Below are 55,799 nucleotides of genomic sequence, written 5' to 3'. Positions count from 1 at the left end.
GTCCAGGGCGATCATGCCGAAGCTGCCGTAGACCTTCATCCAGCGCCCATGCTTGAACACCCCGGCCTTGGGCAGGCCGGTGGTGCCGGAGGTGTAGATGTAGAAGCAGGCGTCGTCGAGGTAGACCTGCTGGGTAGTCGCCGGATTGGCCGTAGCGTGCCCCTGACTGGCAAGGGTCAGGTTGACGTAGCCCTCGGGGGCGGTGCCGGCATCGCGCGTGGTGTCGGTGTCGGCCAGGAAAAAGGTGCGCTGCCTGTCGATGGCCACCTCGTCGCGCACCGCCTCGAACGATGGCACCAGCTCCTGGCCGACGATGATCGCCGACGGGTTGACCAGGCCCAGGCTGTGGATCAGCACGTTGTTGGTCTGCGAGGTGTTGAGCATGGCGCAGATGCCGCCGATCTTGCTCACGGCCAGTACGCTGACCAGCAATTCGGGGCGGTTCTCGATGAAGATGCCTACCACATCGCCTTTTTTCAGGCCACGGGCCAGCAGGTAGTGGGCGAAACGGTTGGCCCACTGGTTGACCTGTTCGTAACTGAAGCGCGTGTCCTTGTAGAGCAGCGCCGGCCCTTGAGGGTTGCGCGCAACCGCCTGTTCGAAGGCCCAGCCCAGGCCACAGGGCTGATCGGCCTTGAGTTTGGAAACCTTGAGGCCCCTGACGAGCCGAGGAATGGCCCGAGTGATCGAGGGAATTTTGCGCAGCATCATGCCCCAGGTAATCATGTCGCTATTACTACTCATGGCACCTCCTGGTGGATTGACCGTGGCCGCCAGGCGGTTCGACAAACGCCATGACCAGCCAATCGTTTTTATTGTTGTGCACGCCATGTGAAAAAGTCCTCGCGCAGCGGGGTGCGCGAGGACGCCTGGTGCCGATCAATCAGAACTCGTCGGCGACCGACTCGAGGATCTTGCCCATCAGGTAGACCGTGGTGCGGGCCACTTGCTTGACCGCCTCTTTTTCTTCGTCGGTCACGACCCAGCGGTCGATGGCGGCGTTGACCTGCTCGGAGTGCTTCTCGTCGATGATCGCGTGGGCGACGAAGAAGGTCAGTTGCTGGTCGGTCAGCTTGAGATGGTTCTTGCACACGTCCATCAAAGGTTCGAGGTGCTCATAGCAGTCCTCGGCCCAGAAGCTGTAGCCCAGGCGCGGAATGATGCCGCGGCATACGGAAACGAAGTCCAGGTAGCCGTAGAACGCCTCGGTGGCCGGCAGCATCGGTTTCTCGAACTCCGACGGGTCCACGCCAATGGCGATCAGGTCGTTGTACGCCATGTTTTCGTGGCCCAGCTCTTCCAGCGCATGCTTCATCGCGAAACGCAGCAGGCCGACCTTCTTGTGGTCCTGGTTCCAGCACGCCACCGCCTGGTTGATCGCGTTGTTCTTGGTGTAGTGGTACACCTGGACAATCGACTTGATGTACAGCTCACGCTGCAGTTCGGGACGCTTCATCATCTGGAAGAAACGGCCGGCCTTGATCTTTTCCCATTCGGCGTCACAGATGGCTTTGAGCTCTTTGCGAAACGCGGTCACTTCAGTCATTTCACTCTCTTCCTTGGCGTGTTGATAAATCGTTCATGACACGTGTTATACGGTCAGGCGAATACGGCGTTACAGGCGCAGTACGGACTTGATGATGTAGATGAACTTGGAAAAGAAGCCCAGGCCTTCGATAGTGTCCCAGTGTTCCATCAGCACACCATTTTCAACACGGTAGATATCGATCACCTTGTAGTTCACCGTGAAGAACCTGTGCTTGGCCCAGTGCTTGGCATACAGGAAGACATAATCGCCTTCGGCGCAGACCCGCTCGATACTGGTACCCGACTCGGGGAACGTCTTGAAGAACTGCGTGAAGTAGGTCTTGAAGCCTTCGCGGCGCGGGGGAATGAACACGTTGTTGTGCTGCACGTAGTCCTCGGCAATCAAGGTATCGGCAACCGCCAGTTCACGCTGACCAAACATGCGCTCGTAAAACTCGATGACCACTTCTTTGTTCCTGGCTTCCATCTTGGATCAACCTCAATGTTGTCGTTATTGTGTGATGCTTATCCCGCCAGTGACTGCCTCGCGTGACGGGCGGCCAAGGTATGGCGAATCAGGTCATCGACGTCCTTCAGGTCTGCCGGGCAGCTGGGCAGGCCGAAGAAGGGCGTCACCGACGGCATCAGATCGCCTTTGTACAGGGCGTAGTAGTGATCGCCACGGGCCTTGATCTGGAAGAAGATGCCGTCCTGATCGAACACGAAGCTGTCGAACTTCGGCGCCAGCCGTGGCTTCACATAGGTGATGAACGTCTTGTAGCCGCCTTGCAGGGCCACCAGCGAGGCACCGGTCATGGCCAGCCCGTTGACCACGTTCTTGACCGGGGCATGCTTGTCGACGATCAGGCGCGAAAGTTCGACGCATTCGTGCTCGTAGTTGGGCCCGGAGAACTGCACCAGTTGTTCATGGCTGATGAACTCACCCGACTCGTGAGGGAACGGCGTAATACGCTGAGTGCCGATGATTTCACCATCATGATAAAAGGCAAACACATAGGAACGCGGGTCGTACTCATCCAGGCACACGGTGTTGTCGACCGAGTTGCCAAACAGCGTCTTGTAATAGATCTTGCGCTGCCCATACAACCGGCTACGGGCACGAGAAAGTTCGATGAATTGCGCAGGCGTTACCACCTGCCTGACCTTTACCTTGTCAGACTGGCACAACTCCTGGAGGACTGAATCATAGAAACTGTAGATGGCCGAACCGGCGGAATCATCCTTTACCAACTGCATACTTGCCGAAGGCAAGTCAGCCTTGTTACTGGCGAGTGACGGCATGAGAAATCCCTTCTTATTGTGATCTGTAGTATTCAACTCAGCCCAGCGCACGACTTAAGTTTCCACAGGACAATACATAGCTTCGCCTCCTTGCGTAGATAGCCATAGGTTGTTGCTTTACGGGCTGCGCACAGCCAGACACTCACCCGCTAGTGGCGGGCGTGCCGTTGAACCAGAGCGAGGTGCAGTCAGTTCGGTGGTAGCGAGGCCAAGGCTCGGCGGATCTGCTCGGCGCGCTCGTCCAGCACCTGTTGCGTGGCGATCGGGAGGTCCGCATGACCCAAGTTGAAACCGTCACCGACAAAGCGGGCCAGCACATGCAGGTGCGCGTGACCTACGGTCTGCCCGGCCACTGCGCCATCGCACAGCAGCAGGTTGATACCTTCACAGGGCTGTTCTTCGAGGCTCAGGCCGCTTTCACGCAGGGCGGCCGCCATCCGTTGACCCACACGCATCATGTGGCCACAGGTTTGAGGAGGGATATCACCCAGGCCGCTTGCGTGGGCCTTGGGAATGACCAGGACATGGCCAGGAGTGATCGGCTGAATCGAGAGAAAGGCCAGGTACTGCTCGTCTTCGTAGACAACGGCAGCCGGTGCTTCATTATTGGCGATTGCACAGAAAATGCAGTTCACGGATAGCTCCCTCTATTGTTGTAGGTGCAACCCCGGTGGAGGCATGAAGATCCGGGATGCTACAGGCTGCATTCCATTGCAGAGTTGACCGCGCAGCTTGTAGGAGAAATTACCCCTGGCCTTCCTAAGCTGTACACGGGAGTTTTGAAATTTTTTGTATCTGAACCCCGTCAATTTCCTAATGGGTTGATTTGAATGGGTTTTCCCAAGGTAACTTTTTGTATCCGGGCTGCATGGGTGCGTCACCGGCCAGGGCCCTGAGGGCCGAGGACGGTGACGCGATCACCCACCCGCTGTGCGTGGGGTCGCCCGGCCTGAGCTACACGAACGCATCGGCATGAAAATGCGCGGGCTCCAGCCCCCGCTGCTCGACGAAATCGCGTCGCGCCGAGTCGACCACGATCGGCGCGCCGCAGGCATAGACCTCGAAGTCCTTGAGGCTATGAAAGTCCTGCAGCACCTGGCGGTGCACGAAGCCGGTGGCACCCTGCCAGTCGCAGGCCGGGCCCGGCTCGGACAGCACCGGGGTGTAGCGCAGCCACGGCAACTGCGCCTCCCAGGCCAGCAGCTGTTCATGCCGGTAGAGGTCCTCACGGCGCCGCCCGCCCCAGTACAGGTACACCGGGCGGCGGTTGTCGCCGCGCTCGCGCAGTTGCTCGAGCAGCGCCTGCACCGGGGCAAAGCCGGTGCCGCTGGCCAGCAATACCATCGGCCGTTGGCTGTCGCGCAGGTAGAACGAACCGAACGGCCCCTCCATGCGCAGGATCGCCCTGGGCTGCAACGCATTGAACACATGCCCGCTGAACACCCCGCCCGGCATGTGCCGGATGTGCAGCTCAAGCTGGTTGTCGCGCGCCGCTGCGGTGGCCATCGAGTAGCTGCGCCGGCTGCCGTCCTTGAGCAGCACCTGCACGTACTGCCCCGGCAGGTAGGCGAATGCGGTGCCCGGCGCGAGCATCAGGCGCAGCACCGCCACGTCGTGGCTGACCTTGTCGAGGCTGGCCACGCGCACGCCCATCTGCTGGATGCCGATGCCGCGCAGCTCGGTGACTTCCGGCGCGTCGATGACCAGGTCGGAACGTGCCCTGGCGCAGCAGAACAGCGCCAGGCCCTGGGCCCGCTCGGCTTCGCTGAGCACTGCCAGCGGACTGTCGGCGTGGTCCACCTCGCCGCTGAGCACCTGGCCCTTGCAACTGCCACAGGTGCCGGTGCGGCAGCTGTGCTTGAGCATCAGGCCATCGGCCAGGGCTGCGTCGAGCACGCTCTGCCCGGCGTTGACCGGGCAGCTCAGGCCGACCGGCTGGATCTGCAGGGTGAAGCTCATGTGCGTACCCTCCGTCACTGCGCGCGTCCGGCGGCGGCCAGCAGGTCCAGCGCCACGTCGACGATCATGTCCTCCTGGCCGCCGACCATGCGCCGCTTGCCCAGCTCGACCAGGATGTCGACGGTTTTCAGGCCATAGCGCGCCGCGGCGATTTCGGCGTGGCGCAGGAAGCTGGAGTAGACCCCGGCATAGCCCAGCGCCAGCGATTCGCGGTCGACCCGCACAGGACGGTCCTGCAACGGGCGCACGATGTCGTCGGCTGCATCCATCAGTGTGTAGAGGTCGGTGCCGTGGTTCCAGCCCAGGCGCTCGGCGGCGGCGATGAACACTTCCAGGGGCGCGTTGCCGGCGCCCGCGCCCATGCCGGCCAGGCTCGCATCGATGCGATCGCACCCCTCCTCCACCGCGGTGATCGAGTTGGCGACCCCGAGGCTGAGGTTGTGGTGGGCATGCATGCCGGTTTCGGTCTCCGGCTTGAGCACGGCCTTGAACGCGCGAAAGCGATCACGCACGTCCTGCATGTTCATCGCACCGCCGGAGTCGGCCATGTACACGCAGGTGGCGCCGTAGCTTTCCATCAGCTTGGCCTGGGCGGCCAGCTGCTCGGCCGGGATCATGTGGCTCATCATCAGAAAGCCCACGGTGTCCATGCCCAGCCCGCGCGCATATTCGATGTGCTGGCGGGCCACGTCGGCCTCGGTGCAGTGGGTGGCCACGCGCACTACGCGGGCGCCGGCGTCATACGCGGCCTTGAGGTCGTGCACCGTGCCGATGCCGGGCAGCAGCAGGGTGGTGATCCTGGCGTGGCTGATCACGTCGGCCACGGCCTCGATCCACTCCAGGTCGGTGTGGGCGGCAAACCCGTAGTTGAAGCTGGAGCCCTGCAGGCCATCGCCGTGGGCCACTTCGATGGAATCGACCCTGGCCTTGTCCAGCGCACGGGCGATGTCCTGCACGTTCTGCAGCGAGTACTGGTGGCGCACCGCGTGGCTGCCGTCGCGCAGGGTCACGTCGCTGATGTAGAGCTTCTTGGCGGGATTGAACGTCATGCGGGCATCCTCAGTTGTGCGCCATGGCCTGGGCCATGCGCTCGGCGGTCGCCATCGCGGCGGACGTCATGATGTCGAGATTGCCGGCGTAGGCCGGCAGGTAGTGGGCGGCGCCTTCGACTTCGAGAAACACCGAGGTCTTGAGCCCGCTGAAGCGGCCCAGGCCCGGGATCAGCAGCGGCGCCTGGGGCTCGATCACCTCGAACTGCACCTGCTGCTTGAGCCGGTAGCCGGGCACGTAGGCCTGCACCGCCTGGGCCATCTCGTGGATGGAGGCCTGCACGCGGGCCTGCTCGCAGGCTTCGGAGAGCACGAACACGGTGTCGCGCATGATCAGCGGCGGCTCGGCCGGGTTCATCACGATGATCGCCTTGCCCCTGGCTGCACCGCCGATGGCTTCGATGGCCTTGGAGGTGGTTTCGGTGAACTCGTCGATGTTGGCGCGGGTGCCGGGGCCGGCGGACTTGCTGGCAATCGAGGCGACGATTTCGGCGTAGTGCACCTTGGCCACCCGCGACACCGCGGCCACCATCGGGATGGTCGCCTGGCCGCCGCAGGTGACCATGTTGACGTTCAACTGCGCCAGGTTCTGCTCCAGGTTCACCACCGGCACGCAGTACGGGCCGATGGCTGCCGGGGTCAGGTCGATCAGGCGGATGCCGGGCTTGCGTGCGCGCAGGTAGGCGTCGTTGCGTACATGGGCGCCGGCCGAGGTGGCATCGAACACGAAGTCGATATCGGCGAACTCGGGCATGCGCGCCAGGCCCTCGACTCCTTCGTGGGTGGTGGCCACGCCCAGGCGGCGGGCGCGTTCCAGGCCGTCGGAGGCCGGGTCGATGCCGACCATCACGGCCATTTTCAGGTGCTTGCCGTGGCGCAGCAGCTTGATCATCAGGTCGGTGCCGATATTGCCGGAGCCGATGATGGCGACATTGAATTTTGCAGGGTTCATACGGCTTCTCCGTAGACTTCGGCGAGGAGGATGACGCTCGGGTCGAGGCTGTCGGCGTACAGGCGCTGCACGGCCTCGGCGCGCAGGCTCAAGGCGGTGCGCTGGTTGATGTAGCCCTTGTCGGTGATCTCGCCGTCGTTGAGGCTGGGCGGCGAATCGAGGATCACCAGGCGCACGGCATGCTGGGACGAGGCCGGGTATTCCCGGGCCAGTGCCTGCAGGCCCGCGCACAGCGCCAGGCGCACCTCGGGCTGCAGCGCCAGCTGTGCACCGCTCATGTGCTGGCCCTCGGCGCCGAGCAGGTCGCGCAGGGCCTGGGACGGGTAGACCAGCGCGCCGATCATGTCGCGGTCATGCCCGCCGATCACGCAGTCGCTGGCATACGGCGCCAGCGCGCTGACCAGGCGTGGGCGCAGCGTGCCCACCGACACCCAGGTGCCGCTGCTGAGCTTGAAGTCCTCGGTCACGCGGCCGTCGAACTGCACGCCCAGCTCGGGGCGCGCCGGGTCGACCAGGCGCCCGGCGTCGCCGATGCGGTAGAAGCCCTCTTCATCGAACGCCGCCAGGGTGCTGGCCGGGTCGCCCAGGTAGCGCGGGAACACCGAGGGGCCGCGCACGCGCATCTCCAGCTTGTCGCCGGCCGGCACGAACTTGAGCTCGGTGCCCGGTACCGGCAGGCCGATGATGCCGGCCTTGTCGGCGGCAAAATGCACGCTGGTGACCACCGGCGAGGTTTCGGTGGAGCCCCATTCGGTGGCGAAGAACAGCGGCGTGTCGCGCACCTTCCCGGCACACGCCACCAGCCGGCTCCAGCTGCTTTGCGGCAGGGCGGCAGCGGCATAGAACAGCATGCGCAGGCGCCCGAACAGGGCCTGGGCCAGCGCCGGGTCGCGCTCCAGGTGCGGCAGCAGCATCTCGTAGCCGCGCGGCACGTTGAAGAACAGCGTGGGCCTGACCGAGCGGATGTTCTCCAGCGTGCGGTCGATCTGCCCCGGCACCGGCAGGCCGTCGTCGATGTACAGGGTGCCGCCGTTGCGCAGCACCAGGTTGAAGTTGTGGTTGGCGCCGAACACGTGGCTCCAGGGCAGCCAGTCGAGCACGATCAGTTCGCCCTGCTCCAGAAAGCGCCAGCACTGGGCAATCGCCTGCTGGTTGGCGCAGAGCATGCCGTGGGTGTTGACCACGGCCTTGGGCGCACCGGTGGAGCCGGAGGTCATCAGGTAGCGCGCCGGGGTGTCGCCATCCAGGCGCGCGAAGGCGGCCATCACCGCCGGGGTCTCGGCCTTGTACAGGTGCGGCAGGGCCAGCGCACCGGGGATTTCCTGGGCGTTGCGCGCCGCCACCACCGGGCAGTCCGGGTCGACCAGGGCGATGGCGCGGCCATAGGCATCGCCGTCGTTGACGAAGATCAGCCCCGGCTTGAGCACCTCGACAATCGCCTTGAGCTTGGCGCAGCCGCTGCCGGTATTGCGCGAGTAGGCCACCGAGATGGTCGACACCGGGATGCCCACGTGCATCGCCGCCAGGGTCAGCAGCGCCTGGTCCAGGTCGTTTTCCGAGAGCATCAGCAGCGGCCGGCCGGCTGCGATGTCCAGTTCCAGCAGGCCCTGGGCCAGGGCGCCGACGCGCTGGCGCACCTGCTCGTAGGTCAGGCTGAACCAGCCCGCGCCGCGCCGTTCGGCCAGGTAGGCACGCTGCGGCGCCTGCACGGCCCAGTGTTCCAGCCACTGGCCGATGCAGCGCGCATAGGGTTGCAGCGGCTCGGGCGAGCTGAGCACGAAGCTGCCGTCGGCACGCGGTTCGTACAGCACCTGGGCGGGGGCCAGCTGGGTGGGGTCGTTGAAGAAGTCGTACATTGCACGCCCTCGTGAGCGCGGCAGGCCGTCGGCCCGCTGCTCACTGGTTTTATTGTTGTAGGTACCGGCGGTCGGTCAGGCCGCCGGGTTCAAGCCGGCACGGCTCAGGTGAAGCGACAGCTCACTTCGCCCAGGCGGGTCAGGCGCAGGCGCAGGCTGTCGCCCGCCGCCACCGGCACCATCGGCCCCAGCGCGCCGGACAGCAGCACGTCACCGGCCTGCAGCGGGCGCCCGGCCAGGGCCATGGTGCGCGCCAGCCACAGGCAGGCATCCAGCGGGTTGCCCATGCACGCGGCACCCACGCCGATGGCGGCCTGGGCACCGTTCTTCTCCAGCAGCATGCCTTCCAGAGCCAGGTCCAGGCCGTGCAGGCTGACCGGGGTCTTGCCCAGCACGTAGAGGCCCGAGGAGGCGTTGTCGGCCACGGTGTCGACCAGGGTGATCTTCCAGTCCTCGATGGCCGAGTCGACGATCTCCAGCGCCGGCAGCACATGGTCGACCGCGCGCAGCAGCTCGCCCAGGGTGGTGTCGGGGTCGGGCAGGTCGCGCCCCAGCACGCACGCGATCTCGCCCTCGGCCTTGGGCTGGATCAGCCGCGTGCTGTCGATGGCCTGGCCATCGTGGCATTCCATGTCGGCGAACAGCATGCCGAAGTCGGGCTGGTCGACGCCCAGTTGCTGCTGCACCGCCAGCGAGGTGAGGCCGACCTTGCGCCCGCTCAGGCGCCGGCCGGCGGCCAGCGCGGCCTGGGTGGCGAGTTCCTGCACGGCGTAGGCGTCGTGCAGCGACTGGATGTCGAAACGCTCGGAAATGCGCCCGCACGGGGTGCGGGTCGAGCGGGCCTGGGCCAGCGCTGCGGCGGCGGCCTGAAGGTTGGGGTGGGTCATGGGGTTGCTCCTGAACGGGTCCGGTTGGCTTACAACGCGCGCGCCCGACTCTGGCGATAGCCCTGGTGCAGTTCGTCGACCAGCTCGGCCACGCTGCAGGTGCGGGTGATCTGGCCCACGCCCTGCCCCGCCGACCACACGTGCTTCCACGCCTTGTTGGCGGTGGCGATGTCGCCGGAGAAGTCGATGCTGGGGCGGGTTTCGCTGCGAGGGTCGATGCCGGCCTTGTCCAGCGACGGCTGCATCCAGTTGGCCAGCACACCGCTGACCGCCTTGGTGGTGGTCACCTGGTCCAGCGAGCACTCCACCAGCATGTCGCGGTAGGCGTCCTCGACCAGGCTTTCGTGGGTGGCGATCAGGCGCGTGCCCACCAGCGAGAAGTCGCAGCCCAGCACCTGCGCGGCATGGATGTCGCGCCCGTTGGAGATCGCCCCGGCCAGGCCCAGCGGGCCGTCCCAGAACTCGCGCACTTCGGCGACGAAGGCGAACGGGTTGTAGTTGCCTGTATGCCCGCCGGCGCCGTTGCACACCAGCACCAGGCCATCGACGCCGGCGGCCACGGCCTTGCGTGCCAGGGCCGGGCTGATCACGTCGGCGATCACCACCCCGCCATAGGCGTGCACGGTGTCGAGCACGCGCTTGGGGCTGCCCAGGGCGGTGGAAACGATCGGCGGCTGGTAACGGCGCACCAGTTCAAGCTCGGCCTCGAAGCGGTCGTAGGTGCTGTGCACGATCATGTTGAGCATCCACGGCGCCCACTGTTCGCCACGCTGCTGCGCGGCGTCACGCTCGCCGACGATCTGTTCCAGCCATTGCTGCAGTTGCTCGACGGTGCGCGCATTGGGCGCCGGCAGGCTGCCGACGATGCCGGCCTGGCAGCTGGCGGCGAGCAGGCGCGGGCCCGACACCAGGAACATCGGCGCGGCCAGCACCGGCAGGTCGAGCCCGGCGAACAGGTTCAGGAGTTGCTGTTGCGGTGCACTCAGGCTTGTTGTTGTCATCACGCATCTCTCTTGTTCTGGTTATCAAGGCTCAGGCCTTGCGCGACCGCGTGGGGCCGGCGCTGCGAATCTCCCAGCCGCCATCGCTGTGGATGATGTTGGCGGTGGTCAACCCGGCATTCTCGCGCGAGGCCAGCAGCACGTAGTGCCCGGTGTGGTCCTCGGGCTCGGCAATCCGTTGCAGGGGCACAGCCTGCGCGGCACCGGCCTCGAACCCGGGGATCTGGTTGAGCGGTACGCTGCGGCTGTTCAGGCCATCCAGGCTTTTCATCGGCGTGTTGGTCGCCCCCGGCGCCACGCCGTTGACCCGGATGTCCGGCGCCAGCTCGTAGGCCAGCTGGCGGATCATGCCCACCAGCGCATGCTTGGCGGTGACGTACAGAATGCCACCACCGCCGGCATAAAAGGCACTGTTGGACAAGGTAAAGATCATGCTGCCACGGGTTTGGCGCAGCGCCTCGATCGACGCCTGCGCGCCGAGCAGGTAGCCCTGCACGTTGGTGGCGAAGAGTTTCTGGAACGCACCCTCGAAATCCGGCGGGGCGATGCGGTCCAGGCGGGTGAAATAGTCGAACACCGCGGCGTTGCCGACGAAGGTGTCGAGCCTGCCGAACGCCTCCAGGGTGGCGGCCACGGCGCGCTGGTTATCCTGATAGCGCGCCACGTCGCCCTGCACGGTGATCACCGCATCGCCCAGCTCGGCAGCCAGCGCCGCCAGTTGCGCCGCGTCGCGGCCCATTACCGCGACCCTGGCGCCTTCGGCCACGTAGCGGCGCACGATGGCGCTGCCGATGCCGCCGGTACCGCCGGTGACCAGTGCCACCTGCCCTTTCAACCAAGCCATGTGCAGGCCCTCATAGGAACGTGTTGATGTTCTTGCACAGCAACATCGCGTTGGGGATCAGAATCTTGCGCTTGAGCAGCTTGAGGCCCTCGGCCTCCAGGCGCAGCACGTCCTCGCGCCGCCCGGCCAGCTGGGCGTGTTCGTCCAGGCCGCGGCTGCGCACGTTGACGAAGCACGAGTACGCCAGGTACTCGCCCGGCTCGGCGCCGGCGTACACCTCGATGTTGCTGACCAGGTGCACGTTGCGCGTGGGCGGGTTCTCGGCCCAGGCCGAGGGCTGCTTGAAGCGCGCCACGCGGCGCCTGAGCTCGCGCATGCCGTCATCGAAGAAGGCCATGTGCTCTAGGCGGTAGGGCCCGGACTTGTCTTCGCGGCGACGGTTCTCGATGCCGGGCATCCAGTAGTGGATGGCTTCGCTCAGGCTCAGCAGCCATTGGTCCCAGCACTCGTTGTCGAGCAGGCGCGCCTCGCGCAGCAGAAACTGTTCGACCCGGCGGGCCTCGTCGATGGACACCGGGGTGTCCTGCAGTTGGTGTGTCATCTCGCCCCCTCAGCGCAGCGTGCCGTTGCGGTCTGGTACGTCGGCCCAGGTCGGTGCCTGCAGCAGGTCTTTCCAGCGCTGGTAGAACGCCCGCGCGTTGCATTCGTTGAGCTGGCCCTTGAACACGTTGCCCGGCAGCTCGCTGTCGTCCAGGCGGGTGTGCATGCCCAGGCCCACGTACAGGTCCTGGTAGCGCGTGACCACGCCCCGGCTGGTCTTGGTGCAGTATTCCCAGTTCTCGCCGTCGTCCATCTCGAACACGCCGGTGGGCGAGAAGGTCATCATCGCGCCACGGCGCCATTTGTCCTTGATGTCCTGCGGGGCGTTCTTGTTGACGATGACCCAGGTGAACAGCTCGATCTTGTGCGGGCCACGCGGCTGCCAGATGCGCACGGTGTTCTGCCCCGGCAGGAACGAGAAGTTGGGGAACACGGTGAACGAGGAGATCGCGCCGATCAGCTTCGAGCGGAACTCGCCCAGGCGCTCGGCGACCTTGGGGCGCAGCACATGCAGGTACTTGTTGATGTCCTTTTCGCCCAGGGTGGCGGCGTTGCCGACCACGTCGGTGGCGAACTCGTAGCCGTGGCCGTTCCAGTTCACCGAGTAGGATTCGGGCAGTTCGCCGACATTGGCCACCGGGCCGCCGAGCATGGCCTTGGCCGCCGAGTCGTGGGTCCAGCCGCCGTGCAGGATGTCGCCGACGAAGTTTTCGGCGGCGATCTTCCAGTTGCACTCGATGGTGGAGCGGATGCAGCCGCCCAGGAACTCGCTGCCGCCCTCGTCCATGTCGAGCATCACGTCCATGTACCAGGTCATCGGCCCGAGGTACTCCTCCAGGGTCGGCGCATCGCTGGCAAAGGTGGCGAACACCAGGCCCTTGTAGCTGGCCACGCGGGCTTCGCGCAGGCCATGCCTGGACTTGTCGAACTGGCTTTCTTCGTAGCACTTGGATTCGTGCATGCCCATCAGGCGCCCGCCATCGGCGCCGAACGACCAGCCGTGGTAGTTGCAGATGAAGCCGCGGGCGTTGCCGGCCTCGGCAAAGCACACCTTGTTGCCGCGGTGCGGGCAGGCATTGAGGAACACCTTGATCGAGGCGTCCTTCTGGCGTACCACCAGCACTTCGTCTTCACCCATCGAGGTGGTCAGGTAGTCGCCGGACCTGGGCAGCTGGGATTCGTGGGCGACGAACAGCCAGCAGCGCGCGAAGATCTTCTCCAGCTCCTGCTCGTAGATCGCCTCGTCCCAGAACACTTTGCCCGACAGGCGCCCCTCCTGCATGTCGCAGAGGCGGTCGAGGTTGCCCAGGGCGGGCGTGCTTTCGAGGGTTCTGAGCGGTATGTGCTTGTTGTTATCCATGGTTCAGACTCACAGGTATGCGGTTGGACGGCGCCCGGTCAGACCGGGCTGTCGGCGTCGGCCAGCGCCTCGTCGGCTTCCAGGGCCGTGTCGGCATACACCTCGCGGTCGGTGACGATGACCTTGTAGGTGCGCAGGTGCCGTTCGCAGGGGAAGGTCACGGCCTTGCCGCTGGGGATATGGAACTGGCCCCAGTGCACCGGGCAGGTGATCAGGTCGTCTTCCATGTCGCCTTCGGCCAGCGAGGCGGTGGCGTGGGTGCACATGTCGGTGGTGGCGTAGAAGGTGCCGCCCAGGTTGTAGACGCACAGGGCATCGCCATCGCCGTTGGCGACCTTCTTCAGTTCGCCCGGCGCCAGCTCGTCACGCTGGCAAAGCAGTACGCGGCTCATGCCGGCTCCTCGTTGTTGAGTTGCACAAAGCCCAGGCCGGTGACCCAGGCGGGCACGGCTTCATAGGCGATCACTTCACCGCGCGGACGCTCCAGGGCGGCCATGGCGCAGGCGAAGTTGCGGATTTCCATCGCGCCGTTGCCGGCCCGACGCAGGATGTCTTCGTCGCGGTAGGCGCACAGTGCCTGCAGGTCGCCGTTGACCGCGTGGGCAAGGATTTCGCGGTCGAAGTCCTCGGCCACCTGGCCCATCTCGACGGTGCCTACCCAGTGGCTGATGCCGCCGCTGCCGATGATCACCACGCGCTCGTCGGCGTCGAATGCCTCGACTGCCGCGCGCAGTTGCCGGCCCAGGTCGGCCGAGCGCTCCAGCGAGATGTACGGGTCGACGCCGCACGCCAGGTACACCGGGATGCTCGGCAGCTCACGGCCCAGCAGGGCCTCGGCCGGCTTGACCACCAGCTGGTGCGGGATCGAGAACGAATGGTCGACGGTGAAGCTGCGCGCCACGGTCCAGTCCACGCCCTGCCCTTCACCGTGATGGACGATGTGCTCGGCCAGCGCCTGGTGGTTGCGCACCACGCCCCGGTCCAGGCCTGGCAGGCGGTCGATGGGGCCGTCCACGTCGCCGGTGCCGATCACGTAGCGCGGCAGGCAATGGGGGCCGAACAGGATGTAGTGATCGCAGCCGACGATGATCACCGCCGTGGGCTGCAAGGCAGCCAGGCGCTCGGCGCATTGGGCATAGGCGCCCCATACGGCATCGCGTTGTGCGGCCGGTGGCGCATCGGGCGCCACGAACATCACCGGGTCATGCGGCATCCAGAAGCCGCCCACTATCTTGCCCATCGGTTCACCCCTTGAGCGCGGCACAAAACCCCGCGCCTTGTTCATCGGTACAGCCCAGGCGCTGCTTGTAGACGCGCATGCTGCGTTGCGGCGAAAGCTCCTGCCAGAAGCCCATGGTCAGCATCGGGTTGACCCCGGCCGCCTGCAGGCCGGCCACGTCGAAGTCGAGGATCATCTGCGCCTCGTCGGGGGCCAGGGCAAAGCGCTGCACGAAGCCTGCGGCGTCTTCACGAAAGCGCTGCTTGGCCGCGCGCTCCACGCACAGCTGCCACAGCACCCGCTCCATCACGTTTCTGCTCATGCCGGACTACTCGCCGAGAAAGTCGCGAACCAGCGCGGCAAAGCGCCGTGGCTGCTCGCTCTGGACCCAGTGACCGCAGCGCCCGAACAGGTGCAGGTCGGCGTCGGCAATGCTGTTGGCGATCAGCAGCCCGCACTCCGGCGGCACCACACGGTCTTCGCGACCGTGTACCACCAGCGTCGGCGCCACGATCTTGGCCAGCGCGGCGGCGGGGAAGCCCTTGACCATCGTCTGGCCTTCGGCGGCGGGCTGCGGGATCAGCTTGCGCAAGGCGGCCTGGGCACCGGGCCGGGCACTGGCCTCGTAGCGGGCCTGCACCATGGCGTCGGTGATCAGCGCCTTGTCGTAGGGGAACAGCTCCATCAGCTGGCGCATGTTGGCCAGCGACGGCTCGTATTCCCAGGCGCCGCGCAGGCCGGGGGTCTGCACGAACTCGCCGGCCGGGGTGCCGAGCAGCACCAGCTTGTTGACGCGCTCGGGGGCGAACACCGCCAGGCCGATGGCCAGGGCGCCGCCGAACGAGTTGCCGATGAAGGAGGCCTTCTGGATATCCAGGGCATCCATGATGCCGATCAGGTGGCTGACCCACAGCTTGATGTCGTACCGGGCGTCATCCTTGAACTCGGTGAAACCGAAGCCGGCGATGTCCGGCACGATCACCCGCCAGCGGTCGGCGAACACCGGCACGCTGGCGGCCCAGTTGGCCCAACCCGAAACACCCGGGCCCGAGCCGTGCAGCAGGAACAGCGGCTCGCCCTGGCCGGCCTCGTGGTAGTGGGTGTGGTGCCCTGCTGCGAGCAGAGTCTTTGCAGTTGCGCTCATGTCGGCCTCCGGTTTTTATTCTTAACATACAGTTGTGTATCTGCATGCTATTTACCGTTTTGACCTGAGTCAATGAAAAAACATGACTATTTTCAAATAATGAGCAGCCGTACCTACACCTATGTACTGTCATGTATGGCAGGATGCGGACACCCGGCACTGGCCTTGTGGCCAATGCCGGCAATAGCTTCGCCGTTGCGGCGGGCGTTAGAATGACGGTTTGCTGCCAAGGCCAAGCGTCGAACCCTGCGCTGCCCTGGCGCTTATCCAGCTTGTTGGACAAGGCCCTACACAATGTCATCACGCACCAACCTCACGCGGGAAGATTGGATTCATGCGGCACAGGAAGTGCTTGTCACCAGCGGCGTCGACGCCGTGCGCGTCGACACCCTGGCCAAGGAACTGAAGATCACCCGTGGCAGTTTCTACTACCACTTCAAAAGCCGCGGCGAACTGCTCGAAGGCATCCTGGGCAACTGGCGCGCACGCGCCACCGAGGATGTGATCCTCAACCTGCGCACGGCCCACAGCTCGCCGCTGCAGCAGTTGCAGCGCCTGCTGGAGCTGCCTTCCCACGGCCAGACCGCCAAGGACGCCGCCTCGATCGAACTGGGCATCCGCGGCTGGGCGCGGCGCGACAAGCAGGCGCGCCAGGCCATCGACGAGGTGGACAGCCATCGCCTGAACTACATCGAGGGGCTGCTGATTCAGGCCGGCGTGCCCAGCGACGAAGCCCAGGACCGCGCCTACCTGATCTACGCCTACCAGATCAGCCTGTCGCTGCTGCACAGCGAAGACACCCCGCAACAACGCCTGGCGCGCAGCCAGCGCATGGCCGGCATCCTCCTCCCCGCGTGCAGCCACGCCCCGGCCTGAGCGCCTGTGCCGACCCGCTCGGCACATTGCAAATACACAAATGTATCTTTGTATATCCAATACCCGCCATCCAGCGGGTATTGGAACGCTCGTCTTGAAAAATATTTATTCAATAAATTCAAATAGATAATCGAATAAATCGGCGAATGCAGGCGCGCCGCTGCGGCGCCTGTTGACAAGCCGCCCACCTTCCCGCGTAGTCTATACATACACATGCACATGTGTATTTAAACGCCTTGCATGTTGCCCTGCCCCGGGCAGGGGCGCACCACAATAAGAATAGAAAACGAGTACTTCACTATGCACGCGCCTGCACGCTCTCGCCGGGTCCCGCCCTGCGCGCCCGACCCGTCACGCCCCCGGTACGGCACCGCCGCACCGACGCCGACCGCCCTCTGCGGCCGGCACCCCACCTCCCCCTTGCCCACTGCTCGCTGAGGCCTGCCCATGGATTTCTCGATACTGGCGTTTCTTGCCCAGGACGGCCTGACCACGGGCGCGATCTACGCACTGGTGGCGCTGGCCCTGGTGCTGGTGTTCTCGGTGACGCGCACCATCCTGGTGTGCCAGGGCGACTTCGTCACCTACAGCGCCCTGACCCTGGCCACCCTGCAGCTGGGCCTGATGCCCGGCACCGTGTGGCTGCTGCTGGGCTGCTCGCTGGCCGCCTGCGCACTGGACTGCACCGACGCCGCACGGCGCCGTCAATGGCGCCGGCTGCCGGGCCTGCTGGCGCGCTACCTGAGCCTGCCGCTGCTGTTGTGGGCGGTGCTGGGCAACCTCGACCTGGCGAGCCTGCCGGCGCTGCTGCAGATTCTGCTGACCCTGGCCCTGGTCACGCCGCTGGGGCCGTTGCTGTACCGCCTGGTGTACCAGCGGGTGGCCGAGACCTCGGTGCTGTTGCTGTTGATCGTGTCGGTGGCGGTGCATATCGCGCTGGTGGGCGTGAGCCTGCTGATGTTCGGCGCCGAGGGCGTGCGCACCGAAGCCCTGGCCGAGTCGGTGTTCATGCTCGGCGAGCTGCCGGTGGGCCTGCAGAGCCTGCTGGTGATCGGCAGCGCGCTGCTGCTGATCGGCCTGCTGTATGCCTTCTTCGGCCACAGCCTGTACGGCAAGGCGCTGCGTGCCACTGCGCTCAACCGTACCGGCGCGCAGCTGGTGGGCATCCCCACCCAGTTGGCCGGCAAGGCCGCGTTCGGCCTGGCCGCGCTGATCGGCGCGATCTCCGGGGTACTGATCGGCCCGCTGACCACGCTGTATTACGACTCGGGCTTTCTGATCAGCCTCAAGGGCTTTGTGGCGGCGATCTTCGGCGGCCTGGCCAGTTACCCGATAGCCGCGGCCAGTGCGTTTTTCGTCGGCGTGCTGGAGAGCTTCGCCAACTTCGGCGCCTCGGCCTACAAGGAGGTCATCGTGTTCACCGTGGTGATCCCGGTGCTGCTGTGGCTGTCGCTGAAAAACCCGCATCTGGAGGAGCAACACTGATGGCCCTGCGACTGATCCCCCTGTTGGCCCTGCTGCTGGTGGCGGGCCTGGCGCCGCTGGTGCTGCCCGCGTTTCACGTGACCCTGCTCAACTACATCGGCCTGTACAGCCTGGTGGCCCTGGGCCTGGTGCTGCTGACCGGCATCGGCGGCATGACCTCGTTCGGCCAGGCCGCATTCGTGGGCATTGGCGCCTACGCCAGCGCGGTGCTCACCACCCAGTACGGCCTGTCGCCGTGGCTGGGCCTGCTGGCGGGGCTGGCGATCACCCTGGTGGTGGCCACCAGCCTGGGCCTGCTGACCCTGCGCCTGGCCGGGCACTACCTGCCCATCGGCACCCTGGCCTGGGGCCTGGCGCTGTTCTACCTGTTCGGCAACCTGCCGGGCCTGGGCGGCTTCGGCGGCCTGCAGAACCTGCCGAACCTCGAGCTGCTGGGCTGGCAGATCAGCGGCTCGGCCGATTTCGCCGTGCTGATCGGGTTGTTGCTGGCGGCCAGCCTGTGGCTGCTCGACAACCTGCTGCACAGCCGCCAGGGCCGTGCCATCCGCACCCTCAAGGAATCGGCCGGGATGGCCGAGGCGATGGGCATCGATACCGCACGCAGCCGCCTGCAGGTGTTCATCATCGCCGCCCTGCTCGCGGCCCTGTCGGGCTGGCTGTACGCGCACCTGCAGCGGGTGGTCAACCCCACGCCGTTCTCGGTGGTGATGGGCATCGAGTACCTGTTCATGATCGTGCTGGGCGGCGTCGCCAGCCTGTGGGGCGCGCTGCTGGGCGCAGCGTTGCTGACCCTGATCAAGCAGGTGCTGCAGGACGTGCTGCCGCAGCTGTTCGGGCATGCCGACAACGTCGAGATGATCTTCTTCGGCGTGCTGGTGATCCTGGTGCTGCAGTACGCCCGCGGCGGCCTGCTGCCGGTGTTGCGCAGCGTGCTGCCGGCCAGCCGCCCGCGCACCCTGGCGCTGGATGACGCGCCGGCCCTGCCCCGGCGCAGTATGCCGGCGGCCGGCAAGCCGCTGATGGTGGCCCAGGGGCTGCTCAAGCAGTTCGGCGGGCTGGTGGCCAACAAGAACATGGGCCTGTCGGTGAATGCCGCCGAGGTGACCGCGCTGATCGGCCCCAACGGCGCCGGCAAGTCGACCCTGTTCAACCTGCTGTCGGGGGTGCTGACGCCCAATGCCGGGCAGATCACCTTCAACGGCCAGCGCATCGAAGGCCTGTCGCCGCGCGCCATTGCCCACCTGGGCGTGAGCCGCACCTTCCAGCACGTGCGCCTGCTGGGCGAGATGAGCGTGCTGGAGAACGTCGCCCTCGGCGCCCATGCCCGGGGCAAGGCCGGGCTGCTGCGCTCGATGCTGCACCTGGAACGCAAGGAAGAAGCCGCCCTGCTCGCCGAGGCCACGCGTCAGATCCAGCGGGTGGGCCTGGGCGAATACCTGCACACCCCGGCCGGCAGCCTGCCGCTGGGCCAGCAGCGCATCGTCGAGATCGCCCGCGCGCTGTGCAGCGACCCGTTGCTGTTGCTGCTCGACGAACCCGCCGCCGGCCTGCGCCATGGTGAGAAACAGGCGCTGGCGCAACTGCTCGAGCAGTTGCGTGGCGAGGGCCTGGGCGTGCTGCTGGTGGAGCACGACATGGAGTTCGTGATGGGCCTGGCCGACCACATCGTGGTGATGGAATTCGGCCAGCCCCTGGCCAGCGGCACCCCGCTGCAGATCCAGCAGAACCCTGCGGTGCTGGCCGCCTACCTCGGAGGTGTCGAATGAGTCGCCTGCTGGATGTGCGCAACCTGTCGATCAACCACGGCAAGGTCGAGGCGGTACGCAACCTCGACCTGCACCTGGAAGAAGGCCAGATCGTCAGCCTGATCGGCCCAAATGGCGCCGGCAAGACCACCCTGATGGCGGCGCTGATCGGCCTGCTGCCCTGCCAGGGCCAGGTGACCTACGCCGGCCAGGCGTTGCTGGGCCACCACGACGTGGCCCAGCGCATCGACCAAGGCATGGTGCTGGTGCCCGAGAGCCGCGAGCTGTTCGGCCTGATGAGCGTGGAGGACAACCTGCGCCTGGGCGCCTTCAGCCGCCACCGGCGCGGTTTTCGCGACCATCAGCAGACCCTCGACGAGGTGTTCGGGCTGTTCCCGCGCCTGCTCGAACGGCGCCAGCAGGCCGCCTGCACGCTGTCGGGCGGCGAGCGCCAGATGCTCGCCATCGGCCGCGCGCTGATGGCCAAACCGCGCCTGCTGATGCTCGACGAACCGAGCCTGGGCCTGGCGCCGCGGGTGATCGGCGAGATCTTCACCATCTTCGACACCCTGCGCCAGAGCGGCGTGTCGATCCTGCTGGTGGAACAGAACGCCCGCGCTGCGCTGAAGATTTCCGACTACGGCTACGTGCTGGAGGTCGGCGAGATCGTGCTTGAAGGCGACGCCCAGGCGTTGGCCAGCAACCCCCGGGTGGTCGAAAGCTACCTGGGCCGCGCACCCGCGCCCACCGCCACCACGGAGGTGATCAGCGCTACCGGCACGTAGCGCCCCGCAGCACTTGCCACACCCATAAAAACAATATCAGGAGCTTGCATGAAACCTATTCTTCCCTTGCTGTTGCTGGCCACGCTGTCGACCGCTGCACAGGCCGACATGACCGTCGGCGTGATTCTCTCCACCACCGGCCCGGGGGCCTCGCTGGGCATCCCCGAGCGCAATACCGTGGCGCTGCTGCCCAGGGAGATTGCCGGGCAGGCCGTCAAATACGTGGTACTGGACGATGCCAGCGACAGTACCGCCGCGGCCAAGAACGCGCGCAAGCTGGTCAGCGAGCACAAGGTCGACCTGCTGATCGGCTCGACCACCGTGCCCACCTCGGCAGCAGTCGCGCAGATCGCCAAGGAGAGCCAGACCGCACAGATCGCCCTGGCACCGTTCAGCCCCGCCAGCGGCGAGCAGAGCTGGATCTTCACCATCGCCCAGACCAACACCCTGATGGCCCAGGCGCTGATCGAGCACATGCAGCAGAACGGTGTGAAGACCCTCGCCTACATCGGCTACAACGATGTGTGGGGCGAAGACTGGCACAAGGTGCTCAGCGAAATGGCGCCGGCGGCAGGCATCACGCTGGTGCGCGACGAGCGCTTCAACCGCACCGACTCGTCGGTCAGCGGCCAGGCGCTGAAGGTGATGAGCAGCAAGCCCGACGCGGTGCTGATCGGCGCCACCGGCACCCCGGCGGCACTGCCGCATACCGAGCTGCGCCGGCTGGGCTACAAGGGCACCGTGTACCACACCCACGGCGCGGCCAACAGCGCGTTCCTGCGCATCGGCGACAAGGCGCTCAACGGTGCGATACTGCCGGTGGGCCCGGTGGTGGTGTGGGACAAGCTGCCCGCCAGCCACCCCTCCAAGGCCATCGCCAGCCAGTACGCGCAGGACTACCAGGCCAAGTACGGCGACAACAGCCTGTCGCCGTTCGGCGCCTACCTGTACGACGCCATGCTGCTGGTGCAGGCGGCCACCCCGGCGGCGCTCAAGGGTGCCGAGCCCGGCACCGCGCAATTTCGCCAGCAACTGCGCGACCAGCTGGAGCAGACCCGCGACGTGGTCGGCACCCATGGCGTGTACAACCTCAGCGCCACCGACCATTTCGGCCATGACCAGCGCGCGCGTGCACTGGTGAGCGTGCAGGACCAGCAATGGGTCCTGCTGCATGCCCCTGAATAAACCCCCACAACAATAATAAAAAAGGCAGATCCATGAGCACTCTGAAACGGGTCAACACCACCCTCGCCCTCGGCACCCTGTGCGGGCTCAGCCCGGCACTGCTGGCCCAGGGTTTCATCGAAGACAGCAAGGCCACCCTGACCGCGCGCAACTACTACTTCGACCGTGACTACAAGGGCGAATCGGCGCAGTCGGCGACGCGCGAATGGGCCCAGGGCTTCATCCTGCGCTTCACTTCCGGCTACACCCCGGGCACCGTCGGCTTCGGCCTGGATGCCCAGGCCATGCTGGGCCTGAAACTGGACTCCAGCCCCTCGCGCACCGGCACCGGGCTGCTGCCGTTCGACCCCAGGGACCGCGACCCGCGCGACGATTATTCGGAGCTGGGCCTGACCGGCAAGGTCAAGGTCTCCAGGACCGAACTGCAGGCCGGCACCCTGGCACCGTTTTCGCCGATCCTGTTCGCCAGCCCCACGCGCCTGCTGCCGCAGACCTTTCGCGGGGTGCAGTTCAAGTCCCAGGACATCGACAACCTGACCCTCAGCGGCGGGCGCCTGGACCGCATGAACCAGCGCGATTCCACCAACTACCAGAAGATCACCGTCGCCGCGCCCAACCGGCGCTTCAATGGTGCGGCCGAGTCGGACAGCTTCACCTATGGCGGCGGCGACTATCAGTGGTCCGAGCAGCTGGTGCTCAAGTACTACCATGCGCAGCTGGAGGACATCTATCGCCAGGACTACGTCGGCTTCGTCGACAACCGTGCGGTGGCGAACGGGCGCCTGAAGACCGATGTGCGTTACCACATCAGCGGCGAGGACGGCCCGGCCAGGGCCGGCAAGGTCGACAACCGCACCTTTGGCGTGATGAGCACCTACAGCCTGGGCGCACACAGCCTGGGGCTGGGCTACATGCAATTGAGCGGCGATACGGCGATGCCGTACATCGCCGGGTCCGAGCCGATGGTGGTGAGCGAGGGCGCATTGAGCAGCGAGTTCCTCAACCCCAAGGAGCGTACCTGGCAGGTGCGCTATGACTACGACTTCGTCGCCCTGGGCGTACCGGGGCTCAAGGGCATGCTGCGTTACCTGGACGGCAGCCGCATCGAATTGCCGAATGCGCTGGGCGGCAGCGGGCGCAGCGAGAGCGAGAAGGACATCGAGTTGTCGTACGTGGTGCAGAGTGGCACGTTCAAGAACGTTGCATTGCGGTTGCGCCATGCGTGGTACCGCAATGACTTTGCCTCGACTGCGGCGTTCAGGGATGACAACGAGCTGCGGGTGAACGTGGATTACACCGTGGCGCTTTGGTAACGCGCTGGCATCGTGTGTAGATGAACAAACGCCCCGGCTTGCCGGGGCGTTTTGCGTTGGCAGCGTCGAATCACCGCGGTACCTGTAGGAGCCGGCCTTGCCGGCGAACGGGCGCGCTGCGCTCGCGGGGCAGTCAGGCCGCCTATGCCGGTCCTGCTGGTGCTTCGCACCAGTTCGCGGGGCAAGGCCCGCTCCTACACGTCCGTTGCCGCGCCCTACCCCGTAACCACCTGCCCCACCTGCTCCTCCAGCTGCTGCGCCAACGCCCTCAGCTCAGCACACGACTGGCGCGTCTGCTCGATGGTGCGCGCGCTCACCGTCGAGGCGTCGTGGATGCGCGTGACGCTGCGGTTGATACCGTCTGCCGTGGCCGCCTGCTGCTCCGCCGCACTGGCAATCTGCAAGGTCATCTGGCTCACCGTGGACGCCGACGCATCGATCAACGCCAGCGCCTGCCCGGCCCGCGCCGAGGCGGCCACCGGCTGCTGCGCCGACTCGACGTTGGCGCCGATCTGCGCCGCCGCCTGGCTGGCACCGGCCTGCACGCGGTTGATGCTCTGCTGGATCTCCAGCGTCGACTGCTGCGTACGCCGCGCCAACGTGCGCACCTCGTCCGCCACCACCGCAAAGCCACGCCCGTGCTCACCTGCACGCGCCGCCTCGATGGCAGCATTCAACGCCAGCAGGTTGGTCTGCTCGGCAATCGCGGTGATCACGTCCAGCACGCGCCCGACACTGCCCGAGTCGGTGGCCAGTTGGTCGACCACGCTGCGGCTGTGCTCCCGCGCCTCGGCCAGCGCACCAATCGCCTCACCGGCATCGCGCACCGTGGCGCTGCCGGCCGTGGCCTGTTGCTCGGCATCGCGGGTGGCGCTGGCGGCGACGCTGGCGTTGTGCGCCACGTCCTGCACGGTGCTGACCATCTCGCTCATGGCCGTGACCACGCTGTCGGTCTCCAGTTGCTGGGCCTGCATGCTGCGCTGCGCCGCCTCGGTGATCTGCCCCAGGCTGTCGCTGGTGCTGGAGATGCGCTGGCTGGCCTTGGCCATGCTGCGGGTGACGCGGTGCGCAGCCTCCACCAGGCGGTTGAAGCTGTGCGCCACCTGGGTCAGCTCGTCGAAGCCGTCGGTGGGCAGGCGCAAGGTCAGGTCGGTGTGGCCATCGGTGGCGCGGGCCAGCGCCTGCACGGTGTGGTTGAGTGGCCGGGTGATGCTGCGAATCAGCAGCCAGGCGCACAGCGCCATGCCGAGCAACGCCACCAGCACCAGCAACGCCGGCATGCGCAGTACCGTGTTCACTTCGTGGCGCACGTCCTGCGGGTGGATGCCGCTGGCCAGCACCCAGCCCCAGGGCTTGAACAGCACCACCTCGGACACCTTGAATTCCGGCGCCTGCCCGGCTGCCCGCGGGAACCAGTACTCTACCGTGCCGCGTCCCTGGGCCACGGCCCGGTCGATCATTTCACGGGCGAACGGCTTGCCGTTGACGTCCTTGAAATCGGCCTGCGACTTGCCCACCAGGGCGGGTGCCTTGGGGTGCATGAGCATGCGGTGCTGCAGGTCGAGAATCAGCAGGTAGTTGTCGCCCAGGTAGCGAAGGCGGCTGACCATTTCTGCCGCCTGGCGCTGCGCCTCGGCGCGGCTCAGGTGGCCTTCCTCGGCCTGCTTCTCATAATGCGCCAGCAAGGTGGATGCGGTGTCCAGCGCAGTGCCGACACCGGCCATCTTCTCCTGCAGCAGGCTGCGTTGCAGGGTCAGCCCCAGCCAGCCACTGAGCAACACGACAAACAGGGTGATACCGATCACCAGCACGGTGATGCGGGTGCTGATACGCAGATGTCTCAACCCGATCATAGGGGGCAATACCTCATTTTATTGTTATGCAAGACGGCGCAAGGCGCACCGCGCACAAACATACACTATTGTATTTTAAAATGAAGATTGACCCACTTATAATATGGCATTTACCTCTTACAAAAAGATTCAGACATGTATTCGTTCAGTAGGCGAATGCAGCCCGGTGCTTGCGCACGAAATCCACCCAGCGCACCGGCTCGCGGCCGGTGATGGCCTGGAAGTTGTCGAACACCTGGTCGACCCCGGGGATGGTGCCGGCGGCCATGCGCGTGAAGTTGTCGTGCACGCAGCTCATGTAGGCCATCTCGGCGCCGGCGGCGCGCATGTTTTCGAGAAACACGTCGGGTGATTGCGCGTCATAGCGAAACGGCTGGCCGAGTACCTCGCTCATCACCTGTGCCACCTCGTCGTAGGACTTCACGTCGTAGCCCAGGCGGTAGGTCTGTCCGGCATGGCGCTGCGGGTGCAGCAGGGCCTGCGCCGCCACCCGCGCCACGTCTTCGCCGTCGACCCAGCTGAACCGCGTGTGGCCGGTGTACTGTTCGATCACGCCGTTGCGCACGGCCTGGGTGCCGTCGTAGCTGAGCAGGTTCTGCATGAAGCACTCCGGGCGCAGGTGGGTGAAGCTGAAGCCGCACCATTGCACATAGCGCTCCACGAACTGGTGCCAGGCCCAGTGGCCGATGGTGGCGTCGTCGTCGCCACAGGCCCCCAGGTGCACCACGTGCTGCACCCCGGCGTGGCGTGCGCGGTCGAGAAAGGCCTTGCTCTGGCGCAGCATGTCGACGCTGTAGCCGGTCACCAGCAGCACCCGGTCGACACCCTGCAGGGCCGGCGCCAGGGTGTGCTCGTGGTCGAAATCCATGATCACCGTGCGGATGCCACGGGCCTGGAAGGGCTGCGCCTTGGCCGGCGAACGCACGGCGGCCACCAGTTCGATGATGTCGTCGCCTTGCAGAAAGCGCAGGGTGTCGCCGCCGATCTGGCCGGTGGCGCCGGTGATGAGGACGGTGGGCTTGGTGTCGTGCATGGTCGCAACCTGTTGTGCAGTAGAGGTCGAATCAGGCTACTTGGGAACAAACGGCGTATTGGCGATATGTTTTACCGGGTAAAGTGACTGCAATTCATCAATGGGGTGGGCACATGTATTCTTCGGAACGCCTCAAGGGCATCGACGTGTTCGTCTGCGTGGCCGACCTGGGCAGCTTCAAGTCCGCGGCCGAGCGCCTTAACCTCACCGGCTCGGCAGTCAGCAAGAGCGTCGCGCGGCTCGAGGCGCGGCTGCACACGCGCCTGTTGGCACGCACAACACGGCGCGTGGCGCTGACCGAAGCCGGGGCGGCGTTCTATCGCACCTGTACCGGCGTGCTGGCCGAGCTGGAAGAGGCAGAGCTGGCGCTGAGCACCCAAGACGCCGAGCCACGCGGCCGGGTACGCATCGACCTGCCGGCGGCCTTCGGGCGCCTGCACGGGCTGCCGGCGATTCTGGCCTGCGTGCGCGAGCATGCGCTGCTGATGCCGCACGTGACCTTCTCCGACCGCTTCGTGGACCCGGTCGAGGCCGGCATCGACCTGTTCGTGCGCATCGGCGGGCCGCAAAGCTGGCCGGCGGCGGTGGGGCACCATTACCTGGGCTCGCAGCGCGGGGTGTTCTGCGCCGCCCCCGCGTACCTGGAGCGCCATGGCGAGCCCGGCAACGAACTCGAACTGGAACGCCACAGCTGCATCGTGTACGGGCTCAATGACGGCATGGTCGGCCCGTGGCACTTCCCTACCGCCCGCCCCGGGCATACCGAGCGTCGGATCATGCCGGCACGCATGGCGGTGGGCGATGCCGAGGGCCAGGTGGCCGCAGTGCTGGCCGGGCATGGCATCGCACAGCTGCCGACCTGGCTGATTCGCCGTCAGCTGGAAGACGGCAGCCTGGTACAGGTGCTGGCGCCGCTGGCCACCGACGGCCTGCCGATTCACCTGGCGTGGCTCAAGAGCCGGCAGGCGCAGCCCAAGGTCGCGACGCTGCTGACGCACCTGCGCCAGTGCCTGTCGGGGGACGGTTTCGAGCCGCCGTCGCCGTCATCGTGTGGCAACGCGTCGCGCTCCCGGGCGAACGTTTCCAGATAATTCGTATACCATATCCCTAAATCCCCTCGAATGATTGCCACCGTGAACCTACCCAAACTCAACGCGCCGGACCTGGGCAACACGCCCTCCACGTCCGAGATCATCACCCGGCACCTGCGCGATGCCATCGTGGCCGGGCACTTCGACGAAGACGAGCCGATTCGCCAGGACGACATCGCGCGTCAGTTCAACGTCAGCAAGATCCCGGTGCGCGAGGCGCTCAAGCGGCTTGAGGCCGAGGGGTTGGTGATGTTCCAGCGCAACCGTGGGGCGATGGTCACGCGCTTGTCGGACTTCGAGCTGGCGCAGATGTTCGAGGTGCGCATGTTGCTGGAGGACAAGGTGTTGCGCCTGGCCATCCCGAACATGACCGAGGCCACGTTCGAACAGGCCGAGCGCATCTGCCAGGAGTTCATTGGCGAGAACGATGTGGGGCGCTGGGCGCAGTTGAACTGGGAGTTGCATGCGTGCCTGTACGAGCCGGCGCAGCGACCGTTTCTGGTGAGCATGATCCGTTCGGTGAACGACAAGCTGGAGCGGTACCTGCGCATGCAGATGAGCCTGTCGGCGGGCAAGGAGCGTGCCGACCACGAACACCGCGAGATCCTCGATGCATGCCGGGCGGGTGATGTGGAGCGCGCGGTGGGCTTGCTGGATGAGCATATTGCGGGGGTGTGCGAGACCTTGCTGGAGCACTTGCCGATGGCCAAGCCCCACCCCGGTCTGGAGCCGGGCCAACAGGGCTGACCTCTCAAAACCCCCAGGCCATGGCGCGTTGCAACAGTTCGGACATGTCATGGCCCTATGCCGATTTCGTCATCCACACCGCGCAATTCCATCAAGACGCCACCCCCCACCAACCGCCACCCTTGCGTCCATACCCCCCAACGGACGCGCCCCATGAAACGCATCACCGTGATCGACTCCCACACCGGCGGCGAACCCACGCGCCTGGTCACCGCAGGCTTCCCCGACCTGGGCCACGGCAGCATGGCCGAACGCAGGCAACAGCTGGCCGAACACCACGATCAGTGGCGCGCCGCCTGCATGCTCGAACCCCGCGGCAATGATGTGCTGGTGGGCGCACTGCTCTGCGAACCGGTCGACCCCAGCGCCTGCGCCGGGGTGATCTTCTTCAACAACACCGGCTACCTGGGCATGTGCGGCCACGGCACCATCGGCCTGGTGGTCTCGCTGGCCCACCTGGGCAGGATCGGCCCCGGCACCCACACCCTCGAAACCCCCGTGGGCAACGTGCAAGCCACCCTGCACGACGACCACTCGGTCAGCGTGCGCAATGTACCCGCCTACCGCTATCGCCACGCCGTCAGCGTGCAGGTGCCCGGCATCGGCGAAGTGACCGGCGATATCGCCTGGGGCGGCAACTGGTTCTTCCTGGTGGCCGAGCACGGCCTGCGTATCAGCGGCGACAACCTCGACGCGCTCACCGCCTACACCGTGGCCGTGCAGCAGGCCCTGGAAGATCAGGGCCTGCGCGGCGAGGACGGCGGCCTGATCGATCACGTCGAGCTGTTCGCCGACGACCCCGACGCCGACAGCCGCAACTTCGTGCTGTGCCCCGGCAAGGCCTATGACCGCTCGCCCTGCGGCACCGGCACCAGCGCCAAGCTGGCGTGCCTGGCCGCCGACGGCAAGCTGCAACCGGGCCAGATCTGGCGCCAGGCCAGCGTGATCGGCAGCCAGTTCGAAGGCTCGTTCGAAACCGCAGGCGATCGCATCGTGCCGACCATTCGCGGCCGCGCGCATATCAGCGCCGAAGCCACGCTGATCATCGAGCAGGACGACCCGTTCGCCTGGGGCATCCGCCTGTGACCCAGGGCCTGGCCGCCGATGTGATCGTGGTGGGCGCCGGCATCATCGGCGCGGCCTGCGCCCAGGCCCTGGCCCGGCGCGGCCTCGACGTGCTGGTGCTGGATGCCGGGCTGCCCGGCGCCACCGCCGCCGGCATGGGCCACCTGCTGGTGCTGGACGACAACCCCGCCGAACTGGCCCTGAGCCAATACTCGCTGCAACGCTGGCGCGACATTGCGCGCAACCTGCCCGAAGGCTGCGCCTACCGCAGCAACGGCACCCTGTGGCTGGCCGCCAACGCTGAAGAAATGGCCGTGGCCGAGCACAAGCACGCCAACCTGCGCGCCCATGGGGTGATCTGCCAGCTGGTCGGCGCACCTCGATTGCGCGAACGCGAACCATTGCTGCGCGAAGGGCTGGAGGGCGGCCTGCTGATCGAGGACGACGGCATTCTGTATGCCCCGGCCACCGCACGCTGGATGCTCGACCAGCCGCGCATTCGCCAGCGCCAGGCACGGGTCGCCGAGGTGGATGGCGCCCGGGTGCGCCTGGACGACGGACAGTGGCTGGCCGCCACGGCCGTGGTGCTGGCCAACGGTATCCAGGCCACCGAACTGTGCCCCGAACTGCCGATACAACCCAAGAAGGGCCACCTGCTGATCACCGACCGCTACCCCGGCCAGGTCACCCACACCCTGGTGGAACTGGGCTACGTGACCAGTGCGCACAACGCCAGCGGCCCGTCGGCCGCGTGCAATATCCAGCCGCGCCCTACCGGCCAGCTGTTCATCGGTGCCTCACGCCAGTTCGGCACCACCGACCCGCAGGTGGAAGGCTGGATGCTTGCCAGGATGCTCAAGCGCGCCACCGAATACGTGCCGGCGCTGGCCCAGCTCAATGCGATTCGCGCCTGGACCGGCTTTCGCGCCGCCAGCCCCGACGGCCTGCCGCTGGTGGGCCAGCACCCGCAACGCCCCGGCCTGTGGCTGGCGGTGGGGCATGAAGGGCTGGGCGTGACCACGGCCCCGGCCACCGCCGACCTGCTGGTGGCGCAACTGTTCGACGAACACCCGCCCCTGGCCGCACAGGCCTACCTGCCACAGCGTTTTCTCGGAGAACCGACCCATGCCTGAACTGACCCTGGACGGACGTGCCCTGCGCGTGGCCGAAGGCACCAGCGTGGCCGCTGCACTGGCCCTGGCTGGCGACGGCTGCACGCGTACCTCGGTGAGCGGCCAGCGCCGCGCACCGCTGTGCGGCATGGGCATCTGCCAGGAATGCCGGGTGAGCATCGACGGCCGGCGCCGCCTGGCCTGCCAGACCCTGTGCCGCGACGGCATGCAGGTGGAGACCCGCGCATGAGCGCCCATGCCGACGTACTGATCATCGGCGCCGGCCCGGCCGGCCTCAATGCCGCACTGGCCGCTGCCCCCAGCGGTGCACGCATCGTGCTGCTGGACGACAACCCCTGGCCCGGCGGGCAGATCTGGCGCGACGGCCCGCAGGCCAGCGTGCCGGCGCAGGCACAGCGCCTGCGCGAGCACGTGGGCGCCTTGAACAATGTGCAGCACCACCCGCAGACCCGCGTGATCGCCGCCACCGGCCCGCGCCAGTTGCTGGTGGAAGACGCCGAGCGCGGCTGGGTGATCGACTACGACACGCTGATCCTGTGCACCGGCGCACGCGAACTGCTGTTGCCCTTCCCCGGCTGGACCCTGCCCGGCGTGACCGGTGCCGGTGGCCTGCAGGCACTGATCAAGGGCGGCCTGCCGGTGCGCGACCAGCGCGTGGTGATCGCCGGCAGCGGCCCGCTGCTGCTGGCCAGCGCTGCCACGGCGCGGCACAACGGCGCGCAGGTGGTAGGCGTTGCCGAACAGGCAACCCGCGGCGCGGTGGCGGGTTTTGCCGCACAACTGCCGCGCTGGCCAAACAAGCTGCTGCAGGCGTTCGGCCTGTTCGACCGCCACTACCGCACCGACAGCCATGTGGTGGAGGCACTCGGCAGCGAGCGCCTCGAAGGCGTGCGCCTGCGCCAGCACGGCAACCTGGTCGAGCTGGCCTGCGAGCGCCTGGCCTGCGGCTTCGGCCTGATTCCCAACAGCCAGCTCGGCCAGGCCCTGGGCTGCACACGCCACGGCCAGGCGCTGGCCGTGGAGGCGTGGCAGGCCACCAGTGAGCCGGGCCTGTTCGCGGCGGGGGAATGCACCGGTTTTGGGGGCAGCGAACTGGCGCTGGTGGAAGGCACCATTGCCGGGCTGGCGGCCGTGGGCGACCGCCAGGGCGCCGCCCGCCACTGGCCGCAGCGAGCGCGCTGGCAGGGCTTCGCCAAGGCGCTCAACCACGCCTTCGCCCTTGCCCCGCAGCTCAAGCAACTGGCCCGCCCCGACACCCTGGTATGCCGCTGCGAGGATGTGCCCTACAGCAAGCTCGCCGGCCAGCGTGACTGGCGCGAGGCCAAGCTGAGCAGTCGCTGCGGCATGGGCGCCTGCCAGGGCCGGGTGTGCGGCGCCGCAGCGCAGCACCTGTTCGGCTGGCAGCCCTCGGCGCCGCGCCCGCCGTTCAGCCCGGCGCGCATCGAGACCCTGCTGTGCCTGGACGACACCCCGCCCGCATGAAACGCACCCCGGGGCTTTCGAGGCGGGCGCCGGATCTCTATGATCCCGAAGGTGCCCACCAGACCGTCAGCGCCATGTACGTATCGCTCAACAGCTTCCAGCCCTGCGACCTGCCCAGCCTGCTGAGCAGCCTGCAGCCGATCGCGCCGCTGCTCGATACGCTGAGCGACGTGGTGTTCTTCATCAAGGACACCCAGGCCCGCTACGCCTTCGTCAACCACACCCTGGCCCGGCGCTGCGGCTTCAGGCACAGCCACGAGCTGCTGGGGCTGACCGCCGACAGCGTGTTCCCCGAGCGCTTCGGCCCGCTGTACACCGCGCAGGACCGCCGCGTGCTCGACAGCGGCCGCGAGCTGGCCGACCAGCTCGAACTGCACCTGTACTTCGGCAACCAGCCGGTGTGGTGCCTGACCCACAAGCTGGCACTGTTCGACACCCAGGGCCAGATCGTCGGCCTGGCCGGCATCTCCCGCGACCTGCAGGCGCCCCAGGCCAGCCACCCCGGCTTCGATCGCCTGGCGGCGGTGGATGCGCACATTCGCGAGCACTTCGCACGGCCCGTGAGCCTGGCCGAGCTGACCGCGATTGCCGGGTTGTCTGCCGCGCAGCTGGAGCGCAACTGCAAGCGTGTGTTCCAGCTCACCCCGCGCCAGATGATCCACAAGGTGCGCCTTGAAGAAGCCTCGCGGCTGCTGCACCACAGCGACCTGCCGATCACCGAGATCGCCCTGCGCTGCGGCTACACCGACCACAGCGCGTTCAGCCGCCAGTTCCGCGCCCTCACCAGCCTGTCGCCAAGCCAGTACCGCGATACCCGCCGCTAGACGCGGTGTGTTCCTTTAGGGTGCGCCGCCGCACCCACTGCTCCCATATGTAACACCGCCGGCACCGGGCAGCGTTTCCTGCGCACCGCCCGCCTGCCCTGCCGGATTCAACGCAAGTCCTCTGGCTCAAGGGCCGCAAAGCAATTGCATCGCCCGGGCAAAAACAGGCACGCGCATTGCTATAAAAATATCGTATACGAAATTCACAATACGCCCGCTACCAGCACCTTCCGACAAACGAGGCTTCCATGAAAAACCCCGCTTTTGTTGTAGCTCTCAGCGCTGTGCTCAGTACCTCCTTCATCGCCACCGCCCAGGCCGACAAGCTCGATGACATCATCGGCTCCGGCAAGCTGCGCTGCGCCGTGACCCTGGACTTCCCGCCCATGGGCTTTCGCGACGACGCCAACAAGCCGGCCGGCTTCGACGTCGACTACTGCAACGACCTGGCGAAGGTCCTCGGGGTTGATGCCGAGATCGTCGAGACGCCGTTCCCGGACCGTATCCCGGCGCTGGTCTCGGGGCGGGCCGACGTGATCGTGGCGTCCACCTCCGACACCCTGGAGCGGGCCAAGACGGTCGGCCTCACGGTGCCCTACTTTGCCTTCCAGATGGTCGTGCTGACCCGCGACAACACCGGCATCAACAGCTTCGACGACATCAAGGGCAAGGCCCTGGGCAACACCAGCGGCACCTATGAAGCCATCGCGCTGGAGAAGGACGTGAAGCAGTGGGGCAGCGGCAGTTTCCGCGCCTACCAGTCGCAGAACGACACCATCCTGGCCGTGGCCCAGGGGCACATCGATGCCACCGTGGTGACCAACACCGTGGCCGCCGCCACGCTCAAGTCGGGCAAGTACAAGAACCTGAAGATCGCCGGCAACGCACCCTACGTGATCGACTACGTGTCGCTGGGAGCCAAGCGCAACGAGTACGGCCTGCTCAACTACCTCAACCTGTTCGTCAACCAGCAGGTACGTAGCGGCCGCTACAACGAGCTGTTCGTCAAATGGGTAGGCACCGATATCCCGCCGACCGACCTGACCGTGCCGAAGGTCTACTACTGAGGTGCCCGGCATGCCCAGCCCTTCCACTGCCCTGAACGGGCGTAGCCTGGTCGATGGCGCGGCCAGTGGCGAGTTGCTGTTCGCCGACATCGGCCTGAGTTTCTGGGGCGGTGTCGACGCCTTCAGCGGCGAGGTCATCGACCGCCATCACCCGCTCAGCGGCGCACACCTGGCCGGCCGCGTGCTGGCCATTCCCAGCGGGCGCGGCTCGTGTACCGGCAGCAGTGTGATGATGGAGCTGATCAGCAACGGCCATGCACCGGCGGCACTGGTGCTGGCCGAGCCGGATGAGATCCTGACCCTGGGCGTGCTGGTGGCGCAGTTGCTGTTCGGGCGCTCGCTGCCGGTGCTGTGCATCGGCCAGCAGGCCTTTGCCGCCCTGCGCGGCAAGGCCTTTGCGCAGGTGCAGGGCGAGCGCCTGGTGCTGTTCGACCAGGCCCCCGCCGAGGCGCTGCCGGCAGCCCCCGCCAGCCCGCCGGCGGCGACGCGCCCGACCACCCTCACCCTTACCGACCACGACCAGGCCTTGCTCGCGGGCGACCTGGGCAAGGCCGCGCAGGTGGCGATGCAGATCGTGCTGCGCATGGCCGAGCTGCAGGGCGCACACAGCCTGGTGGACATCAGCCAGGCGCATATCGACGGCTGCATCTACACCGGCCCCGCCAGCCTGCGCTTTGCGCAGCAGCTGGTGCAGTGGGGCGCCAGGGTGCGGGTGCCGACCACCCTCAACTCGATTTCCGTGGACCAGCGCCGCTGGCGCGAACTGGGTATCGACGCGGCGCTGGGCGAACCTGCCAGTGCGCTGGGCGATGCCTACATGGCGATGGGCGCGCAGATGAGCTTTACCTGCGCCCCCTACCTGCTAGACAGCGCGCCGAAGCTCGGCGAGCAGATCGTGTGGGCCGAGTCCAACGCCGTGGTGTACGCCAACAGCGTGCTCGGCGCGCGTACCCTGAAGTACCCCGACTACCTGGATATCTGCATCGCCCTGACCGGCCGCGCGCCGCTGATCGGCTGCCACCTGGAGGCCCAGCGCAAGGCGCGGGTGCAGATCGACCTGCCGGCGCTGACCCACCTGGACGATGCGTTCTACCCGCTGCTGGGCTATCACATCGGCGCCATGGTCGGCAGCCGGATCCCGCTGGTGACAGGCCTGGAGCGTTTTGCCCCGACCCACGACGACCTCAAGGCCTTCGGCGCCGCGTTCGCCACCACCTCGGCGGCGCCGCTGTTCCATATCGCCGGGGTCACACCCGAAGCGCTGGACCCGGCCCAGGCGGTCAGCGCGGGCGAGGTGCTGCCGGTAAAACGCATTGCCCTGGCCGACCTGCTGGTGAGCTGGCGCGAGCTGAACAGTGCCCGTGACAGCCAGGTGGACCTGGTGTCGCTGGGCAACCCGCACTTCTCCCTGGGCGAGTTCGCGCACCTGGCACAGCTGTGCCGCGGGCGCACGCGCAACCCGGCGGTCAGCCTGGTGATCACCTGCGGCCGTGCGGTGCTGGAGCAGGCCCGTGACGCCGGCCACCTTGCCCCGATCGAAGCCTTCGGCGCGGTGCTGGTGACCGACACCTGCTGGTGCATGCTCGGCGAGCCGGTGATCCCGCCCGCCGCCCGCACACTGATGACCAACTCGGGCAAATACGCCCACTACGCCCCCGGGCTGGCGGGCCGGGCGGTGCATTTCGCCAGCCTTGGCGAGTGCGTCGAGGCCGCCTGCACCGGCAGCGCCAGCGGTCGCCTGCCGGCCTGGCTGCAGCCGGCCGCCCCACAGGAGAGCCCCGCGCATGTTTGACTACACCTTCCAATGGCGCTCGGCCCTGCGCGCCCTGCCCGACATGCTGGCCGGCGCCTGGGTCACCTTCGAGACCGCCGCGCTGTCGATGATCTTCGGCGTGCTGATCGCCCTGGCCTTGACCGTGATGCGTGAAGCGCAGCAGCCGGTGTTGCGCGGCATCGGCAATGCCTGGGTATCGATTGCGCGCAACACCCCTTCGCTGTTCCAGATCTACATCCTGTACTTCGGGCTTGGCTCGCTGGGGCTGCACGTGAGTTCGTGGTTCGCGCTGCTGGCCGGCATCACCTTCAACAACGCCGGGTACCTGGCGGAGAACTTTCGCGGCGGGCTCAAGGCAGTGCCGACCACGCAGATGCGCGCGGCACGCTCGCTGGGCATGAGCGCGTTCCAGGCCTACCGCATGATCATCGTGCCGCAGCTGCTGCGGGTGGTGTTCTACCCCTTGAGCAACCAGATGGTGTGGGCGGTGCTGATGACCTCGCTGGGGGTGATCGTGGGGCTCAACAACGACCTCACCGGCGTGACCCAGGACTACAACGTCAAGACCTTCCGCACCTTCGAGTACTTCGCCATTGCAGCGGTGCTGTATTACCTGATCGCCAAGCTGATCGTCGCGGTGGCCCGGCTGATGGCCTGGCGGCTGTTCCGTTACTGAGGAGCTGTCCATGTTTTCTACAAGCTTTACCTGGAACGACATGCTGTTCCTGCTCGACGGGGCCTGGGTCACCCTGCAACTGACCTTCTGGTCGATCATGCTGGGCTCGGTGGCCGGGCTGGTGTTCGGCCTGCTGCGTGCGCTGCTGCCACGCGCCAGCCTGCCGCTGGCCTGGGTGCTGGATGTGTTTCGCAGCGTGCCGCTGCTGATCCAGTTCGTGCTGTTCAACTCGTTCAAGAGCATCGTGGGCCTGAACATCAGCGCCTTCAGCGTGGGCTGCATCGTGCTGGGGGTGTACGCCGCGGCGTACTTCACCGAGATCGTGCGCAGCGGTGTGCTGGCGGTACCGCCCAGCGTGCGCCGGGCCAGTCGGTCGCTGGGCCTGAGCTACCTGCAGGACCTGCGCTGGATCGTGCTGCCGATGGCCTCGCGGGTGGCCTTTCCGGGCTGGCTGAACCTGGTGCTGAGCGTGATGAAGGACACCGCGCTGGTGATGTGGATCGGCATCGTCGAATTGCTGCGCGCCTCCCAGACCATCGTCACACGGATTCAGGAACCCCTGCTGGTGCTGTGCATCGCGGGCCTCATCTATTACGTCATGAGCCTGGTGGTCGCACGCCTGGGCGCCCGACTGGAAAGAAGGTGGCAAGAAAATGATTGAGATCGACAACGTACACAAATCCTTCGGCGACCTGGAAGTGGTCAAGGGCGTGAGCCTGACGGTGAACAAGGGCGAGGTGGTGTCGATCATCGGCGGTTCGGGCTCGGGCAAGTCGACCCTGCTGATGTGCATCAACGGCCTGGAGCCGATCCAGAAGGGCAGCATTCGCGTGGATGGCATCGAAGTGCACAACCGCGCCACCGACCTCAACCGCCTGCGCCAGAAGATCGGCATCGTGTTCCAGCAGTGGAATGCCTTCCCGCACCTGACGGTGCTGGAGAACGTGATGCTGGCGCCGCGCAAGGTACTGGGCAAGAGCCGCGAGGAAGCCGAGGCTCTGGCGATCCAGCAGCTGACCCACGTGGGGCTGGGCGACAAGTTCAAGACCTTCCCCGGCAAGTTGTCCGGTGGCCAGCAGCAGCGCATGGCGATTGCCCGGGCGCTGGCGATGTCGCCGGACTACATGCTGTTCGACGAGGCCACCTCGGCGCTCGATCCGCAACTGGTGGGTGAAGTGCTGGACACCATGCGCATGCTTGCCGAAGACGGCATGACCATGGTGCTGGTGACCCACGAGATCCGCTTTGCGCGGGATGTGTCGGACCGGGTGGCGTTCTTTCGCAACGGGCTGGTGCACGAGATCGGCTCGCCGGACCAGGTGATCGGCAACCCGCAGCAGCCGGAGACGGCGGCGTTTCTCAAGTCAGTGAAGTAACCAGGGGCCTCATCGCGGGTCAAGCCCGCTCCCACACAGATCAGCCCATACCCTGTGGGAGCGGGCTTGACCCGCGATGGGCTGCGCAGCAGCCCCAATCAATCAGGAGCCAGGCAATGCGTTCATCAAAGGTGATACATGTAGTCAGCTGCCACGCCGAAGGCGAGGTCGGCGATGTGATTGTCGGTGGCGTCGCGCCGCCACCGGGCGACACCCTGTGGGAACAGTCGCGCTGGATCGCGCAGGACGACACCCTGCGCAATTTCGTGCTCAACGAACCGCGTGGCGGCGTGTTCCGTCACGTCAACCTGCTGGTGCCGCCCAAGAACCCGGCCGCGCAGATGGGCTGGATCATCATGGAGCCGGCCGACACCCCGCCGATGTCCGGCTCCAACTCGCTGTGCGTGGCCACGGTGCTGCTCGACAGCGGCATCCTGCCGATGACCGAGCCGCAGACCCGCCTGGTGCTCGAAGCCCCCGGCGGCCTGATCGAGGCCGTGGCCGAATGCCGGGACGGCAAGGTGCAGCGCGTGGAGGTCAGGAACGTGCCCTCCTTCGCCGACCGCCTGGACGCCTGGATCGAGGTCGAGGGCGTGGGCTCGCTGCAGGTCGACACCGCCTATGGCGGCGACAGTTTCGCGATTGTCGATGCCCAGCGCCTGGGCTTCGCCATTCGCCCCGACGAGGCCGCCGACCTGGTGGAGGTGGGCCTGAAGATCACCCGCGCCGCCAACGAACAACTGGGTTTTGTGCACCCGCTCAACCCCGGCTGGTCGCATATCTCGTTCTGCCAGATCGCCGCGCCCGTCGTGATGGAGAATGGCGTGGCCACCGGTGCCAACGCGGTGGTGATCCAGCCCGGCAAGATCGACCGCTCCCCCACCGGCACCGGCTGTTCGGCGCGCATGGCCGTGTTGCAGGCCAAGGGCCTGATGCAGGTGGGCGAACGCTTCATCGGCCGCTCGATCCTGGGCTCGGAGTTCCACTGTCGCATCGATTCGCTGACCGAAGTGGCCGGGCGCGCCGCCATCTACCCGTGCATTTCGGGGCGTGCCTGGATCACCGGTACCCATCAGTTGCTGCTCGACCCCGCCGACCCGTGGCCACAAGGCTACCGACTGTCGGACACCTGGCCCGGCGCCTGATCGCTAAGCCCTTGATTCACAAACCCTAAGCAAAAAGACCAGCAAAAACCCCGAAATAACGCTGGTCTGCTTCACACACATAAAATATCGTATACGAAATACTAACAACCACCGGAGACAACCAATGAGCAAGCGCATCAACTGGAGTGGCGTGTTCCCTGCGGTCACCACCCAATTCAACGACGACTTCTCCATCAACCTGGAAAAAACCCACCAGGTGATTTCCAACGTGATCCGCGACGGCGTGTCGGGCCTGGTGGTGTGCGGCTCGGTGGGCGAGAACACCTCGCTGACGGCCGAAGAAAAGATTGCCGTGACCGAAGTGGCGGTGGATGCCTCGCGTGGGCGTGTGCCGGTGATCTGCGGCGTGGCCGAGTTCACCAGCGTGCAGGCCGCCAAGGTGGCCAACGCGGTGCGCAAGGTGGGCGTGGACGGGGTGATGCTGATGCCGGCGCTGGTGTACGGCTCCAAGCCGTTCGAGACCGCCGAGCACTACCGTTACGTGGCCAAGCATGCCGACGTGCCGCTGATGGTCTACAACAACCCGCCGATCTACAAAAACGACGTGACCCCGGACATCCTGATTTCCCTGGCCGACTGCGACAACGTGGTGTGCTTCAAGGATTCCTCCGGCGACACCCGCCGCTTCATCGACGTGCGCAACGAGGTGGGTGACCGCTTCGTGCTGTTCGCCGGCCTCGACGACGTGGTGCTCGAAAGCATCGCGGTGGGCGCCGAGGGCTGGGTGTCGGGCATGTCCAACGTGTTCCCCAAGGAGGGCGAGACGATCTTCCGCCTGGCCAAGGCCGGACGCTTTGCCGAGGCCATGCCGATCTACGAGTGGCTGATGCCGATCCTGCACCTGGATGCCCGCGCCGACCTGGTGCAGTGCATCAAGCTGTGTGAAGCCATTGCCGGTCGCGGCAGCGCGCTGACCCGTCCACCGCGCCTGGCCCTGCCAAAGGACGACCGCGAGTTCGTCGAGCAGATCATGGCCAAGGCCCTGGCCAACCGCCCTGAACTGCCGGATGTCGGCCTCTGAGTGAGTGCCGGGCGGGCCTCTCTGCGGGGCCCACCCGGCGCGCCTGTTTTTCTGTCTTGCGCCTGCACAGGAAACGCCAGCATGAGCACTGCACACCCCTCTCCCCGCGCAACCACCGCCCCGGCGGGCCTCAAGCGTGTGGTAGCGGCCGCCATGGCCGGTACCGTCGCCGAATGGTATGAATTCTTTCTCTACGGTACGGCCTCGGCACTGGTGTTCGGCCAGTTGTTCTTTCGCCAGACCGACAGCCCCATCGACGGCATCATCGCCGCCTTCGCCCTTTACGCCGTAGGTTTTCTGGCCCGCCCGCTGGGCGGCCTGGTGTTCGGCCACTATGGCGACAAGTTCGGGCGCAAGCGCCTGCTGCAACTGAGCCTGGTGGTGGTCGGCATCACCACCTTTCTGATGGGCTGCCTGCCCGGTTTCGACAGCATCGGCTACGCCGCGCCCATCCTGCTGGTGCTGCTGCGCCTGATCCAGGGGTTCGCCTTTGGCGGCGAATGGGGCGGCGCGATCCTGCTGGTGTCCGAGCACTGCCCGGACAACCGTCGCGGCTTCTGGGCCAGCTGGCCGCAGGCCGGCGTACCGGCCGGCAACCTGCTGGCCACGGTGGCGCTGCTGGCGCTGTCGAGCACCCTGAACGAGGAGCAGTTCCTGGCCTGGGGCTGGCGCGTGGCGTTCTGGCTGTCGGCACTGGTGGTGCTGATCGGCTACTGGATCCGCACCAGCGTGGATGATGCCCCGATCTTCAAGCAGGCCCAGGCCCGCCAGGCGCAGCACAAGGTGCAGCAGCTGGGTGTGGTGGAAGTGCTGCGCCATCACTGGCGTTCGGTACTGGTGGGCATCGGCGCCCGGTTTGCCGAGAACATCCTGTACTACACCGTGGTGACCTTCTCGATCACCTACCTCAAGCTGGTGGTGCACAAGGACACCTCGCAGATTCTGCTGCTGATGTTCGGCGCGCACCTGCTGCACTTCTTCCTGATCCCGCTGATGGGCTACCTGTCGGACCTGGTGGGGCGCAAGCCGGTGTACCTGACCGGTGCGGTGCTGACCGCGTTCTGGGGCTTCGTCGGCTTCCCGATGATGGACACCGGCAACAACTGGCTGATCATGGCGGCGATCACCCTGGGCCTGGCCATCGAGTCGATGACCTATGCGCCCTACTCGGCGCTGATGGCCGAGATGTTCCCCACCCATGTGCGCTACACCGCCTTGTCGCTGTGCTATCAGGTGGCGCCGATTTTCGCCGGCTCCCTGGCACCGCTGATCGCCATCACCCTGCTCAACAAGTACAACAGCTCGACGCCGATTGCCTGGTACCTGGTGGGCGCCGCGGCGATCTCCATCGTCGCCGTCGGCCTGACCCGTGAAACCCGTGGCAAGTCGCTGCACCTGGTCGACGCCGAGTCGGCCGAGCGGGTTGCCGCCAGCACCGACACCGCCAGCGCTCGCGGCAACTCGCTGGCCTGAGCCCAACCCTTTCAACAGGAGGTCTGCATGACCGAGATCATCGGCCACAACTACATCGGCGGTGCGCGCAGCGCCGCCGGCAGCATCACCCTGCACAGCCATGACGCCACCACCGGCGACGCCCTGCCGTACCGTTTCACCCAGGCCACCGCCGAGGAAGTGGACGCTGCCGCCCGCGCCGCAGCGGCGGCCTACCCGACGTTTCGCAACCTGCCGGCCGGGCGCCGGGCGGAGTTTCTGGAGGCCATAGCCGAGCAGCTGGACGCGCTGGACGATGACTTCGTCGCGCTGGTAACCCGCGAAACGGCCTTGCCCACGGCACGGATCAAGGGCGAGCGCGGCCGCACCAGCGGGCAGATGCGCCTGTTTGCCCAGGTGCTGCGCCGGGGCGACTTCTACGGTGCACGCATCGACCGCGCATTGCCCGAGCGCCAGCCGCTGCCACGGGTGGACCTGCGCCAGTACCGTATCGGCGTGGGGCCGGTGGCGGTGTTCGGCGCCAGCAACTTTCCGCTGGCGTTCTCCACCGCCGGGGGCGATACCGCAGCGGCGCTGGCGGCCGGCTGCCCGGTGGTGTTCAAGGCCCACAGCGGGCACATGGCCACGGCCGAGCACGTGGCCAACGCGATCATTCGCGCCGCCGAGCGCACCGGCATGCCCGAGGGCGTGTTCAACATGATCTATGGCGCCGGGGTGGGCGAGGCGCTGGTCAAGCACCCGGCGATCCAGGCCGTGGGCTTTACCGGCTCGCTCAAGGGCGGGCGCGCGCTGTGCGACATGGCGGCGGCGCGGGCGCAGCCGATCCCGGTGTTTGCCGAAATGAGCAGCATCAACCCGGTGCTGGTGCTGCCGCAGGCGCTGCAGGTGCGCAGCGAGAAAATCGCCACGGAGCTGGCGGCGTCGGTGGTGATGGGCTGCGGGCAGTTCTGTACCAACCCTGGGCTGGTGATCGGGCTGCGCTCGCCGCAGTTTTCGGCGTTTGTTGCGCACTTGGCGGCGACGCTGGGCGAGCAGCCGGCGCAGACCATGCTCAATGCCGGCACCCTGCGCAGTTATGCCAAGGGCGTACAGGCGTTGCAGGCGCACCCTGGGGTGAGCCACCTGGCGGGCCGTGAACAACAGGGCAACCAGGCGCAGCCGCAGCTGTTCAAGGCAGATGTGGGCTTGCTGCTCGACGGTGATGCGCTGTTGCAGGAGGAGGTGTTCGGGCCGACCACGGTGGTGGTGGAAGTGGCCGATGCGGATCAGTTGCACAGCGCGCTGGCGAGCCTGCATGGGCAGTTGACCGCCACCCTGATTGCAGAAGCCGACGACCTGGCGCAGTTTGCCCAGGTGCTGCCGCTGCTGGAGCAGAAGGTTGGGCGGGTGCTGTTCAACGGCTACCCGACCGGTGTTGAAGTGTGCGATGCGATGGTGCATGGCGGGCCCTACCCGGCCACCTCGGATGCGCGGGGGACGTCGGTGGGGAGCCTGGCGATCGATCGGTTCCTGCGGCCGGTGTGTTACCAGAACTGCCCGGATGATCTGCTGCCGGCGGCGTTGCAGGATGGCAGCCCGTTGGGGATTGTACGGTTGGTGGACGGGGTGCAGAGCCGGGAGGCAGTGGCAGGCTGACGGGCCTCTTCGCCGGCAACGCCGGCTCCTACAGGAGCTGGCGTTGCCGGCGAAAGGGTCAGTTCAGCAATGCCTTGAGGTCGTTGTACAGCGCCTCGGGGATCTGCACGCCCTCCTCCAGGCTGCGCTTGCGCGCCTGAAGCGGCGCTGTGACGGCAGCCGCGCACCCTGCCCCTCGATGCCCGCAAACACCGCCTCCGCCCGCGCCAGGTGCGCCTCGGCGCCCGCCCCCAGAAACCGCTGCGGGTCCAGCGCGAGGATCAGCTCGCCATGGTACGGCGAGGACTTGCTGCCCGCGTCATAGGCCAGCGACTCGGCACTGGTCAGGTCGCCGATCAACGGCCCGGCAATCAGCTCGACCATCGCCGCCAGCGCCGAACCCTTGTGCCCACCAAAGGTGAGCATCGCGCCACTGTCGAGCACCACGTTCGGGTCGGTGCTCGGCTGCCCCTGGGCATCCACGCCCCAGCCTTCGGGGCTGGCCTTGCCGGCGCGCCGATGCAGCTCGATGTCGCCGCGCGCAATCGCGCTGGTGGCCAAGTCGAACACGAACGGGTTGGCGCCCGCACGCGGCCAGCCGAACGCGATGGGGTTGGTGCCGAACACCGGCTGGCTGCCCCCGGCCGGCGCCACCCAGGCATGGCTGGGGTTGCACGCCAGCGCCACCAGGCCGGCCTCGGTCAGTTGTTCGATCTCGACCCACAACGCCGAAAAGTGCACGCAGTGGTTGATGGCCAGGGCCGCGATGCCGTTGCTGCGGGCCTTGGCCTGCAGCATCGGCAAGCCGGCCTGGAACGCCAGCTGCGAGAAGCCGCCAGCAGCATCCACACGCACGATCGAGGGCGCCTGGTCGATCACCTGCGGCTCGGCCGCCGCCGACACCTTGCCGGCCTTGAGGGAGTTCACACAGCCGATCACCCGGTACAGCCCATGGGAGGCGCAGCCATCGCGCTCCCCGGCGACCACCGTGGCCGTCACCGCTGCGGCGTGCGCCGCGTTGAAACCGTTGTGCAGCAGGATCGACTCTGCCAGTTCATGGGCTTGGGTAAGGGTCAGTCGAATCATGGTCAGCTCCTTGGACAGACCGTCCATCGTGCCCCATCGACCGGGGCCGGGCTTGATCGATTCGGACCACGGGCATGACGAACTTGGCACAGTGGCCAACAGCCCCCCACGCACACCCAGGGAAGCTGTTCAGTTTGTAATCAAACTGACGCAGCCCTTGTGGTACGTAGCGTGTAGCGCTTTATCCACAGAGCTACCCACTTTTTTTGTGGATAGCTTCAGCGCAGTTCGACCGGTTGCAGGTCGGCCCAGGATTCCACCGGGCCGGGGTTGCGCGGGTCGCTCGCGCCGCCCAGGCACACGGCAATCTTGTTCACGGCATTGAGTGCGCTGGTGACCGCGCCCTCGGCCCAGCCACCGGTCCAGGACACGTCGTCGCCGGCCAGCACGAAGCCGTAGGGCGTGGCATCGCCCACCCCGGTCATGAACTGCGCGAAGAGCCTGCGCTGGTAGGCGTACTGCCCGGGCAGGTTCATCTTGAAGGCGCCCAGATAGTGCGGCTGGTCCTCCCAGTTGAACTCGACGAAGGTGTTGCTGGCACTGTAGTGCGCGGCGAGGTCCACGTTGGGGTAGATGGCCTGCAGCAACGTGGTGCACAACTGGGCATGCTGCGGCGCCGGCCTGGCGCGGTCGCCCAGGAACTTCAGCGCATCGTCGTTCCAGGTGTACGACAGGAAGATGCCGCTGCCGCGGTAGCCGCTTGGCGCCTGCGCGTAATCGACCAGGTAGGTGCCACGGGTGAGGCCATCGGACAGCGTCACGCTCAGCGTGCGTTCCTGCATCGGCCCCGGTCGTTCGTGCCAGAAGGGCCGCCGGGTGGCCGCGAAGATCTTTGCCGACTGCATGTAGTGGGTGTATTTGACGGCCTCCCAGGTCGCGCTGGGCAGCAGCGCGTCCATGGCCTTCAGTTGCTGCACGGTGCCGCTGGCGCGCAGCTTGTCGAGCACCCGCAGGTGCGGGGTGTAGACCACGTGGCCGATGGTCAGCCAGGCGCTGGTATCGCGCTTGAGGTCGTGGACCAGTACCGAGAACTCACCGTTCGCCAGCGGGCTGATATGCCGGACCTCCTGGTTGAACGGCTCGGCGAATACCTGGCGGGTCATCGACTCGACGCTGCTGTCGCCCTGGTTGTTGGCGCAGGGGTCGCCCAACGCAGTGGGCGATTGCGTCCACAGCGCCCTGGGCAGTGCCTCGGCGCCCTGGTACATGAGCCGGTGGCTGGCATCCAGCCCGGTGTACAGCACCCGCAGCACTTCGAGGATGCTGTTGGGGTAGTCGGTGTTCCAGCCACCGGTGCCGAAGCCGATCTGGCCGAACAGGTTGATCTGCTCGCGGCTCCACCCCGACTCCTGCAGCAGGGCCTGGTAGAAGCTGACGTCGTCCCAGCTGCGGCCGGCGCCGCAGTGGACGATGGCATTCCACAGGCGCTTGATGGCTTTCTGGTCGATGCTGCCTTCGGTCATGGCGGTTTCCAGTTCATGGAAGTGGAACGGCGCGCCCGCCAGAAAGGTGTCGAAGAACTGCTCTTCGAGCTGCAGGTACTCCGGTGGCACGGGAAACACCGGGCTGTCGTGCTCGTAGTACTTCACGCGGCCCTGGTAGTCGACCACGGTGCTGACTGCGGCCGCTGTGCCGGGGTTGGGAAAGTCCGCCGACTGCGCGCTCATGCCCACCTTGTCGAAGTAGTGGAACAGCGCCTTGCCGGATACCGGAAAGCGCATGGCGCCCAGCTCGCAGATCACCTCGGCGCCGGGGTCGCCCATGACCCTGGAATACAGCCGCCCGCCGATGCGCTCGCCGGCCTCCAGCACCACCGGGTGCAGGCCCATCTTCAGCAGTTCGTAGGCCGCCACCAGGCCGGCGATACCGGCGCCGACCACCAGCACCTTGCGGCCCCAGCACTCGGGCGGCACGCGGCACAGCGGCTGGCCGGCGGCACGGGCGGCGGCGAGGTAGTCGGCGTAGTGGAACGGGAAGTCCGGGACCAGCGCGGTCACGTCCTTGTTGCGGGCAAGTGGCGTCCTGCGGGGGCTGCGCGAAGGGATGGCGGACATGGCAGTGGCTCCTGAGGTAGTCGGGTTCTTCCGTTGAGGTCACAAAGACTGCCAGCGATGTGACTACTTTCAGAAAAGACCAGATCGACCCGGAGCACCAACACGCACCCGACCGGCGGCCTGTGACGTACACAGGCCGCCGGCGCGATTCAAGGTGCGGCTTTGTGGCGCGCCATGTAGTCCTCGTACTCGCGCGACATCACGTAGAGCTTGATCTGCTCGACCTCCTCGGGCTTGAGCGAGTCGTCGAACGACGGCATGCCCAGTGGCTTGAGCGCGCCCTGCAGGACGATCTGCTGGAAGTGCTCGCGGGTGGCGTCGCTGGACTGGCGCAGGTCGGGGATCAAACCGCCGCTGATGGTGCCCATGCCGTGGCACACGCTGCAGAACTGGCCATACAGCTGCTTGCCGGCCTGCACCTGCTCGGGTGCTGCGGTGACGGGCTGGGGCACGCGCTCGACCTTGGCGGGCGCCGGGGCCGGTGGCGGCAACTGCGCCTTGCCATCGAGGGCGAACACCAGCAGGCGGCTGCGGTTCTTCATGCCTGGCAGGTTCATCGACTCGCCGCCGGTCAGGGTGGCCACGCCGCCCCAGCCGGCCATGATCGCCACGTACTGACGCCCGGCCAGTTCGAAGGTCATGGGCGCGGCAACGATGCCGCTTTGCGCCTCGAACTGCCACAGCGCCTCGCCCTTGTCGGCGGAATAGGCATGCATCTGCCCCGCCGCGGTGCCCTGGAACACCAGGTTGCCGGCGGTGCTCAGGGTGCCGCCGTTCCAGTGCGTGGGGTACGGCACCTTCCAGGCGGCCTTCTGCTTGACCGGGTCCCAGGCCAGCAAGGCGCCGCTGACCACGGCGGCCGGCACGTCGGTGGCGTCGGCAAAGCCGGCGGCGGTGTTGAATGCCTTGCGGGTAACGAAGTCCTTGCCTTCGTTGCGATACACACCAGGCACTTCCTGGTAGGGGATGTACACCAGGCCGGTGCCGGGGTTGAACGACATCGAATGCCAGTTGTGCGCGCCGAAGGGGCTGGGCCACATCACGATGGGCTCTTTTTCGTAGCGCACCCCAAGGGCCTCGACCGGCCGGCCGGTGGCGAGGTCGACCTTCTCGGCCCAGGTGACCTTGCCGAACTTCTCGGCCGAGATCAGCTTGCCGTTGGTGCGGTCGAGCACGTAGAAGAAGCCGTTTTTAGGCGCCTGCATCAGGACCTTGCGCGGTTTGCCGTCGATGTTCAGCTCGGCCAGGGTGATCTGCTGGGTGGCGGTGAAGTCCCAGCTGTCGCCCGGGGTGACCTGGTAGTGCCAGGCCAGCTTGCCGGTGTCGGGGCGGATGGCGAGGATCGACGACAGGTACAGGTTGTCGCCACCGCCCGGGCTGCGCACCTCGCGGTTCCACGGCGAGCCGTTGCCGGTGCCGACGTAGAGCAGGTCCAGCTCGGGGTCGTAGGCCATGCTGTCCCACACCGTGCCGCCACCGCCGAGCTTCCAGTACTGGTCGCCCTGCCAGGTCTTGGCCGCTTCGCGCAGTTCGGGATGCTCGTAGGGCAGCGCCGGGTCGCCCGGTACGGTGTAGAAGCGCCAGGCCAGTTTGCCGGTGTCGGCGTCATAGGCCGAGACGAAGCCGCGCACGCCGTATTCGGCGCCGCCGTTGCCGATGATGACCTTGCCTTTGACCACCCGTGGCGCGCCGGTGATGCTGTAGGGCTTGGCCGGGTCGGTGGTCTGCTGGCTCCAGATGGCCTTGCCGGTCTTGGCGTCGAGGGCGATCAGACGCCCGTCCAGGGTGCCGACGTAGACCTTGTCGCCCCACAGTGCCACGCCGCGGTTGACCGCGTCGCAGCACGAGGTACGGGCCTTGACCTTGGCCACCTCGGGGTCGTAGCGCCACAGCTCCTTGCCGCTGGCGGCGTCGACCGCGATCACCCGGCTCCAGGACATCGAGGTGTAGATCACCCCGTCGTGGAACAGCGGCGTCGCCTCCAGGCCGCGGGTGTTGTCCAGGTCCATGTACCAGGCCAGGCCCAGTGACTTGACGTTGCTGGCGTCGATCTGTTTGAGCGGGCTGAAGCGTTGTTCGGCATAGGTGCGGCCGTGGCTGAGCCACTCGCCGCCGGCCTGTTCGGTGGCGCGGATGGCGGCCTCGTCCACCCCGGCGGCAAGGGCTGCCAGCGGGGTGGCCAGGCACAGCATCAGCAATGAAGTACGCAAAGGTTTTTTCATGTTCGGTGTCCTCGGTGATGGCTGCAGGTGCGGGTCAGAACACCTGCATCAGGCGTACGTTGAAGCGGTCGCCTTCCTTGAAACCGTTTTCCACCGACTGGTCACGGCCATAGTTGAACAGCAGCTGGGTCTTGGGGGTGACGAACCAGCCTGCGCCCACCAGAAACTTGGCGGTGTCGGGTTTGTCGTGCTGGTCGACGCCGTCCAGGCGGGTTTCGCCGCCCCACAACCTGGAGTAGCCCACGCGCAGGTCCAGGCTCGGGGTGAGCTGGTAGCGCAGGAACGCCTGGCCCTGGTACAGCGCGGACTGGCGCAGGGTCAGGCCGGCGGAGGTGGCGTCGTCGTTCTTGCCGAACCAGGTGACGTCGCCGATCAGGTCCAGCCACCACTTGTCGCCCAGGCCCTGGATGTAGCCGGCCTGCAGCGCGAACTTCCAGCGGTTCTCGCCGATGTTGAGCGCGTCGTCGCGGTCGTAGCGGCCGGTGGGCACGTAGAGGAACGGGGTGATGCCGAAATAGGTCTTTTCTTCCGGGCGCTCCACCAGCCACACGGTGGAGGCCAGGATCAGGTCGCCGATGCCGCCATCGCTCTTGCCCAGGCCCGAGGTGTCGCGCTTGCCTTCGAGCTGGCCGAAGGGCAGCAGGAACTGCGGGTCGATGGTGAACCCGCCCAGCTTCATGAAGTGCACGCCCCTGAGAATGCCGATGTCGGAGTTCAGCCCGGCACGCACCGGCTGCTTGTGGCCACCGGCGTACAGCGAGCGACGTTCGGCATGCTGGTAGTAGACCATGCCCAGGTTGGTGCCTTCGGGCAACGCGGTGTAGTCCCCGGCGTCCACATCCACGGCGTGCGCCTGGCTGCCCAGGCAGCCGGCGAGGCCCAGCGTCCAGGCCTGTGCCCAGCCCAATGCAGTACGACGGCGGTGTGCCGGCACGCTTGACAGTACGGTCTTGCTCATCGAGTCACCTGTTTATTGTTTTTGTCGGATGAGCCACCCCAATGGGCGGCACACAGGCCGTAGCAGGCTTCGTGCCAACGAAATTAATCCATTGATATCAATTGGTTGCGCTTTGAGGACGTCAACCTGCGGTGAAGTGCCCGGCTGCCACCTGCCCCGTTGCAGGCCCGGTTTGCAAGGCTTTGCGGGGTTTCTCAGGGGCGTCTCATGTGTCTCACCGTTTGTCTCGACCTAATACGCACAGAACCGGCTCAAGCCCTCCAAACCCCTGAAAAACAAGTACTTTGGTAGTAGAAAAAAGCTGGCACAAGGGTTGCTGAATGCCTCGGGTTCCTTTCAATAACAAGAGAGCCACACCCATGACCCATGCCTTCCCGGTTCACAGTGATACCCAGGCGTTCGTGCAGCGTCAGCACCGCATGCTGATCGGTGCCGACTGGCGCGGCGCCAGCGATGGCGCCACGCTGCAACTGCTCAACCCGGCCAACGGCCAGGCGCTGGCCCAGGTGCCTGCCGCCACGGTCGAGGATGTCGACCAGGCGGTACGTGCCGCGCGCCAGGCGTTCGATGACTCGCCCTGGAGCCGCATGCGCCCGCGCGAGCGCCAGAACCTGCTGTGGAAGCTGGCCGACCTGATCGAGCGCGATGCCCAGGTGTTCGCCGAGCTCGAATGCCTGAACAACGGCAAGAGCGCGCAGGTGGCGCGGGTGATGGACGTGCAGATGGCCATCGACTCGCTGCGCTACATGGCCGGCTGGGCAACCAAGATCGAAGGCACCACGGTCGACCCGTCGCTGCCGCTGTTCGACGGCGAGTTCCATGCCTATGTGCGCCGCGAGGCAGTGGGTGTGGTGGGTGCCATCGTGGCGTGGAACTTCCCCCTGCTGCTGGCCTGCTGGAAGCTGGGGCCGGCGCTGGCCACCGGGTGCAGCGTGGTGCTCAAGCCGGCGGACGAGACCCCGCTGAGCGCGCTCAAGCTGGCCGAACTGGTACTGGAGGCCGGCTACCCGGCGGGCGTGTTCAACGTGGTCACCGGCGTGGGCGCGGTGGCCGGTGCGGCGCTGTCGGCGCACCCGCTGCTGGACAAGGTGACCTTCACCGGCTCGACCGAGGTGGGCAAGCTGATCGGCAAGGCGGCGATGGATTCGATGACGCGGGTGACGCTGGAGCTGGGCGGCAAATCGCCGACCATCATCCTGGCCGACGCCGACCTTGAGGTGGCCGCTGCCGGTGCCGCCAGCGCGATCTTCTTCAACCAGGGGCAGGTGTGCTGCGCGGGGTCGCGCCTGTATGTGCACCGCAAGCATTTCGACCGCGTGGTGGCCGATATTGCCGGCATCGCCAACGGCATGAAGCTGGGCAATGGCCTGGACCCGAGCATCGACATGGGCCCGTTGATCTCGGCCAAGCAGCAGGCACGGGTGGGCCGCTACATCGACATGGGCCGCGAGCTGGGCGCCAAGGTGGCGTGTGGCGGCGAGTATTACGGGCCGGGGTATTTCGTGCAGCCGACGGTGATTGCCGACGTCGACCAGCAGTGCCCGCTGGTGCAGGAGGAGATTTTCGGGCCGGTGCTGGTGGCGATTCCGTTCGACGACATGGACGAGGCGATTCGCCTGGCCAACGACAGTGCCTATGGCCTGGGCGCGAGCATCTGGTCCAACGACCTGGCGCAGGTGCACCGCATGGTGCCGCGCATCAAGTCGGGCTCGGTGTGGGTCAACTGTCACAGTGCGCTGGACCCGGCGCTGCCGTTTGGCGGCTACAAGCTGTCGGGCGTGGGGCGCGAGATGGGCGCGGCGGCCATCGAGCATTACACCGAGCTGAAGTCGGTGGTGATGAAGCTGTAGGCGGCAGTTGGGGCCGCTCTGCGGCCCGATCGCGGGTCAAGCCCGCTCCCACAGGAGGGGGCTTGCGCCGTGATGGGGTCAGCCCAGTACAGGGCGGAAGAAACTGCGCTCGTAGCTGATGATGCACCGGGTGTCTTCGGCGTACTTGAACGCGGCGATGCACTCGGCGTCGGTTTTCGACTGTTCGCGGTAACGTTCGTACGCTGCCAGGCTGGGGAACGAGAACATCGCCAGGGCGACGTTGTTGGCGCCTTCGCTGGGCAGGAAGTAGCCATGGTGCTGGCCGCCGAATTTCTCTACCAGCGGTATCCACATGCGCCCGTAGGCTTCGAACTCTTGCAGCTTGTAGGCATCGACGATGTAGCGCAGGTAGCAGGTAACCATTGCAGCACTCCATGAAAGGGACCGGCAGCGAGCCTAGTGGGCGTCACGGGCGGGCGTCAATACGCGACGGGTGCAGCGAGCATCAGCGCTCGCACCGTTGAACCCGCGTGCAGCCCTTCAGCGGGTCGGTGCCGCCGGCGCCTGCCCGATGGGGCGCAGATGGCTTGAAGGCACCCAGCCGGCCTGCGCGTCGCGCGGCCTTGTGCACCAGGACCAGCCGTTGAGCGACCTCACGCAGAGCAACTCATCGCCAATGTCCACATCCAGCTCCCTGGCGGTGTAGTCCTCGCGCGCGCGGCCTGCCTGCTCGCCCAGCCTTTCGATCACCTGCGCCGGCACCCAGCCACCCTGCTGGCCGGGCGTGGTGCAGAAGTACCAGTTGTCCCATCCTTCATCGCCCTGGTACACCTCCCCCACCTCCAGCACGGCCCCCTTGGCAAAGGTGATGGGCTGAGGGAATTCGCTGCGGTGCGCTTTAATCACGCGGTATTGCATGTGTCTTCTCCTAGGTGAGCTGAAGCCGGCGCCCACCCAGCGGCGCGGCTGTGCGAAAATAGCGCCTTTGTTATCAACAGGTTGGAGATGTACGGTTTGGTTACACACTATTCGGCGAACGGCGCCAATGCCGCCTGCGGGCGTACCAGTCAGACCCTCAACAGCACTCAGGCAGCGGATCAGGTGTCGTGCAAGTCCTGCCTGCGCTCGCTGGCTGCCCCCGACTCGGCAGCCGTGGCCGCCAAGGCCAAGACCCCTTCGCTGGCCGAACTGCGCAAGCAGCGCCAGCAACAGGCCGCACCGGCGCCGGTGCCCGCGTTCAGCGTCAAGGCCAGCTGGCAGGCCCGCCTGAGCAGCCAGGCCGACCGTTGCCGCCTGCCACGCGGTGCGCGCAAGCAGATCTGCGTGTGACCCCCAGGCAGGCCGGCTTGCCGTGGCAAGTCGGCCTGCCCGCCGTTGCCCTGCAACGGATAATCGAGCGGTTTTCATAACCCCGCGCCACCACCGCTTGCGCGCCTGGCGACTTCAGGCCAGTGGCTGGATCACGTCGACCCACTGCGCGTTGACCAGGGTAGCCAGGCGCTCGGGCTCGATGCGCACCGCCGCATTGACCGCACCGCCGGCGGGGAAGACCACCTCGAAGTCCTTCAGCGACTCGTCGCAGTACACCCGCAACGGCTGGCTCAGGCCGAAGGGGCACACGCCGCCGATAGGGTGGCCGGTGTGCTGCTCGACCTGCTCGGCCTCGAGCATGCGTGCCTTGACGCCGAACTGCTGCTTGTACTTGCGGTTGCACAGGCGCGCATCGCCGCGTACCACCAGCACGATCACCTCCTCGCCCACGCGCAGCGAGAGCGACTTGGCGATCTGCCCCGGCTCGACCGCCAGCGCCTCGGCGGCCAGGGCGACGGTGGCGGTGCTGGACGCCAGTTCCAGCACCTGCAGGTCGGGTGAATGGTGGGAGAAAAACGCTTTGACTGACTGCAGACTCATCTTCGCTTGATCCTCTGAAAAAACAGCCCTGGCGGGATACCGTTGCGTACCCTACCAGCTTGGGCAGGCAAAAAACTCAGTCGCCCAACGCGACGCCCTCGCGACGTGGGTCGGCACCGGCCGACCAGCCCTGCCCATCACGCACGATGACCTGCGTGCCGCTGGTCATCTCGATGGGCGATACCGCATGCCCGCGAGCCTCGAGCTGCTCGATCAGGGCGGGGCCGATCAGCCCGGCCTCCACTTCGGTGCCGACGTTGCGGCTGCCGAAGTTGGGCAGGTCGACGGCCTGCTGCGGGTCGAGCTTCCAGTCCAGCAAGCCGATCAGCGCCTTGTTCACGTACTCGATGATCTGCGAGCCGCCGGGCGAGCCGAGGGCGGCCACCAGCTGGCCGCTGGCCTGGTCGAACACCAGGGTCGGCGCCATCGAGGAGCGCGGCCGCTTGCCCGGTGCGACGCGGTTGGCCACCGGCTTGCCGTTCTCCTCGGGGATGAACGAAAAGTCGGTCATCTGGTTGTTGAGCAGAAAGCCCTTGACCAGCACATGAGAGCCGAACGCCGCCTCGACCGAGGTGGTCATCGACAGCGCGCCGCCCTGATCGTCCACCGCGACGATCTGCGAGGTGGAAATGCGCAACGGCGAGCGGTCAGGCGCCCATGCCAGGGGCATGCCGGGCGGCACACCGGCAGTGGCGACGCCCATGCTCCGGTCACCGATCAGCGTGGCGCGTTGGGCCAGGTACGCCTTGCTGGTGAGCCCTGGCACATTGACCGGCACCTGGTCGCTGTCGGCCAGGTACAGGGCGCGGTCGGCATAGGCCAGGCGCTCGGCTTCGGCAATCAGGTGCACGGCCTGGGCGGAGGGTTGCATGACGCCCCCGGGGCGAGCTTTTTCGGGCGCCATCGCGGCCAGGTCCAGTGCCGGTTTCTGGCGCTGCAGCGCCTCCAGGATGCCCAGCGTCTGCAGTACCGCGACGCCACCGGACGACGGTGGCGGCATGCCGCAGACCGTCCACTGCTTGTACGGCCCGCATACCGGCGCGCGCACCTTGGCCCGATAGCCTGCAATGTCGCCCAGCGACAACGTGCCGGGGTTACTGTGGGTATTGACCTGCTGCACCATCGCCTCGGCGATGGGCCCGTGGTAGAAGGCGTCCGGGCCCTGGTTGGCGATGGCCTCCAGGGTTTGCGCCAGTTCGGGGTTCTTCAGCAGCGTGCCCACGGGCAAGGGCTGGCCCTGGGGCGTGAGCAGGTAACGGGCCAGTGCAGGCGACTGCGGTATCGAGGTGGAGGCGGCAATCATGGCATGCAGCCGCGCAGACACGGGGAAGCCGTCGCGGGCCAGGTCGATGGCCGGCTGGAACAGCGCGCGCCAGGGCAGCTTGCCGTGTTGCTGGTGCGCCATCTCCAGGGCCCTGAGCACACCGGGCACGCCCACCGAGCGACCGCCGATCTGGGCGTCCTTGAATCCCATCGGCGTGCCGTCCGGCTTCAGGAACAGGCGGCTGTCGGCCCCTTGGGGCGCCGTCTCCCGCCCATCGAACGCCTGCACCTGCTTGCCATCCCAGTACAGGATGAAGGCACCGCCGCCGATGCCGCTGGACTGCGGCTCCACCAGGGTCAACACCGCCTGCATGGCAATGGCGGCATCGATCGCAGACCCGCCCTTGCGCAGCATCGCCTGGCCGGCGGCGCTTGCCAGGGGGTTGGCTGCCGCGGCCATGTGGTGCTGTGCCTGTACGGGGGCCATGCCTGTGCGGTAGCCCGAGGCGATTTCCGGGGCGGCGGGCAAGGCGGTGCTGGATGGCGCAGGCGGGGTTGCGCTGGTGCAGGCGCCGAGCAGCAACGCTGCCATCGAGAAGCCGAGGGCGTGGATCAGGTGTTTGCGGGTGGTTGGGTAACCGGTCAAGACCAACTCCATTGAGCGTTTGGGGAACGCGGGCAATGGTAGCGTGATTGACGCGAGCAGGCCCGGTACTCACCGCGGCTTGTGCGGCGAATCCAATGCGCGTGCCCTGATTCTCGACGCGTAGGGTGCAGATTGATTAAGCTTCCCGCTTTAACGTTTCAGTTTGTTTCAAGGATTCAGATGACCATTCAGCAAGCGCCGCCACTCGCCTATTCCAGAGCCACCGTCGGCAAGATGGAAGCCGCCATGGCCCTGGGGAGTTTTGCCATCGGTACCGGCGAGTTCGCGATCATGGGGCTGATGCCCGACATCGCCAGCAACCTGCACCTGAGCGAGCCCCAGGTGGGCCATGCCATCAGCGCTTATGCCCTGGGCGTGATGGTGGGTGCGCCAGCCCTGGCGATTCTGGGCGCCAAGCTGCTGCGCAAGCACATGCTGCTGTTGCTGATGGCGCTGTATGCGATCGGCAACCTGGCCACGGCCTTCGCGCCCTCCTTCGCCGGGCTGGTGGCGTTTCGCTTTATCAGCGGCCTGCCCCACGGCGCCTACTTCGGCATCGCGGCGGTGGTAGCCTCGAGCATGGTGGCCACCGACCAGCGCGCGGGCGCGGTGGCACGGGTGATGATGGGGCTCACCCTGGCGATGCTGCTGGGCAACCCGGTGGCGACCTTCCTGGGGCAGTTCTTCGGTTGGCGCGCGGCGTTCGTGCTGGTGGGCGCGATTGCGCTGTGCACCATCGGGCTGGTGTGGCGCTACGTGCCGCAGCGTCACGATGAAGTGCGCAGCGACCCGCGCAAGGAGCTCCAGGCGTTTCGCCTGCCGCAGGTGTGGATGGCGCTGGCCATCGCCTCGATCGGTTTTGCCGGCATGTTCTGCGTGTTCAGTTACCTGGCGCCGACCATGCTGCAGGTGACCAAGGTGTCGCCACAGTGGATTCCATTCGGGCTGGCGGCGTTCGGGGTGGGCGGCATCATCGGCAACATCGCGGGCGGCAAGCTGTTCGACCGCCTGCAGTTTCGCGCGGTGGGGTTGGTGCTGGTATGGTCGATTCTCGTGCTGAGCCTGTTCCCCTTCGCGGCCAGTTCGCCGTGGGGCGTGCTGCTGGGCTGCGGGCTGGTCGGCACCATGATCGCACTGGCCGCCCCCTTGCAGATTCGCCTGATGGACATTGCACATGAAGCGCCGAGCCTGGCGGCGGCATCGAACCATGCGGCGTTCAACCTGGCCAATGCGCTGGGGCCATGGTTTGGCGGCATGGCGATTACTGCGGGGTTCGGCTGGACCAGTACCGGCTACATTGGCGCGGCGACTGCGCTGGTGGGGTTGGGGATCTACCTGGTGGCGCGGCGGATGAAGGGCGGGCACTGAGGGCCTGCCAGGTTTTGCCAAAGGAAAGAAACCAACGTGAACCAGCTTTCAATCGCCAGCTTCAAATCGAAGTACAG

General features: G+C 66.6%; 52 protein-coding genes and 3 pseudogenes (2 of these 55 running past the window's edge). 26 read left to right on the top strand and 29 right to left on the bottom strand.

Going from position 1 to position 55,799, the window contains the following annotated elements; translation table 11 throughout:
- The 18 genes from MF6396_RS15525 to MF6396_RS15440 form a co-directional block, all read right to left on the bottom strand.
- Window positions 1-744, bottom strand: the 5' end (the start) of a protein-coding gene (locus tag MF6396_RS15525; protein WP_043859799.1) for a long-chain-acyl-CoA synthetase. 1,089 nt of this gene lie to the left of the window's left edge; 744 of the gene's 1,833 nt are visible here — the first part of the coding sequence; the start codon lies at window positions 742-744; its stop codon lies off the left edge, out of view.
- A gap of 139 nt (window positions 745-883) precedes the next feature.
- Window positions 884-1,546, bottom strand: a complete 663-nt coding sequence (locus tag MF6396_RS15520; RefSeq protein WP_043859798.1) for an iron-containing redox enzyme family protein — start codon at window positions 1,544-1,546, stop codon at window positions 884-886.
- Between the two features lie 69 nt (window positions 1,547-1,615).
- The gene (locus tag MF6396_RS15515; RefSeq protein ID WP_043859797.1) at window positions 1,616-2,014 is read right to left on the bottom strand and encodes a nuclear transport factor 2 family protein; all 399 of its coding nucleotides are present in this window, start codon (window positions 2,012-2,014) and stop codon (window positions 1,616-1,618) included.
- Between the two features lie 38 nt (window positions 2,015-2,052).
- On the bottom strand, window positions 2,053-2,829 hold the full coding sequence (locus MF6396_RS15510; protein ID WP_231390606.1) for a hypothetical protein: 777 nt from the start codon (window positions 2,827-2,829) through the stop codon (window positions 2,053-2,055).
- A 188-nt stretch (window positions 2,830-3,017) separates the two neighbouring features.
- Window positions 3,018-3,464, bottom strand: coding sequence for an HIT family protein (locus MF6396_RS15505; RefSeq protein WP_078480817.1), 447 nt, complete (start codon window positions 3,462-3,464; stop codon window positions 3,018-3,020).
- Window positions 3,465-3,783: 319 nt separating this feature from the next.
- Window positions 3,784-4,788, bottom strand: coding sequence for a CDP-6-deoxy-delta-3,4-glucoseen reductase (locus MF6396_RS15500; protein ID WP_078480815.1), 1,005 nt, complete (start codon window positions 4,786-4,788; stop codon window positions 3,784-3,786).
- A gap of 14 nt (window positions 4,789-4,802) precedes the next feature.
- The gene (gene dmpG, locus MF6396_RS15495) at window positions 4,803-5,837 is read right to left on the bottom strand and encodes a 4-hydroxy-2-oxovalerate aldolase (protein WP_054916102.1); all 1,035 of its coding nucleotides are present in this window, start codon (window positions 5,835-5,837) and stop codon (window positions 4,803-4,805) included.
- 10 nt (window positions 5,838-5,847) lie between these two features.
- Complete coding sequence (locus MF6396_RS15490) at window positions 5,848-6,789, bottom strand: acetaldehyde dehydrogenase (acetylating) (RefSeq protein WP_043859792.1); 942 nt, start codon at window positions 6,787-6,789, stop codon at window positions 5,848-5,850.
- On the bottom strand, window positions 6,786-8,645 hold the full coding sequence (locus tag MF6396_RS15485; protein ID WP_078480814.1) for a feruloyl-CoA synthase: 1,860 nt from the start codon (window positions 8,643-8,645) through the stop codon (window positions 6,786-6,788). Before MF6396_RS15485 ends, MF6396_RS15490 begins: the two co-directional genes overlap by 4 nt.
- A 104-nt stretch (window positions 8,646-8,749) precedes the next feature.
- Window positions 8,750-9,532 (bottom strand): 2-keto-4-pentenoate hydratase, encoded by a 783-nt coding sequence (locus MF6396_RS15480; RefSeq protein WP_078480812.1) that lies wholly within the window; start codon window positions 9,530-9,532, stop codon window positions 8,750-8,752.
- Between the two features lie 29 nt (window positions 9,533-9,561).
- Window positions 9,562-10,533: an NAD(P)H-dependent flavin oxidoreductase gene (locus tag MF6396_RS15475; RefSeq protein WP_043861080.1), complete on the bottom strand. Its 972-nt coding sequence runs from the start codon at window positions 10,531-10,533 to the stop codon at window positions 9,562-9,564.
- 31 nt (window positions 10,534-10,564) lie between these two features.
- Window positions 10,565-11,377 carry a 3-(cis-5,6-dihydroxycyclohexa-1,3-dien-1-yl)propanoate dehydrogenase gene (gene hcaB, locus MF6396_RS15470; protein WP_043861079.1) on the bottom strand — a complete coding sequence of 271 codons (813 nt, stop codon included), beginning with the start codon at window positions 11,375-11,377 and terminating at the stop codon, window positions 10,565-10,567.
- A gap of 10 nt (window positions 11,378-11,387) precedes the next feature.
- The gene (locus MF6396_RS15465) at window positions 11,388-11,918 is read right to left on the bottom strand and encodes a 3-phenylpropionate/cinnamic acid dioxygenase subunit beta (RefSeq protein ID WP_078480810.1); all 531 of its coding nucleotides are present in this window, start codon (window positions 11,916-11,918) and stop codon (window positions 11,388-11,390) included.
- 9 nt (window positions 11,919-11,927) lie between these two features.
- The gene (locus MF6396_RS15460) at window positions 11,928-13,277 is read right to left on the bottom strand and encodes an SRPBCC family protein (protein ID WP_043861077.1); all 1,350 of its coding nucleotides are present in this window, start codon (window positions 13,275-13,277) and stop codon (window positions 11,928-11,930) included.
- Window positions 13,278-13,315: 38 nt separating this feature from the next.
- Complete coding sequence (locus tag MF6396_RS15455) at window positions 13,316-13,669, bottom strand: non-heme iron oxygenase ferredoxin subunit (RefSeq protein ID WP_043861076.1); 354 nt, start codon at window positions 13,667-13,669, stop codon at window positions 13,316-13,318.
- The gene (locus tag MF6396_RS15450; protein ID WP_078480809.1) at window positions 13,666-14,517 is read right to left on the bottom strand and encodes a protocatechuate 3,4-dioxygenase; all 852 of its coding nucleotides are present in this window, start codon (window positions 14,515-14,517) and stop codon (window positions 13,666-13,668) included. The genes MF6396_RS15455 and MF6396_RS15450 overlap by 4 nt, the downstream gene beginning before the upstream one ends.
- A gap of 4 nt (window positions 14,518-14,521) precedes the next feature.
- Window positions 14,522-14,818 carry an extradiol ring-cleavage dioxygenase gene (locus MF6396_RS15445; protein ID WP_078480808.1) on the bottom strand — a complete coding sequence of 99 codons (297 nt, stop codon included), beginning with the start codon at window positions 14,816-14,818 and terminating at the stop codon, window positions 14,522-14,524.
- A gap of 6 nt (window positions 14,819-14,824) precedes the next feature.
- Window positions 14,825-15,640 carry an alpha/beta fold hydrolase gene (locus MF6396_RS15440; RefSeq protein ID WP_054916107.1) on the bottom strand — a complete coding sequence of 272 codons (816 nt, stop codon included), beginning with the start codon at window positions 15,638-15,640 and terminating at the stop codon, window positions 14,825-14,827.
- A gap of 294 nt (window positions 15,641-15,934) precedes the next feature.
- Here MF6396_RS15440 and MF6396_RS15435 point away from each other — a divergent pair, with 294 nt between their 5' ends.
- From MF6396_RS15435 to MF6396_RS15405, 6 genes are all read left to right on the top strand, one after another.
- The gene (locus MF6396_RS15435) at window positions 15,935-16,516 is read left to right on the top strand and encodes a TetR/AcrR family transcriptional regulator (RefSeq protein ID WP_043861072.1); all 582 of its coding nucleotides are present in this window, start codon (window positions 15,935-15,937) and stop codon (window positions 16,514-16,516) included.
- 447 nt (window positions 16,517-16,963) lie between these two features.
- On the top strand, window positions 16,964-18,001 hold the full coding sequence (locus tag MF6396_RS15425) for a branched-chain amino acid ABC transporter permease (RefSeq protein ID WP_043861071.1): 1,038 nt from the start codon (window positions 16,964-16,966) through the stop codon (window positions 17,999-18,001).
- On the top strand, window positions 18,001-19,767 hold the full coding sequence (locus tag MF6396_RS15420) for a branched-chain amino acid ABC transporter ATP-binding protein/permease (RefSeq protein ID WP_078480804.1): 1,767 nt from the start codon (window positions 18,001-18,003) through the stop codon (window positions 19,765-19,767). The genes MF6396_RS15425 and MF6396_RS15420 overlap by 1 nt, the downstream gene beginning before the upstream one ends.
- Before the next feature lie 5 nt (window positions 19,768-19,772).
- On the top strand, window positions 19,773-20,531 hold the full coding sequence (locus MF6396_RS15415) for an ABC transporter ATP-binding protein (protein ID WP_229589366.1): 759 nt from the start codon (window positions 19,773-19,775) through the stop codon (window positions 20,529-20,531).
- A gap of 48 nt (window positions 20,532-20,579) precedes the next feature.
- The gene (locus MF6396_RS15410) at window positions 20,580-21,716 is read left to right on the top strand and encodes an ABC transporter substrate-binding protein (protein ID WP_043861069.1); all 1,137 of its coding nucleotides are present in this window, start codon (window positions 20,580-20,582) and stop codon (window positions 21,714-21,716) included.
- 32 nt (window positions 21,717-21,748) lie between these two features.
- A complete protein-coding gene (locus tag MF6396_RS15405) occupies window positions 21,749-23,029 on the top strand; it encodes an OprD family porin (protein WP_078480803.1) in 1,281 nt (426 codons plus the stop codon).
- A gap of 215 nt (window positions 23,030-23,244) precedes the next feature.
- Here MF6396_RS15405 and MF6396_RS29480 read toward each other — a convergent pair.
- The 3 genes and pseudogenes from MF6396_RS29480 to MF6396_RS15395 form a co-directional block, all read right to left on the bottom strand.
- Window positions 23,245-23,841 (bottom strand): annotated as a pseudogene (locus MF6396_RS29480) (methyl-accepting chemotaxis protein); the annotation flags it as partial.
- Window positions 23,842-24,108: 267 nt separating this feature from the next.
- Window positions 24,109-24,753 (bottom strand): annotated as a pseudogene (locus tag MF6396_RS29475) (cache domain-containing protein); the annotation flags it as partial.
- 274 nt (window positions 24,754-25,027) lie between these two features.
- Window positions 25,028-25,915 (bottom strand): SDR family oxidoreductase, encoded by an 888-nt coding sequence (locus tag MF6396_RS15395; protein WP_078480800.1) that lies wholly within the window; start codon window positions 25,913-25,915, stop codon window positions 25,028-25,030.
- Between the two features lie 113 nt (window positions 25,916-26,028).
- On the opposite strand from MF6396_RS15395, the gene MF6396_RS15390 reads away from it, so the two are divergent.
- The 16 genes from MF6396_RS15390 (at window position 26,029) to MF6396_RS15315 (ending at window position 42,424) form a co-directional block, all read left to right on the top strand.
- The gene (locus MF6396_RS15390; RefSeq protein ID WP_078480799.1) at window positions 26,029-27,006 is read left to right on the top strand and encodes a LysR family transcriptional regulator; all 978 of its coding nucleotides are present in this window, start codon (window positions 26,029-26,031) and stop codon (window positions 27,004-27,006) included.
- Window positions 27,007-27,048: 42 nt separating this feature from the next.
- A complete protein-coding gene (locus MF6396_RS15385) occupies window positions 27,049-27,753 on the top strand; it encodes a GntR family transcriptional regulator (protein WP_058541363.1) in 705 nt (234 codons plus the stop codon).
- Between the two features lie 153 nt (window positions 27,754-27,906).
- Window positions 27,907-28,839 carry a 4-hydroxyproline epimerase gene (locus MF6396_RS15380; protein WP_078480797.1) on the top strand — a complete coding sequence of 311 codons (933 nt, stop codon included), beginning with the start codon at window positions 27,907-27,909 and terminating at the stop codon, window positions 28,837-28,839.
- On the top strand, window positions 28,836-29,951 hold the full coding sequence (locus tag MF6396_RS15375) for an NAD(P)/FAD-dependent oxidoreductase (RefSeq protein ID WP_078480796.1): 1,116 nt from the start codon (window positions 28,836-28,838) through the stop codon (window positions 29,949-29,951). The genes MF6396_RS15380 and MF6396_RS15375 overlap by 4 nt, the downstream gene beginning before the upstream one ends.
- Window positions 29,944-30,180: a 2Fe-2S iron-sulfur cluster-binding protein gene (locus MF6396_RS15370; RefSeq protein WP_043861063.1), complete on the top strand. Its 237-nt coding sequence runs from the start codon at window positions 29,944-29,946 to the stop codon at window positions 30,178-30,180. Before MF6396_RS15375 ends, MF6396_RS15370 begins: the two co-directional genes overlap by 8 nt.
- Window positions 30,177-31,433, top strand: a complete 1,257-nt coding sequence (locus MF6396_RS15365; RefSeq protein ID WP_078480795.1) for an NAD(P)/FAD-dependent oxidoreductase — start codon at window positions 30,177-30,179, stop codon at window positions 31,431-31,433. Before MF6396_RS15370 ends, MF6396_RS15365 begins: the two co-directional genes overlap by 4 nt.
- A 74-nt stretch (window positions 31,434-31,507) precedes the next feature.
- Window positions 31,508-32,257, top strand: coding sequence for an AraC family transcriptional regulator (locus tag MF6396_RS15360; protein WP_043861061.1), 750 nt, complete (start codon window positions 31,508-31,510; stop codon window positions 32,255-32,257).
- A gap of 248 nt (window positions 32,258-32,505) precedes the next feature.
- Entirely contained in the window at window positions 32,506-33,324 is an 819-nt protein-coding gene (locus MF6396_RS15355) for an ABC transporter substrate-binding protein (protein ID WP_043861060.1), read from the top strand.
- A 10-nt stretch (window positions 33,325-33,334) separates the two neighbouring features.
- Window positions 33,335-35,116, top strand: coding sequence for a cis-3-hydroxy-L-proline dehydratase (lhpI, locus tag MF6396_RS15350; RefSeq protein WP_078480793.1), 1,782 nt, complete (start codon window positions 33,335-33,337; stop codon window positions 35,114-35,116).
- On the top strand, window positions 35,109-35,774 hold the full coding sequence (locus MF6396_RS15345) for an amino acid ABC transporter permease (RefSeq protein ID WP_043861058.1): 666 nt from the start codon (window positions 35,109-35,111) through the stop codon (window positions 35,772-35,774). The genes lhpI and MF6396_RS15345 overlap by 8 nt, the downstream gene beginning before the upstream one ends.
- Before the next feature lie 10 nt (window positions 35,775-35,784).
- The gene (locus MF6396_RS15340) at window positions 35,785-36,435 is read left to right on the top strand and encodes an amino acid ABC transporter permease (RefSeq protein WP_043861057.1); all 651 of its coding nucleotides are present in this window, start codon (window positions 35,785-35,787) and stop codon (window positions 36,433-36,435) included.
- Complete coding sequence (locus MF6396_RS15335; RefSeq protein WP_054916116.1) at window positions 36,428-37,150, top strand: amino acid ABC transporter ATP-binding protein; 723 nt, start codon at window positions 36,428-36,430, stop codon at window positions 37,148-37,150. Before MF6396_RS15340 ends, MF6396_RS15335 begins: the two co-directional genes overlap by 8 nt.
- Before the next feature lie 116 nt (window positions 37,151-37,266).
- Window positions 37,267-38,295, top strand: a complete 1,029-nt coding sequence (locus MF6396_RS15330) for a trans-3-hydroxy-L-proline dehydratase (RefSeq protein WP_078480792.1) — start codon at window positions 37,267-37,269, stop codon at window positions 38,293-38,295.
- Between the two features lie 124 nt (window positions 38,296-38,419).
- A complete protein-coding gene (locus tag MF6396_RS15325) occupies window positions 38,420-39,337 on the top strand; it encodes a dihydrodipicolinate synthase family protein (protein ID WP_043861054.1) in 918 nt (305 codons plus the stop codon).
- A gap of 81 nt (window positions 39,338-39,418) precedes the next feature.
- Window positions 39,419-40,810 (top strand): fosfomycin efflux MFS transporter AbaF, encoded by a 1,392-nt coding sequence (gene abaF / locus MF6396_RS15320; RefSeq protein ID WP_078480790.1) that lies wholly within the window; start codon window positions 39,419-39,421, stop codon window positions 40,808-40,810.
- A gap of 27 nt (window positions 40,811-40,837) precedes the next feature.
- Window positions 40,838-42,424 carry an aldehyde dehydrogenase (NADP(+)) gene (locus MF6396_RS15315; RefSeq protein WP_078480789.1) on the top strand — a complete coding sequence of 529 codons (1,587 nt, stop codon included), beginning with the start codon at window positions 40,838-40,840 and terminating at the stop codon, window positions 42,422-42,424.
- Window positions 42,425-42,482: 58 nt separating this feature from the next.
- On the opposite strand, the pseudogene MF6396_RS15310 reads toward MF6396_RS15315, so the two are convergent.
- The 4 genes and pseudogenes from MF6396_RS15310 to MF6396_RS15295 all read right to left on the bottom strand — a co-directional run bounded on the left by MF6396_RS15310 (window position 42,483) and on the right by MF6396_RS15295 (window position 48,723).
- Window positions 42,483-43,489 (bottom strand): annotated as a pseudogene (locus MF6396_RS15310) (Ldh family oxidoreductase).
- 218 nt (window positions 43,490-43,707) lie between these two features.
- A complete protein-coding gene (locus tag MF6396_RS15305; protein WP_078480788.1) occupies window positions 43,708-45,543 on the bottom strand; it encodes a flavin monoamine oxidase family protein in 1,836 nt (611 codons plus the stop codon).
- A 149-nt stretch (window positions 45,544-45,692) separates the two neighbouring features.
- A complete protein-coding gene (locus MF6396_RS15300; protein ID WP_078480786.1) occupies window positions 45,693-47,765 on the bottom strand; it encodes a PQQ-dependent dehydrogenase, methanol/ethanol family in 2,073 nt (690 codons plus the stop codon).
- A gap of 34 nt (window positions 47,766-47,799) precedes the next feature.
- Complete coding sequence (locus MF6396_RS15295) at window positions 47,800-48,723, bottom strand: transporter (RefSeq protein ID WP_058541186.1); 924 nt, start codon at window positions 48,721-48,723, stop codon at window positions 47,800-47,802.
- Between the two features lie 359 nt (window positions 48,724-49,082).
- Here MF6396_RS15295 and MF6396_RS15290 point away from each other — a divergent pair, with 359 nt between their 5' ends.
- A complete protein-coding gene (locus MF6396_RS15290) occupies window positions 49,083-50,573 on the top strand; it encodes an aldehyde dehydrogenase family protein (protein WP_043861048.1) in 1,491 nt (496 codons plus the stop codon).
- A gap of 78 nt (window positions 50,574-50,651) precedes the next feature.
- On the opposite strand, the gene MF6396_RS15285 is transcribed toward MF6396_RS15290, so the two are convergent.
- Window positions 50,652-50,957 (bottom strand): NIPSNAP family protein, encoded by a 306-nt coding sequence (locus MF6396_RS15285; protein ID WP_043861047.1) that lies wholly within the window; start codon window positions 50,955-50,957, stop codon window positions 50,652-50,654.
- 117 nt (window positions 50,958-51,074) lie between these two features.
- Window positions 51,075-51,452 (bottom strand): SH3 domain-containing protein, encoded by a 378-nt coding sequence (locus tag MF6396_RS15280; RefSeq protein ID WP_078480784.1) that lies wholly within the window; start codon window positions 51,450-51,452, stop codon window positions 51,075-51,077.
- Between the two features lie 96 nt (window positions 51,453-51,548).
- On the opposite strand from MF6396_RS15280, the gene MF6396_RS15275 reads away from it, so the two are divergent.
- Window positions 51,549-51,863: a hypothetical protein gene (locus MF6396_RS15275; protein ID WP_043861086.1), complete on the top strand. Its 315-nt coding sequence runs from the start codon at window positions 51,549-51,551 to the stop codon at window positions 51,861-51,863.
- 114 nt (window positions 51,864-51,977) lie between these two features.
- Here the strand turns inward: MF6396_RS15275 and MF6396_RS15270 are convergent, their stop codons facing one another.
- Window positions 51,978-52,445, bottom strand: a complete 468-nt coding sequence (locus MF6396_RS15270) for a YbaK/EbsC family protein (RefSeq protein ID WP_043861044.1) — start codon at window positions 52,443-52,445, stop codon at window positions 51,978-51,980.
- A gap of 76 nt (window positions 52,446-52,521) precedes the next feature.
- Window positions 52,522-54,300, bottom strand: a complete 1,779-nt coding sequence (ggt, locus tag MF6396_RS15265) for a gamma-glutamyltransferase (protein ID WP_078480825.1) — start codon at window positions 54,298-54,300, stop codon at window positions 52,522-52,524.
- A 234-nt stretch (window positions 54,301-54,534) separates the two neighbouring features.
- On the opposite strand from ggt, the gene MF6396_RS15260 reads away from it, so the two are divergent.
- Complete coding sequence (locus MF6396_RS15260) at window positions 54,535-55,722, top strand: MFS transporter (RefSeq protein WP_058541189.1); 1,188 nt, start codon at window positions 54,535-54,537, stop codon at window positions 55,720-55,722.
- Window positions 55,723-55,758: 36 nt separating this feature from the next.
- Window positions 55,759-55,799: the beginning of a hypothetical protein gene (locus tag MF6396_RS29045; protein WP_238596440.1), read on the top strand. It continues 424 nt past the right edge of the window; the window shows 41 of its 465 coding nt (coding positions 1-41); the start codon lies at window positions 55,759-55,761; its stop codon lies off the right edge, out of view.

It is taken from the genome of Pseudomonas sp. MF6396, assembly GCF_002018915.1.
Classification (GTDB): Bacteria; Pseudomonadota; Gammaproteobacteria; order Pseudomonadales; family Pseudomonadaceae; genus Aquipseudomonas; species Aquipseudomonas palmensis.
Note: the sequence above shows the minus strand (reverse complement) of the source record. Positions and strands in the feature narration are given on the sequence as shown.

Excerpts from the sequence above, each read along its gene's own strand:
- MF6396_RS15390 (WP_078480799.1), top strand. The coding sequence starts at position 26,029 with ATGTATTCTTCGGAACGCCTCAAGGGCATCGACGTGTTCGTCTGCGTG.
- MF6396_RS15285 (WP_043861047.1), bottom strand. The coding sequence starts at position 50,957 with ATGGTTACCTGCTACCTGCGCTACATCGTCGATGCCTACAAGCTGCAA.
- MF6396_RS15380 (WP_078480797.1), top strand. The coding sequence starts at position 27,907 with ATGAAACGCATCACCGTGATCGACTCCCACACCGGCGGCGAACCCACG.
- MF6396_RS15270 (WP_043861044.1), bottom strand. The coding sequence starts at position 52,445 with ATGAGTCTGCAGTCAGTCAAAGCGTTTTTCTCCCACCATTCACCCGAC.
- MF6396_RS15360 (WP_043861061.1), top strand. The coding sequence starts at position 31,508 with ATGTACGTATCGCTCAACAGCTTCCAGCCCTGCGACCTGCCCAGCCTG.
- hcaB (WP_043861079.1), bottom strand. The coding sequence starts at position 11,377 with ATGGCTTGGTTGAAAGGGCAGGTGGCACTGGTCACCGGCGGTACCGGC.
- lhpI (WP_078480793.1), top strand. The coding sequence starts at position 33,335 with ATGCCCAGCCCTTCCACTGCCCTGAACGGGCGTAGCCTGGTCGATGGC.
- MF6396_RS15395 (WP_078480800.1), bottom strand. The coding sequence starts at position 25,915 with ATGCACGACACCAAGCCCACCGTCCTCATCACCGGCGCCACCGGCCAG.
- MF6396_RS15325 (WP_043861054.1), top strand. The coding sequence starts at position 38,420 with ATGAGCAAGCGCATCAACTGGAGTGGCGTGTTCCCTGCGGTCACCACC.
- MF6396_RS15490 (WP_043859792.1), bottom strand. The coding sequence starts at position 6,789 with ATGAACCCTGCAAAATTCAATGTCGCCATCATCGGCTCCGGCAATATC.
- MF6396_RS15330 (WP_078480792.1), top strand. The coding sequence starts at position 37,267 with ATGCGTTCATCAAAGGTGATACATGTAGTCAGCTGCCACGCCGAAGGC.
- abaF (WP_078480790.1), top strand. The coding sequence starts at position 39,419 with ATGAGCACTGCACACCCCTCTCCCCGCGCAACCACCGCCCCGGCGGGC.
- MF6396_RS15300 (WP_078480786.1), bottom strand. The coding sequence starts at position 47,765 with ATGAAAAAACCTTTGCGTACTTCATTGCTGATGCTGTGCCTGGCCACC.
- MF6396_RS15435 (WP_043861072.1), top strand. The coding sequence starts at position 15,935 with ATGTCATCACGCACCAACCTCACGCGGGAAGATTGGATTCATGCGGCA.
- MF6396_RS15510 (WP_231390606.1), bottom strand. The coding sequence starts at position 2,829 with ATGCCGTCACTCGCCAGTAACAAGGCTGACTTGCCTTCGGCAAGTATG.
- MF6396_RS15455 (WP_043861076.1), bottom strand. The coding sequence starts at position 13,669 with ATGAGCCGCGTACTGCTTTGCCAGCGTGACGAGCTGGCGCCGGGCGAA.
- MF6396_RS15445 (WP_078480808.1), bottom strand. The coding sequence starts at position 14,818 with ATGAGCAGAAACGTGATGGAGCGGGTGCTGTGGCAGCTGTGCGTGGAG.
- MF6396_RS15365 (WP_078480795.1), top strand. The coding sequence starts at position 30,177 with ATGAGCGCCCATGCCGACGTACTGATCATCGGCGCCGGCCCGGCCGGC.
- MF6396_RS15440 (WP_054916107.1), bottom strand. The coding sequence starts at position 15,640 with ATGAGCGCAACTGCAAAGACTCTGCTCGCAGCAGGGCACCACACCCAC.
- MF6396_RS15420 (WP_078480804.1), top strand. The coding sequence starts at position 18,001 with ATGGCCCTGCGACTGATCCCCCTGTTGGCCCTGCTGCTGGTGGCGGGC.
- MF6396_RS15355 (WP_043861060.1), top strand. The coding sequence starts at position 32,506 with ATGAAAAACCCCGCTTTTGTTGTAGCTCTCAGCGCTGTGCTCAGTACC.
- MF6396_RS15305 (WP_078480788.1), bottom strand. The coding sequence starts at position 45,543 with ATGTCCGCCATCCCTTCGCGCAGCCCCCGCAGGACGCCACTTGCCCGC.
- MF6396_RS15475 (WP_043861080.1), bottom strand. The coding sequence starts at position 10,533 with ATGACAACAACAAGCCTGAGTGCACCGCAACAGCAACTCCTGAACCTG.
- MF6396_RS15370 (WP_043861063.1), top strand. The coding sequence starts at position 29,944 with ATGCCTGAACTGACCCTGGACGGACGTGCCCTGCGCGTGGCCGAAGGC.
- MF6396_RS15280 (WP_078480784.1), bottom strand. The coding sequence starts at position 51,452 with ATGCAATACCGCGTGATTAAAGCGCACCGCAGCGAATTCCCTCAGCCC.
- MF6396_RS15465 (WP_078480810.1), bottom strand. The coding sequence starts at position 11,918 with ATGACACACCAACTGCAGGACACCCCGGTGTCCATCGACGAGGCCCGC.
- MF6396_RS15405 (WP_078480803.1), top strand. The coding sequence starts at position 21,749 with ATGAGCACTCTGAAACGGGTCAACACCACCCTCGCCCTCGGCACCCTG.
- dmpG (WP_054916102.1), bottom strand. The coding sequence starts at position 5,837 with ATGACGTTCAATCCCGCCAAGAAGCTCTACATCAGCGACGTGACCCTG.
- ggt (WP_078480825.1), bottom strand. The coding sequence starts at position 54,300 with ATGGCAGCGTTGCTGCTCGGCGCCTGCACCAGCGCAACCCCGCCTGCG.
- MF6396_RS15425 (WP_043861071.1), top strand. The coding sequence starts at position 16,964 with ATGGATTTCTCGATACTGGCGTTTCTTGCCCAGGACGGCCTGACCACG.
- MF6396_RS15450 (WP_078480809.1), bottom strand. The coding sequence starts at position 14,517 with ATGGGCAAGATAGTGGGCGGCTTCTGGATGCCGCATGACCCGGTGATG.
- MF6396_RS15460 (WP_043861077.1), bottom strand. The coding sequence starts at position 13,277 with ATGGATAACAACAAGCACATACCGCTCAGAACCCTCGAAAGCACGCCC.
- MF6396_RS15295 (WP_058541186.1), bottom strand. The coding sequence starts at position 48,723 with ATGAGCAAGACCGTACTGTCAAGCGTGCCGGCACACCGCCGTCGTACT.
- MF6396_RS15410 (WP_043861069.1), top strand. The coding sequence starts at position 20,580 with ATGAAACCTATTCTTCCCTTGCTGTTGCTGGCCACGCTGTCGACCGCT.
- MF6396_RS15290 (WP_043861048.1), top strand. The coding sequence starts at position 49,083 with ATGACCCATGCCTTCCCGGTTCACAGTGATACCCAGGCGTTCGTGCAG.
- MF6396_RS15345 (WP_043861058.1), top strand. The coding sequence starts at position 35,109 with ATGTTTGACTACACCTTCCAATGGCGCTCGGCCCTGCGCGCCCTGCCC.
- MF6396_RS15485 (WP_078480814.1), bottom strand. The coding sequence starts at position 8,645 with ATGTACGACTTCTTCAACGACCCCACCCAGCTGGCCCCCGCCCAGGTG.
- MF6396_RS15515 (WP_043859797.1), bottom strand. The coding sequence starts at position 2,014 with ATGGAAGCCAGGAACAAAGAAGTGGTCATCGAGTTTTACGAGCGCATG.
- MF6396_RS15500 (WP_078480815.1), bottom strand. The coding sequence starts at position 4,788 with ATGAGCTTCACCCTGCAGATCCAGCCGGTCGGCCTGAGCTGCCCGGTC.
- MF6396_RS15340 (WP_043861057.1), top strand. The coding sequence starts at position 35,785 with ATGTTTTCTACAAGCTTTACCTGGAACGACATGCTGTTCCTGCTCGAC.
- MF6396_RS15480 (WP_078480812.1), bottom strand. The coding sequence starts at position 9,532 with ATGACCCACCCCAACCTTCAGGCCGCCGCCGCAGCGCTGGCCCAGGCC.
- MF6396_RS15335 (WP_054916116.1), top strand. The coding sequence starts at position 36,428 with ATGATTGAGATCGACAACGTACACAAATCCTTCGGCGACCTGGAAGTG.
- MF6396_RS15260 (WP_058541189.1), top strand. The coding sequence starts at position 54,535 with ATGACCATTCAGCAAGCGCCGCCACTCGCCTATTCCAGAGCCACCGTC.
- MF6396_RS15315 (WP_078480789.1), top strand. The coding sequence starts at position 40,838 with ATGACCGAGATCATCGGCCACAACTACATCGGCGGTGCGCGCAGCGCC.
- MF6396_RS15520 (WP_043859798.1), bottom strand. The coding sequence starts at position 1,546 with ATGACTGAAGTGACCGCGTTTCGCAAAGAGCTCAAAGCCATCTGTGAC.